58 protein-coding genes and 1 pseudogene (1 of these 59 only partly in view) are annotated in these 57,671 nt (G+C 51.4%); 46 read left to right on the plus strand and 13 right to left on the minus strand.

Annotation, left to right across the window (positions count from 1 at the left end; all coding sequences use genetic code 11):
• Positions 1 to 436: 436 nt before the first annotated feature.
• The 31 genes from Dvar_RS29220 to Dvar_RS29370 all read left to right on the plus strand — a co-directional run bounded on the left by Dvar_RS29220 (position 437) and on the right by Dvar_RS29370 (position 30,529).
• Positions 437 to 628, plus strand: coding sequence for a BON domain-containing protein (locus Dvar_RS29220; RefSeq protein ID WP_419664175.1), 192 nt, complete (start codon positions 437 to 439; stop codon positions 626 to 628).
• On the plus strand, positions 625 to 747 hold the full coding sequence (locus tag Dvar_RS29225) for a CsbD family protein (RefSeq protein ID WP_419656634.1): 123 nt from the start codon (positions 625 to 627) through the stop codon (positions 745 to 747). Before Dvar_RS29220 ends, Dvar_RS29225 begins: the two co-directional genes overlap by 4 nt.
• A 14-nt stretch (positions 748 to 761) precedes the next feature.
• Positions 762 to 1,994, plus strand: coding sequence for an OmpA family protein (locus Dvar_RS29230; RefSeq protein WP_419656662.1), 1,233 nt, complete (start codon positions 762 to 764; stop codon positions 1,992 to 1,994).
• A gap of 142 nt (positions 1,995 to 2,136) precedes the next feature.
• On the plus strand, positions 2,137 to 2,277 hold the full coding sequence (locus Dvar_RS29235; protein ID WP_419656637.1) for a hypothetical protein: 141 nt from the start codon (positions 2,137 to 2,139) through the stop codon (positions 2,275 to 2,277).
• A 58-nt stretch (positions 2,278 to 2,335) separates the two neighbouring features.
• Positions 2,336 to 3,247 (plus strand): diguanylate cyclase domain-containing protein, encoded by a 912-nt coding sequence (locus Dvar_RS29240; RefSeq protein ID WP_419656638.1) that lies wholly within the window; start codon positions 2,336 to 2,338, stop codon positions 3,245 to 3,247.
• A gap of 129 nt (positions 3,248 to 3,376) precedes the next feature.
• Positions 3,377 to 3,526: a phosphatase PAP2 family protein gene (locus Dvar_RS29245; protein WP_419656639.1), complete on the plus strand. Its 150-nt coding sequence runs from the start codon at positions 3,377 to 3,379 to the stop codon at positions 3,524 to 3,526.
• A gap of 207 nt (positions 3,527 to 3,733) precedes the next feature.
• Positions 3,734 to 5,098 carry a DUF2254 domain-containing protein gene (locus Dvar_RS29250; RefSeq protein WP_419656640.1) on the plus strand — a complete coding sequence of 455 codons (1,365 nt, stop codon included), beginning with the start codon at positions 3,734 to 3,736 and terminating at the stop codon, positions 5,096 to 5,098.
• Positions 5,099 to 5,166: 68 nt separating this feature from the next.
• The gene (locus tag Dvar_RS29255; RefSeq protein WP_419656641.1) at positions 5,167 to 5,403 is read left to right on the plus strand and encodes a hypothetical protein; all 237 of its coding nucleotides are present in this window, start codon (positions 5,167 to 5,169) and stop codon (positions 5,401 to 5,403) included.
• A gap of 294 nt (positions 5,404 to 5,697) precedes the next feature.
• On the plus strand, positions 5,698 to 5,886 hold the full coding sequence (locus Dvar_RS29260) for a hypothetical protein (RefSeq protein WP_419656642.1): 189 nt from the start codon (positions 5,698 to 5,700) through the stop codon (positions 5,884 to 5,886).
• Entirely contained in the window at positions 5,883 to 8,630 is a 2,748-nt protein-coding gene (locus tag Dvar_RS29265) for a GNAT family N-acetyltransferase (protein ID WP_419656663.1), read from the plus strand. Before Dvar_RS29260 ends, Dvar_RS29265 begins: the two co-directional genes overlap by 4 nt.
• Position 8,631: 1 nt before the next feature.
• Positions 8,632 to 9,288 (plus strand): PAQR family membrane homeostasis protein TrhA, encoded by a 657-nt coding sequence (trhA, locus tag Dvar_RS29270; protein WP_419656649.1) that lies wholly within the window; start codon positions 8,632 to 8,634, stop codon positions 9,286 to 9,288.
• A gap of 219 nt (positions 9,289 to 9,507) precedes the next feature.
• Positions 9,508 to 9,810: an aldehyde dehydrogenase family protein gene (locus tag Dvar_RS29275; protein ID WP_419656664.1), complete on the plus strand. Its 303-nt coding sequence runs from the start codon at positions 9,508 to 9,510 to the stop codon at positions 9,808 to 9,810.
• Positions 9,811 to 9,828: 18 nt separating this feature from the next.
• Positions 9,829 to 11,244 (plus strand): pyruvate kinase, encoded by a 1,416-nt coding sequence (pyk, locus tag Dvar_RS29280; RefSeq protein WP_419656665.1) that lies wholly within the window; start codon positions 9,829 to 9,831, stop codon positions 11,242 to 11,244.
• A 58-nt stretch (positions 11,245 to 11,302) separates the two neighbouring features.
• A complete protein-coding gene (groL, locus tag Dvar_RS29285) occupies positions 11,303 to 12,925 on the plus strand; it encodes a chaperonin GroEL (protein ID WP_419656666.1) in 1,623 nt (540 codons plus the stop codon).
• A 510-nt stretch (positions 12,926 to 13,435) separates the two neighbouring features.
• Positions 13,436 to 14,917, plus strand: coding sequence for a sigma-54 interaction domain-containing protein (locus Dvar_RS29290; protein WP_419656667.1), 1,482 nt, complete (start codon positions 13,436 to 13,438; stop codon positions 14,915 to 14,917).
• Positions 14,918 to 15,190: 273 nt separating this feature from the next.
• Positions 15,191 to 15,427, plus strand: coding sequence for a KH domain-containing protein (locus Dvar_RS29295; RefSeq protein ID WP_419656668.1), 237 nt, complete (start codon positions 15,191 to 15,193; stop codon positions 15,425 to 15,427).
• Between the two features lie 29 nt (positions 15,428 to 15,456).
• Positions 15,457 to 15,780, plus strand: a complete 324-nt coding sequence (locus Dvar_RS29300) for a putative quinol monooxygenase (RefSeq protein WP_419656669.1) — start codon at positions 15,457 to 15,459, stop codon at positions 15,778 to 15,780.
• A 146-nt stretch (positions 15,781 to 15,926) separates the two neighbouring features.
• On the plus strand, positions 15,927 to 16,172 hold the full coding sequence (locus Dvar_RS29305) for a GlsB/YeaQ/YmgE family stress response membrane protein (protein ID WP_419656670.1): 246 nt from the start codon (positions 15,927 to 15,929) through the stop codon (positions 16,170 to 16,172).
• Between the two features lie 9 nt (positions 16,173 to 16,181).
• Positions 16,182 to 18,488, plus strand: a complete 2,307-nt coding sequence (locus Dvar_RS29310) for a glycosyltransferase family 4 protein (RefSeq protein WP_419656671.1) — start codon at positions 16,182 to 16,184, stop codon at positions 18,486 to 18,488.
• 12 nt (positions 18,489 to 18,500) lie between these two features.
• Positions 18,501 to 19,520 (plus strand): glycosyltransferase family 4 protein, encoded by a 1,020-nt coding sequence (locus Dvar_RS29315; RefSeq protein WP_419656672.1) that lies wholly within the window; start codon positions 18,501 to 18,503, stop codon positions 19,518 to 19,520.
• Positions 19,517 to 20,458: a glycoside hydrolase family 130 protein gene (locus tag Dvar_RS29320; RefSeq protein WP_419656673.1), complete on the plus strand. Its 942-nt coding sequence runs from the start codon at positions 19,517 to 19,519 to the stop codon at positions 20,456 to 20,458. The genes Dvar_RS29315 and Dvar_RS29320 overlap by 4 nt, the downstream gene beginning before the upstream one ends.
• A 26-nt stretch (positions 20,459 to 20,484) precedes the next feature.
• Positions 20,485 to 21,963, plus strand: a complete 1,479-nt coding sequence (locus Dvar_RS29325) for a glycoside hydrolase family 130 protein (RefSeq protein WP_419656674.1) — start codon at positions 20,485 to 20,487, stop codon at positions 21,961 to 21,963.
• Positions 21,964 to 22,088: 125 nt separating this feature from the next.
• Positions 22,089 to 22,847, plus strand: coding sequence for a phosphoenolpyruvate-utilizing N-terminal domain-containing protein (locus Dvar_RS29330; protein ID WP_419656675.1), 759 nt, complete (start codon positions 22,089 to 22,091; stop codon positions 22,845 to 22,847).
• 174 nt (positions 22,848 to 23,021) lie between these two features.
• Positions 23,022 to 23,147 carry a hypothetical protein gene (locus Dvar_RS29335; RefSeq protein ID WP_419656676.1) on the plus strand — a complete coding sequence of 42 codons (126 nt, stop codon included), beginning with the start codon at positions 23,022 to 23,024 and terminating at the stop codon, positions 23,145 to 23,147.
• Positions 23,148 to 23,447: 300 nt separating this feature from the next.
• The gene (locus tag Dvar_RS29340; protein ID WP_419656677.1) at positions 23,448 to 23,747 is read left to right on the plus strand and encodes an RNA recognition motif domain-containing protein; all 300 of its coding nucleotides are present in this window, start codon (positions 23,448 to 23,450) and stop codon (positions 23,745 to 23,747) included.
• 727 nt (positions 23,748 to 24,474) lie between these two features.
• A complete protein-coding gene (locus tag Dvar_RS29345; RefSeq protein WP_419656678.1) occupies positions 24,475 to 24,936 on the plus strand; it encodes a hypothetical protein in 462 nt (153 codons plus the stop codon).
• A gap of 572 nt (positions 24,937 to 25,508) precedes the next feature.
• A complete protein-coding gene (locus Dvar_RS29350; RefSeq protein ID WP_419656679.1) occupies positions 25,509 to 25,709 on the plus strand; it encodes a cold-shock protein in 201 nt (66 codons plus the stop codon).
• Positions 25,710 to 26,271: 562 nt separating this feature from the next.
• A complete protein-coding gene (locus tag Dvar_RS29355) occupies positions 26,272 to 27,672 on the plus strand; it encodes a KamA family radical SAM protein (protein ID WP_419656680.1) in 1,401 nt (466 codons plus the stop codon).
• Between the two features lie 72 nt (positions 27,673 to 27,744).
• Positions 27,745 to 28,122 carry a hypothetical protein gene (locus Dvar_RS29360; RefSeq protein ID WP_419656681.1) on the plus strand — a complete coding sequence of 126 codons (378 nt, stop codon included), beginning with the start codon at positions 27,745 to 27,747 and terminating at the stop codon, positions 28,120 to 28,122.
• Positions 28,123 to 28,233: 111 nt separating this feature from the next.
• Positions 28,234 to 29,085 (plus strand): transglutaminase family protein, encoded by an 852-nt coding sequence (locus tag Dvar_RS29365; RefSeq protein ID WP_419656682.1) that lies wholly within the window; start codon positions 28,234 to 28,236, stop codon positions 29,083 to 29,085.
• A 655-nt stretch (positions 29,086 to 29,740) separates the two neighbouring features.
• Entirely contained in the window at positions 29,741 to 30,529 is a 789-nt protein-coding gene (locus tag Dvar_RS29370; RefSeq protein WP_419656683.1) for a lytic transglycosylase domain-containing protein, read from the plus strand.
• Between the two features lie 35 nt (positions 30,530 to 30,564).
• Here the strand turns inward: Dvar_RS29370 and Dvar_RS29375 are convergent, their stop codons facing one another.
• From Dvar_RS29375 to Dvar_RS29385, 3 genes are all read right to left on the minus strand, one after another.
• Positions 30,565 to 30,705 carry a hypothetical protein gene (locus Dvar_RS29375; protein ID WP_419656684.1) on the minus strand — a complete coding sequence of 47 codons (141 nt, stop codon included), beginning with the start codon at positions 30,703 to 30,705 and terminating at the stop codon, positions 30,565 to 30,567.
• A 54-nt stretch (positions 30,706 to 30,759) separates the two neighbouring features.
• Positions 30,760 to 30,960: a hypothetical protein gene (locus Dvar_RS29380; RefSeq protein ID WP_419656685.1), complete on the minus strand. Its 201-nt coding sequence runs from the start codon at positions 30,958 to 30,960 to the stop codon at positions 30,760 to 30,762.
• A 951-nt stretch (positions 30,961 to 31,911) separates the two neighbouring features.
• Positions 31,912 to 32,562: a LexA family transcriptional regulator gene (locus Dvar_RS29385; RefSeq protein WP_419656686.1), complete on the minus strand. Its 651-nt coding sequence runs from the start codon at positions 32,560 to 32,562 to the stop codon at positions 31,912 to 31,914.
• A 234-nt stretch (positions 32,563 to 32,796) separates the two neighbouring features.
• On the opposite strand from Dvar_RS29385, the gene Dvar_RS29390 reads away from it, so the two are divergent.
• Positions 32,797 to 34,977 (plus strand): cysteine peptidase family C39 domain-containing protein, encoded by a 2,181-nt coding sequence (locus tag Dvar_RS29390; RefSeq protein WP_419656687.1) that lies wholly within the window; start codon positions 32,797 to 32,799, stop codon positions 34,975 to 34,977.
• 220 nt (positions 34,978 to 35,197) lie between these two features.
• Here Dvar_RS29390 and Dvar_RS29395 read toward each other — a convergent pair whose 3' ends face one another.
• From Dvar_RS29395 to Dvar_RS29405, 3 genes and pseudogenes are all read right to left on the minus strand, one after another.
• Positions 35,198 to 35,383 (minus strand): type II CAAX prenyl endopeptidase Rce1 family protein, encoded by a 186-nt coding sequence (locus Dvar_RS29395; RefSeq protein ID WP_419656688.1) that lies wholly within the window; start codon positions 35,381 to 35,383, stop codon positions 35,198 to 35,200.
• 34 nt (positions 35,384 to 35,417) lie between these two features.
• Positions 35,418 to 35,519: pseudogene (locus Dvar_RS29400) on the minus strand (hypothetical protein); the annotation flags it as partial.
• Positions 35,520 to 35,621: 102 nt separating this feature from the next.
• Positions 35,622 to 36,059, minus strand: coding sequence for a hypothetical protein (locus tag Dvar_RS29405; protein ID WP_419656689.1), 438 nt, complete (start codon positions 36,057 to 36,059; stop codon positions 35,622 to 35,624).
• A gap of 267 nt (positions 36,060 to 36,326) precedes the next feature.
• Between Dvar_RS29405 and Dvar_RS29410 the strand changes: the two genes are divergently transcribed.
• From Dvar_RS29410 to Dvar_RS29425, 4 genes are all read left to right on the plus strand, one after another.
• On the plus strand, positions 36,327 to 36,734 hold the full coding sequence (locus Dvar_RS29410) for a DUF2000 domain-containing protein (protein ID WP_419656690.1): 408 nt from the start codon (positions 36,327 to 36,329) through the stop codon (positions 36,732 to 36,734).
• An 883-nt stretch (positions 36,735 to 37,617) separates the two neighbouring features.
• Complete coding sequence (locus Dvar_RS29415) at positions 37,618 to 38,154, plus strand: ankyrin repeat domain-containing protein (protein WP_419656691.1); 537 nt, start codon at positions 37,618 to 37,620, stop codon at positions 38,152 to 38,154.
• A gap of 10 nt (positions 38,155 to 38,164) precedes the next feature.
• On the plus strand, positions 38,165 to 38,626 hold the full coding sequence (locus Dvar_RS29420; protein WP_419656692.1) for a saccharopine dehydrogenase NADP-binding domain-containing protein: 462 nt from the start codon (positions 38,165 to 38,167) through the stop codon (positions 38,624 to 38,626).
• Positions 38,562 to 38,840, plus strand: coding sequence for a saccharopine dehydrogenase C-terminal domain-containing protein (locus tag Dvar_RS29425; protein ID WP_419656693.1), 279 nt, complete (start codon positions 38,562 to 38,564; stop codon positions 38,838 to 38,840). Before Dvar_RS29420 ends, Dvar_RS29425 begins: the two co-directional genes overlap by 65 nt.
• A 201-nt stretch (positions 38,841 to 39,041) precedes the next feature.
• Here Dvar_RS29425 and Dvar_RS29430 read toward each other — a convergent pair whose 3' ends face one another.
• The 4 genes from Dvar_RS29430 to Dvar_RS29445 all read right to left on the minus strand — a co-directional run bounded on the left by Dvar_RS29430 (position 39,042) and on the right by Dvar_RS29445 (position 45,001).
• Positions 39,042 to 39,773, minus strand: coding sequence for an amino acid ABC transporter ATP-binding protein (locus Dvar_RS29430; protein ID WP_419656694.1), 732 nt, complete (start codon positions 39,771 to 39,773; stop codon positions 39,042 to 39,044).
• Positions 39,774 to 39,815: 42 nt separating this feature from the next.
• Complete coding sequence (locus tag Dvar_RS29435; RefSeq protein ID WP_419656695.1) at positions 39,816 to 40,631, minus strand: transporter substrate-binding domain-containing protein; 816 nt, start codon at positions 40,629 to 40,631, stop codon at positions 39,816 to 39,818.
• A 195-nt stretch (positions 40,632 to 40,826) separates the two neighbouring features.
• Positions 40,827 to 42,197 (minus strand): DUF3999 domain-containing protein, encoded by a 1,371-nt coding sequence (locus Dvar_RS29440; RefSeq protein WP_419656696.1) that lies wholly within the window; start codon positions 42,195 to 42,197, stop codon positions 40,827 to 40,829.
• Complete coding sequence (locus Dvar_RS29445) at positions 42,194 to 45,001, minus strand: DUF2339 domain-containing protein (RefSeq protein ID WP_419656697.1); 2,808 nt, start codon at positions 44,999 to 45,001, stop codon at positions 42,194 to 42,196. The genes Dvar_RS29440 and Dvar_RS29445 overlap by 4 nt, the downstream gene beginning before the upstream one ends.
• A gap of 217 nt (positions 45,002 to 45,218) precedes the next feature.
• On the opposite strand from Dvar_RS29445, the gene aceK reads away from it, so the two are divergent.
• The 3 genes from aceK to Dvar_RS29460 all read left to right on the plus strand — a co-directional run bounded on the left by aceK (position 45,219) and on the right by Dvar_RS29460 (position 49,199).
• Positions 45,219 to 46,943 carry a bifunctional isocitrate dehydrogenase kinase/phosphatase gene (gene aceK / locus Dvar_RS29450; protein WP_419656698.1) on the plus strand — a complete coding sequence of 575 codons (1,725 nt, stop codon included), beginning with the start codon at positions 45,219 to 45,221 and terminating at the stop codon, positions 46,941 to 46,943.
• A 246-nt stretch (positions 46,944 to 47,189) separates the two neighbouring features.
• Positions 47,190 to 48,530, plus strand: coding sequence for an isocitrate lyase (aceA, locus tag Dvar_RS29455; protein WP_419656699.1), 1,341 nt, complete (start codon positions 47,190 to 47,192; stop codon positions 48,528 to 48,530).
• Between the two features lie 333 nt (positions 48,531 to 48,863).
• On the plus strand, positions 48,864 to 49,199 hold the full coding sequence (locus tag Dvar_RS29460; RefSeq protein WP_419656700.1) for a hypothetical protein: 336 nt from the start codon (positions 48,864 to 48,866) through the stop codon (positions 49,197 to 49,199).
• An 80-nt stretch (positions 49,200 to 49,279) separates the two neighbouring features.
• Here the strand turns inward: Dvar_RS29460 and Dvar_RS29465 are convergent, their stop codons facing one another.
• The 3 genes from Dvar_RS29465 to Dvar_RS29475 form a co-directional block, all read right to left on the minus strand.
• Positions 49,280 to 50,977 carry an ABC1 kinase family protein gene (locus Dvar_RS29465; protein ID WP_419656701.1) on the minus strand — a complete coding sequence of 566 codons (1,698 nt, stop codon included), beginning with the start codon at positions 50,975 to 50,977 and terminating at the stop codon, positions 49,280 to 49,282.
• Positions 50,978 to 50,987: 10 nt separating this feature from the next.
• Positions 50,988 to 51,305: a phasin family protein gene (locus Dvar_RS29470; protein ID WP_419656702.1), complete on the minus strand. Its 318-nt coding sequence runs from the start codon at positions 51,303 to 51,305 to the stop codon at positions 50,988 to 50,990.
• A 245-nt stretch (positions 51,306 to 51,550) separates the two neighbouring features.
• Entirely contained in the window at positions 51,551 to 51,679 is a 129-nt protein-coding gene (locus tag Dvar_RS29475; protein WP_419656703.1) for a hypothetical protein, read from the minus strand.
• A 42-nt stretch (positions 51,680 to 51,721) separates the two neighbouring features.
• On the opposite strand from Dvar_RS29475, the gene Dvar_RS29480 reads away from it, so the two are divergent.
• From Dvar_RS29480 to Dvar_RS29510, 7 genes are all read left to right on the plus strand, one after another.
• On the plus strand, positions 51,722 to 52,471 hold the full coding sequence (locus Dvar_RS29480) for an AAA family ATPase (RefSeq protein WP_419656704.1): 750 nt from the start codon (positions 51,722 to 51,724) through the stop codon (positions 52,469 to 52,471).
• Positions 52,472 to 52,574: 103 nt separating this feature from the next.
• Positions 52,575 to 53,525 (plus strand): histone deacetylase, encoded by a 951-nt coding sequence (locus tag Dvar_RS29485; RefSeq protein WP_419656705.1) that lies wholly within the window; start codon positions 52,575 to 52,577, stop codon positions 53,523 to 53,525.
• A gap of 42 nt (positions 53,526 to 53,567) precedes the next feature.
• Positions 53,568 to 54,245, plus strand: coding sequence for a CBS domain-containing protein (locus Dvar_RS29490; protein ID WP_419656706.1), 678 nt, complete (start codon positions 53,568 to 53,570; stop codon positions 54,243 to 54,245).
• Between the two features lie 11 nt (positions 54,246 to 54,256).
• The gene (locus Dvar_RS29495) at positions 54,257 to 55,093 is read left to right on the plus strand and encodes a 50S ribosomal protein L11 methyltransferase (RefSeq protein WP_419656707.1); all 837 of its coding nucleotides are present in this window, start codon (positions 54,257 to 54,259) and stop codon (positions 55,091 to 55,093) included.
• 24 nt (positions 55,094 to 55,117) lie between these two features.
• Entirely contained in the window at positions 55,118 to 55,957 is an 840-nt protein-coding gene (locus Dvar_RS29500) for an MBL fold metallo-hydrolase (protein ID WP_419656708.1), read from the plus strand.
• A gap of 9 nt (positions 55,958 to 55,966) precedes the next feature.
• The gene (locus tag Dvar_RS29505; protein ID WP_419656709.1) at positions 55,967 to 56,722 is read left to right on the plus strand and encodes an SIR2 family NAD-dependent protein deacylase; all 756 of its coding nucleotides are present in this window, start codon (positions 55,967 to 55,969) and stop codon (positions 56,720 to 56,722) included.
• A 48-nt stretch (positions 56,723 to 56,770) separates the two neighbouring features.
• Positions 56,771 to 57,671, plus strand: the 5' portion of a protein-coding gene (locus Dvar_RS29510) for an ASKHA domain-containing protein (RefSeq protein ID WP_419656710.1). Its footprint extends 677 nt past the window's final position; only the first 901 of its 1,578 coding nucleotides appear in the window; the start codon lies at positions 56,771 to 56,773; its stop codon lies beyond the right edge, outside the window.

A 57,671-nucleotide genomic window follows, 5' to 3' on the forward strand; every position in this document is an offset into this window, starting at 1 on the left:
CCGAAGTTGCAGATCAGGGAAAGGCAAAATAAAGTACTGGTGCCGACACAAGGAGTACACATAACCTCTAAACGTTCTGCCATGGTCGCACCCCTCCCAAAAAGGTCAAATAAGACCACCGGTTGAATATGACCCTTTTCCGATGGCGATTAGCGGTGGCCCCGGAATATTTTTTTTGAAAATTACGTTAAAATATCAGTAATATGGGTGTCTTTGCAGTGAGTGCCTGGACCTGGCACAAATATTGATTATATAGAATTAGAAGATGTCGGCACGACGATTCCCGTTAGTGTTGCTTTTCATCTTCCGAAACGCGATGGCGCTTTCCGTGAACCCCTGCCGACCGCGGTATCACCGCCGCCTGACGTTCGTGATGCCTTGATTCTCGATTTCTTTCCACACAGTAAGGCATGGGGAATACGTTGACGACTCGGCCATCACGGCCAAGGTTAAATCGATGCTGGCCACGGATGATTTTCTCAAGTCATTCCAGATCGGTGTTGAAACCTACAAGGGCACCGTTCAGCTGAGCGGCTTCGTAAATTCTCAAAAAGCAGTCGATAAAGCGGTCGAAATCACTCGCACCGTCAAGGGGGTCGAATTCCTCAAGAAGGAAGGAAAACCATGAATTGGGATCAAATCAAAGGAAACTGGAAGCAGGCCAAGGGTGTTGTCAGGGAGCGGTGGGGCAAACTCACCGACGACGATGCGGACGTCATTGCTGGAAAACGGGATATACTCTATTAACAGCGAAACAAGCTTTGGAGAGAGGGGGCAAGCTGTCTGCAATAGAAAAAGATGTCGCTGAAGGAAACGATAGCCTTAAAAAAGCTGAAGAGATTGCTCAGGTCTCCCGGACGATTCTTGGAGAAACCAACAACGCCAGAACCAAGGCTCTCAAGGTGGGGGCCGATCGGTTGGGTGAGCCGTACATGGCGGTTGAAAGACAATACCTGAAACTCACCAAGTCTATTGAGAACGACAACCTGAGTTATGCACAGAAGAATGCCCTGGAAGTTCAAGGCGCATTTCGAAAATTGGAAATCATGGCCATTAAAAAAAGCGCCTTGGGCAATGCGCGAAAGATGATGGCCGATGCCGACAAGGCAAAGCTCCAGAAGATCGCTCCGTCGGCTTATGGTGTTGCGGAGACAGCCTTGAACGAGGCGGAAATCTATGCCGGGCAAAATCCCTATGAGGCGGAAATGATCAGCCAGAAGAATCTTCACGCGGAGTTCATGGCCCGACGGTTGATGGCGATCAGCGAGAGCAGCAAAACGTTTCAATCGATGACTCCGGAATCATCCGCCATTTATGTGGAGAACCTGTTCGCACAACTTGGACAGGCCCTCAACACCGGTGATATGCGGGACAAAACGGTTGACGCCCAACTGGGTACGTTGGCCGCTGCGGCCGGAACCATGGAACGGAATAATCTATCCCTTGAAAAGGAAAAGACGAACTTCCAGCACGAAATAGCAGTTTTGGAACAGCAACTTACGGGTGTTCAAGGTGTCTCCCAAGAGCAGGCGGATGCCAAAAACAGACTTTCTGCAAAAAGCGCGTTCAATGAACAATTCAATACCGTTCAACGCTATTTTGATGCTGACGAGGCAGAGGTGTACAAACAGGGTGGCAATTTGGTCATTCGGCTGAGGGGTATAAAGTTTCCCGTGGGCCAAGCCACCCTTACCCCGGAAAACTATACGTTGCTCAGCAAAGTTCAGCGGGCCATTCAGACCTTCGACCAGCCGAAAGTGACAATCGAGGGTCATACCGACAGCTCCGGCTCTACCCAAATAAACCATGAACTGTCCCTAAAACGTGCCGGGGCCGTTAAAACTTATCTGGTCGCCAACAAGACACTCCCGGAAAATCATATTCAGGCGGCGGGATTTGGTCCGGATCGACCGTTGGCTCCGAATACAACACCTGAGGGCCGTGCCATTAACCGGCGGATCGATGTCTTGATTTCACCAACCCAAGCACCGTAGGCCGATCCACAAATAAGAAATATTGCCGACTATATGCCCATAAAAAAAGCCGACCAATCTCCATATGAATTGCTCGGCTTCTCAATTAAATCAAATAATATCAATACAACCAGAAAAACAAACTCCAAAAAGGAGCACGGTCATGGGAGACAAGGGCGGTAAAAAAGACAAACATAAAAGCCAAAAACAAAACAGAAACAAACAGCGGAAGAAAGCAAAAGACAAGCTCGAAAAACAACACAAAGGGCCACCGGAACTGGTATTGCCGAAACAAAAATCGTGATTCAGTCCTCTGAAATCATTGGCAATGATAAGTCGAACCAATAACCAGGAGACATGGAATGGGAGGGGGAAAAATTGAGACAAAATCCCTGGAATACGCCGAAAGCATCATCGATACCGTGCGTGAACCATTAATGGTCCTGGATCAAGAGTTAAGGGTGGTTTCTGTCAGCCGTTCATTCTATGGCGTCTTCAAGGTGAAGCCTGAGGAGACCGTGGGCCAGCTTATTTACGACCTGGGCAATAAGCAGTGGGATATCCCCAAGCTGCGGGAATTGCTGGAAACCATCCTTCCCCAAAAGGCATTCTTTGACAACTATGAGGTTGTTCACGATTTCGCCACCATCGGCAGACGCATCATGCTTCTGAATGCCCGGCAGATTGAACGGGGAATTGGAAAGGCGCAGATCATTCTGCTGGCTATCGAGGACATCACGACACGGAAGGAAATGGAAGAAAAGATCAAGCGGCTCGCCTATCATGACTCCCTGACAGGTCTGCCGAACCGAATGCTTCTCAGCGATCGTTTGAACATGGCCAAGATCCTATCCGATAGAAATCGGAAAAAGCTGGCGCTCATGATGCTCGACATAGACAAGTTCAAAGAGATCAATGATACCCTCGGCCACCATATCGGAGATCTGCTGCTGCAGGTGGTTGCGGAAAAATTAACGGGGATCCTCCGGAAAGAAGACACCGTTGCCCGCTTCGGCGGCGACGAATTCGTCCTCGTGCTCCCAGACCAAAAAGACGTCCAGACGGCACTTAATGTTGCCCGGAAGATTATCGATGCTTTCCGGGACACCGTTGTTCTTGAGGGACGCGCATTGATCATCACCAGCAGCATCGGTATCTCCATCTATCCCGATCATGGCCAGGATATCGACACCGTTTTGAAGAACGCCGACAGTGCCATGTATCGAGCCAAGCAGGCAGGGCGAAACCAATATCGTCTCTATATCGCGGTCTGAAGATGGGGCACCAAGCGCATCTTTCTGTCTGAATGTGAAAGTAAGCAGTCAATTTCCTGTCAGGACAGCTCGGCGCATTAGAGGTCGGGTCCGATATGCGGCAAAATCAAGGTCCCGGTTGGGTTTGTCATGATTTTGCTGGTCGGCTTCAGCCGCGTCTACTTGGCTGCTCATTACCTGAGTGATGTGCTGGGAGCCGCCGCGGCGGGTTTGGCCTGGCTGGCGTTGACACTGAAGGCGGTGGACACCGTGCGCCGCAACTGCGGTCGGCAGGTATAAGCTCTGGGATCGGGCGCCTGCCACGTGCGGCCGGTTCATTGTTTTGGCCCCGACGCGAAGGCGCTTTGCCGGTGCTGGAACAATACCGATCGCCCGGCATAACGTGTTGAGAAACCGAATGAAGCTGCAACCGCAAACCGAGCGCCCCCACGGGTTCTCCGACATGGATGATGATGCGCTCTTCACCCAGGAGACAGGAGTTGCCCCATGAATAAATTCAACCAGCTTTGGAGCAATTTACGATCAAGCTTTTGGTTTATGCCCTCGCTGATTGTCCTGGCCGGCATTGCTCTCGCAACCGTGTTGATCGAGGCGGACTCCGCCGGGAGCGACCGATGGCTGGCCCAGTGGCCACGCCTGTTTGGAGCCGGTCCGGAAGGCGCGCGCGTGATGATGTCAACGATTGCCGGTTCGATGATGTCCGTGGTGGGCGTTACGTTCTCCATGATATTGGTGGTGCTGACGCTGGCCTCGAGCCAATACACCTCGCGCATTCTGCGCAACTTCATGCGCAGTCGTGTCACGCAGGTCGTGCTCGGGATCTTCGCCGGCATTTTCACCTATTGCCTGATCGTGTTGCGCAGCATCCGCGGCGGAAACGAGGGCGCATTTGTTCCAAGCCTTGCGGTCTTCTTCGGCTTCATGCTGGCGCTCGGAGGTGTCGGTACCCTCATGTTCTTCATTCATCACATCGCCTCCTCAATCCAGGCTTCCAGCATCATCGCCTCGGTCGCCGAGGAAACCATGGCGTCCATTGACCGGCTTTTTCCGGAAAGACTTGGACAAGGGCCGGGCGAAGACGATGATGACCAAACGCTGTACCCTCTATCCAAGCGGTATTGGCGCATCGTCCCGGCCATGCAGAGCGGTTATATTCAGAGCGTTAACAACGCAGCGCTTCTGCGCCTGGCGCGTGACAGGAAAACCATCGTGAGGATGGAGCACGGCATCGGCGAGTTCGTTGTTCAGAACACCATGCTGGTCTCACTGGCCTTGGAAGACCCACCGGATCAAGAGACGATTGCTGCCGTGCAGGCGGCTTTCAGCATCAGCCGCCACCGCACGGTGGATCAGGACGCGGCCTTCGGCGTTCGGCAGATCGTGGATGTGGCCTTGAAAGCACTCTCACCCGGTATCAACGACACAACGACGGCCGTGATGTGCGTGGATTATCTGACGACGATTATAGCGCGGATAGCACCTCTGCAAATCCCCTCATCGCGGCGATACGAGGATGGAGAACTGCGCGTGATCGCCAAGGGGCCGGGTTTTGAAAGCTTGCTGGCCGTAGCGTTCGATCAGATTCGAAGCAACGCCAAAGGCGATGTCGCCATCATGTTGCGGATGCTCGGGGCGCTTCAAACCATCGCCGGCCTGACGGCCAGCCCTCACCGGCGGCAGGCGCTTGGCGCTCACGTGCATTGGATCGCCGAACTGGCCGACCGCACCCTCGCGTCCGCCCATGACCGTGCACGGATCGACACGCGATTGAAGCGCGTGTACGAAGCGCTTGAAGCCGAGCTTGCTTTGTATGCAAGGGAGGAGAAAGACCTTCGCCGGATACCGGAGTAGTAGACGATGCAAACCGAGACCATTTTGATCCTGAATATACCCGGTGGATTGCTGCGGAGCAAGGCCGGATGGGTATCTTGGAACTCGATCGCACGGCGATTGTGGCCCAGGAATCCCGGTGGGCCCGCCGACATCTGTTGCTCACGGAAAAGAACCATGTGATCGATGCCTTCCGGCAAGGCCTTCTCGACCAGGCGGTTTACGAGAAGCTGCTGGCGGACATCGACGCACGTCGGTTGCGGCTGGAATCGGATGAAGAGGAAAAAACGACCGAATCGCAGCCCGTTGCCGCGAACTGCGATTGAGTCAGATGGAATAGGGTTGAATATAACCAACGGTTAAATATGACCATCAGGCTGCACCGATTTCCAACCCCATATCCAGGGTCTGGAAAACCGAATTTTCATATAAACCGAAAGGTTATATAACATTCGTGAGGCATTGTGGCACTGGCATGAGAATTGAGTATCTAATCTTGTAAACAATGTCATTACCGTAACCGATCAGCTTCTTTTTTTAAATTATGAATTTAGACATTTAAACACAAGTGTGGCTTTATAGTCTTCCTGATCACGAAGGCAAATGGATGGGAAAGGTCCATGAATCGCCTAAAGAAATTCGCGCTGCTACCGGTCAATAAGATACGAGTTGGCCTAATGATGACACCGATTACAACGGCACTCGTTGTGGAAGCAGATAAACTAGCGGTCCAGCAACAGGCCCTGCTCGACGAAGCTGAAAAGCGAGCAGCCGATGCGCTGGATGGGATAGCCAAGGAAAAAAAATGAGCCAAACCAATCTGAACCGCATCTTTAACCCGCACCACGTCGCGGTAGTGGGTGCCAGCGAAAAAGCGGGCACCATCGGCAACGCGTTGATGAGAAATCTGGTTGACGGCGGGTTTGTTGGATCCGTGCTGCCGGTGAATCCCAAATACAACACCATGCACGGGCAGGCGTGCTTCGAATCGGTTTCCGCCCTGGAGACGGGCGTGGACCTGGCGGTTATCGCCACGCCGATGCATAGCGTGCCCGATATCGTCGCTGAATGCGTCGAAAAAAGAGTCGGCGGCGCCGTCATCATTTCGGCCGGGGGCAAGGAGATCGGTGAAGCGGGCCGGAAGATTGAGGAAAGGATACGGCATATCGCCAATGAAGGCGGGCTACGTATCGTGGGACCGAACTGCATGGGCATTATTCGTCCCGCAGTGAACCTCAACGCCAGCTTTGCCGCCGAGATGCCCGTGGGTGGAAACCTGGCCTTTGTATCCCAGAGCGGCGCCATCTGTACGGCGATTCTCGATCTGGCGTTGAAGGAACGCATCGGCTTCAGCCATTTTGTCAGCATCGGCTCCATGCTGGATGTCGATTTCGGAGACATGATCGACTTTCTCGGCAATGATTACTCGGCCAAAAGCATTCTATTGTATATCGAAAACCTGACCAATTTCCGTAAATTCATGAGTGCCGCGCGTTCCGTGTCCCGGATCAAACCCATCATCGTTCTCAAGTCCGGCAGGAGTCCCGCCGGTGCGAGGGCCGCAGCCTCCCACACGGGCGCCATGGCCGGAGAAGATGCGGTCTATGACGCCGCTTTCAAGCGCGCCGGCATTGTGCGCGTGGATACCATCGAAGAACTCTTCGACTGCGCGGAACTGATGGCCAAGCAACCGCGGCCGCGCGGCCCCCGGCTGGCTATCCTCTCCAACGGCGGAGGCCCGGGTGTGATGGCGACGGACACGCTCGCCCGCCATGGTCAGGAGCCCGCCCCCCTTGACCCCGAAACGATGCAGGCCTTTGATGCCTTCCTGCCGGACTTCTGGAGCCGCGGCAACCCCATCGACATCCTCGGTGACGCCTCGCCGCAGCGGTTCGGCCGCGCCCTGGCGATCTGCTTCAACTCGAAAAAGCTCGACGGCGCGCTGGTCATCCTTGCGCCCCAGGCCCTGACCGACCCCCTTTCCGTAGCCGAGACACTGGCCGCCGCGGTCCAGGAACGCCGGTTTCCGGTATTTGCCTGCTGGATGGGCGGCAAACGCATCGCCCCTGCCGTCGACGTGTTGAATGCCGCGGGAATCCCGACCTATGACACGCCGGAACGGGCGGTCCGGGCGTTTCTTTATATGGTCGAATATGCCAGGAATCTCGAAATGTTGTTGGAAGTCCCTCCGAAAATAGCCGGAGACATGGCGTTTGATCAGGAGAAGGCCCGCCAGCTGATCGCCGGTGCGCCGGACCAGGGATTTATGTCGGAATCGGATTCCAACGACATCCTCACGGCCTACGGCCTGCCCATGATCAGGACGCAAATCGCCACGACCGAGGCGCAAGCCGCACGGATCGCCAGGGAACTCGGATACCCGGTGGTCATGAAACTGCACTCACCGGATATTGCCCATAAAACCGATGCCGGCGGCGTTCGGCTGGACCTGCGCGGCGATGGGGAGATTGATGAGGCTTTCCGTCAAATCGTATCGTCGGCCGGCCAATACAAACCCGATGCCCGCATCGAGGGCGTGACCCTTCAGCCCTATTTTTCAAACCCGGATTATGAAATCCTGCTGGGCGCCAAGCGCGATCCCAATTTCGGCCCGGTAATTCTGTTCGGCATGGGCGGTATTTACACGGAAGTGTTGAAAGACCGATCCCTGGGGCTTCCCCCCATGAACCGTTTGCTGGCCCGGCGGCTGATGCAGGAAACCAAGGCCTATTCACTCTTGCAAGGATACCGCAACCGTCCCGCCGCAGACATGCAGCGACTGGAAGAAATGATCATCCGGCTCTCGCAACTGCTCATCGATTTCCCCGACATCGCCGAACTGGACATGAATCCCGTTCTGATCAAGGACGGCAAACCCGTGGCAGTCGATGCCCGTATTCTCGTTTCACCGCTCGCGATGCCCTCCTCCCTGCATCTGGTGATCGGCCCCTACCCGGAGGAGGATGAATCCCACATGGTCAGCGTCGATGGGCACCGCATTTTTGTCCGGCCCGTTAAACCCGAGGACTCCCCCCTTTTCACGGCCTTGTTCAAGACGCTTTCGCCCACGTCAATTTACTATCGTTTCTTCGGCGCGTTGAAAGAACTGAATCCCGAGATGCTGGCGCGGTTCACCCAGATCGATTACGATCGTGAGATTGCCCTTGTGGCCATCGATGAAGAGGCGCAAACCGACAACATCCTGGGAGTCGCAAGGATCATCGGCGATGCGGATGGCAAGACGGGAGAATTTGCCGTTCTGGTTGGTGATGTCTGGCAAGGCCGGGGCATTGGGGGAAAACTGCTGGAAAAATGCCTCTTAATTGCCGAAAGACAAGGCTTTAAAACGGTTCATGGCATCGTTTTAAAGGAAAACAAGAACATGCTCACGCTGGGAAAAAAGCTGGGTTTTGAGGCAAAAAGAGACATGGATGCAGGGGACAATCGGCTGGTCATTCATTTCGGAGGGGGGCCCGATTCGGAAACATTACCGGATAACGCCGTCTCTCGAAGCCGAGCCGGCGCAGTGTGCGATGAAGGGAGCGTGAAGTGACGTGGAATCGACGCTTTCAAATCTTAAGCAGATGCAGTCCCAGGGCGAAGAGATCGCCAACAGTATCAGTCACGGCATAGGGCTGTTCGGCGCGCTCATCGGAACGCCATTTCTCATCATTCATACATTGCGCCATGGGGATACCGGATTCATTGTCGGCACGATTGTCTTCGCCGCCTCCATGGTTCTCCTTTACCTCGCCTCCACGCTCTACCATGCATGGCCCGTTGGCAAGGTCAAGCGCTGTTTTCGAATCGTCGAGCATTCCGCGATCTTTATTCTTATTGGCGGCACCTATACCCCGTTGACCCTTGGCATCCTCCGAGGCGCATCCGGCTGGACGCTCTTCGGATTGGTTTGGGGGTTGGCTGTCGCCGGAATAACGCTGAAAATTATCTATAAGGCCTCACACCCCATTTTATCGACGGCCCTTTATCTGGTGATGGGGTGGTTAGCCGTGATAACGGTAGAACCGCTGCTTTCCAACATGCCGACTGCGGGCCTGTTCTTATTGATTGCGGGCGGCTTGTCCTACACCGTCGGCGTGGCATTTTTTGCAGCGGATTCGCGGATACCCTATGGCCACCTGATCTGGCATCTATTTGTCATCACCGGTACCACATGTCATTACTTCCTCGTGCTTTGGTATGCGGCCTGACATTTTTGGCAGACGTTCTTTTCAGCTCCACCGCCGAGAAAATGTTCTGCCGGCGCCCCATTCCGTTGTTGAGCATTCGCATGAAAACCAATGATTGACAAATTAGAGATATAGAAATTGGAAAAAGGAAAAAAATGAAGAAAGACAATTTGATCAAAAACCAAAACCTGTTTCCGCTGATCGAAGCAACTGCACCCTCACCCCAATCGCTTGCGCTGTGTGCTGGGACTGGAGGCCAAGAATCCGGCCATTGTGCTCGAAGGTGCCGATCTCGATCTGGCTGTCCGGGAATGTTTACTCGGCTGCCTTTCCTTCAACGGGCAGCGCTGTAAGGCAATTAAGATTATTTTCGTGGAGGCCGGCATTGCGGACGCGTTTCTCGACCGCTTTGCCGCGGCGGTTAACGCCCTTCCCTTTGGAATGCCATGGCAGGAAGGTGTTTTCATAACCCCGGTCGCGGAAAAAGACAAGACGTATTCATTCCTAAATGATTATTGGATGTCAACGCCTGTAAAGAACTGAGATAACAGGAGCGTTATTGTGGCCATCACCCTGCCAAAAACGAAGATTGTCTGTACCATCGGACCCGCCAGTGACACGCCTGAGATCATTAGAGAATTGATTGCAGGCGGCATGCGTATTGCCCGCTTGAATTTTTCTCACGGTACACACGTTGACCATGAGAAAAAAATCCATGTCATCAGGAAAATCGCCGAAGAGCTGGGCAAACCGGTTGCGATATTACAGGATCTCGGAGGACCAAAAATCCGGGTGGGGGTTATCCCTGATCCAGGGATTCGATTGGAACCGGGACGTCATATTATTCTTACCTCGCAGACCGTTGCGGGTTCGCAACAGCGCATATCGGTTTCTTATCCGCTTTTAAACGAACAAGTAAAGGACGGGGATCGGATAATGCTCGCAGATGGTTTTTTGGAACTTCGGGTTACATCGGTAAGCAGAGCTGAAATCCACTGTGAGATCATTACGGGCGGGGTGCTTACGTCTCACAAAGGGATAAATCTGCCGACCGGAAGTATTCTCATGCCTTCCATGACGGACAAAGACCGTGACGATCTGCATTTTGGCCTGGGTCTTGATGTGGATTATGTCGCGCTTTCATTTGTCAGGACGGCAGCAGACATTCAGGACATAAAAGAAATCATCCGCCGGGAAAACAAGCATACACCGGTCATCGCCAAAATTGAAAAGCATGAGGCCATCGATCATTACGACGACATCCTGGATGCTGCGGACGCAATCATGGTGGCCCGAGGTGACTTGGGGGTGGAGATACCTTTGGAAGAAGTGCCCGGCATCCAAAAACGACTGATTCAAAAAGCCAATGCTTTGGGAAAACCGGTTATTACGGCTACCCAGATGCTGCGATCCATGGTAGACGCGCCACGACCAACCCGAGCCGAGGCCTCGGATGTCGCCAACGCCGTTTTGGACGGAACGGATGCCGTTATGCTTTCGGAAGAAACGGCGACAGGGAATTATCCGGTTCAAGCGCTTCACTATATGATTCGCATCGTTGCCGAAGCGGAAAAAACCTATCCCCATGATCGGTACCTGAAAATGGTGCCGGAAAAGGAGATTTCGGACGCGGTGACCTATGCGGCCTGCGTTTTGGCGGACCACCTGGATGCAGCTGCGATTTTAGCGCCGACACGGTCCGGCCGGACAGCCATACACATCTCCAGATTCAGGCCCAAGCAACCGATTATTGCCTTTACGCCCAGCCAACCCACCCTGAGGCAACTCTCTCTTTTCCGTGGGATATATCCCCGCATGATTTTGAACCATCGGAGTGCGGATGACCTGATTGAGAAGGTATCCAAAAAGGCGGTTGAAACAGGCGATTTGATTGAAGGGGATCTGGCCGTCATCACGGCTGGCAATCCGATTTGGATCGCCGGCATGACGAATATGATTCGGGTTGTCTCATTGTGAGATAGGATGGCGTTAGCGAAATCGCCACAAAACCAAATAATTGAAAAGGAAATCAGCAATGGCCGCAAAAGAGATAAAATACGGTGCAAAGGCAAGGGAGAAAATGATGAAAGGGGTCGACGCCATGGCCGACGTGGTGATGGTGACCTTTGGGCCGAAGGGTCGAAACGTCCTCATCAATCAATCCTGGGGGACTCCCAAACTAACCAAGGACGGCGTCACAGTGGCCAAGGAGATCGAACTGGAAGACCGGTTCAAAAACATGGGCGCACAGATGGTCAAGGAAGCGGCTTCAGCCACATCCGATGCAGCCGGCGACGGCACAACCACGGCAACCATTCTGGCCCGGGCCATCTATCGCGAGGGCGCCAAGCTCACAGCCGCCGGGTTGAACCCCATGCCCATCAAGCGGGGCATGGACAAGGCCGTTGAATTGGTGGTGGAAGAATTGAAAAAGATGTCCAAACCCACCACGGACAAGAAAGATATCGCCCAGGTCGGTACCATATCGGCAAACAACGACTCCACGATCGGTGACCTGATCGCCGAGGCCATGGAAAAGGTGGGCAAGGAAGGGGTGATTACGGTGGAAGAAGCCAAGGGCATGGAGACGACATTGACGGTTGTTGAAGGATTGCAGTTTGACCGTGGCTATCTGAGCCCTTACTTTGTCACCGACCCGGAGAAAATGACGATCCACATGGATGAGCCCTATATTCTCATGTATGAAGGAACGATCCGTACGATGCGGGATCTGCTTCCCATTTTGGAGCAGGTTGCGAAAACCGGCAAACCGATTCTGATCCTGGCGGAAAATGTGACCAGCGAGGCGTTGACCACCCTGGTGGTCAACAAGCTGAGGGGAAGCTTGCATTGCGCGGCGGTCAAAAGCCCCGGCTTTGGTGACAACCGCAAGGCCACACTCGAAGATATCGCCATCCTGACAGGCGGCCGGATGATCAGTGAGGATCTGGGCGTCAAGCTGGATACGATATCCCTGGAAGACCTGGGCACGGCCAAACGGATCACGGTGGACAAGGATAATACCACGATCATCGACGGAGGCGGAGATCGCCATGCCCTGAAGGGACGGACAAAACAGCTCCGTTCGCAAATCGAGGCATCTACCAGCAATTACGACAAGGAGCGGCTGCAGGGCCGCCTGGCGAAACTGAGCGGGGGTGTGGCCGTCATTAATGTGGGCGCGGCCACGGAGACGGAAATGAAAGAGAAGAAAGGCCGCGTCGAGGATGCCCTCAATGCCACGCGTGCCGCCGTGGAGGAGGGCATTGTTCCCGGAGGCGGCGTCGCCTACATACGTGCCATGAAGGTACTTGAAACCGCTCGATTCCCCGATGAAGAGCAGCTTGGCGCCAACCTCATTCAACGTGCTCTCGAAGAACCGGTGCGGCGGATTGCCAACAATGCAGGATTTGAGGGTGCCGTGGTCATCCAGCACGTCAGGGAAGGCGCAGAAAGTTTTGGATTCAACGCCGAAACCGGGATTTATGAAGACCTTATGCAGGCCGGTATCGTGGATCCGACCAAGGTGTCCAGGCTGGCGCTCCAATATGCCGCGTCTGCGGCCGGCCTTTTCATGACCACGGAAGCGATGATTGCGGAAAAACCCAAAAAAAGGAAAACCTCCGCGTCCGATATCCCCTTGGAGGAAATGGAATAGGATCACGGGAATTGATCATTTCACGAAATAATACCTGATTTGGATTTATCACAAGGGACCATCCACCGGTTCGGATCGACAAGTCCATCACCAATGAGTTCTTAAAACAAATTCCTTTGCTCAAAAGTCAGGAAAACAACCTGCTGCTGGTTTGCGCGACGAATTATATCCGGCAACTGGATACGGCCATTCATTCAAATGAGGGAAAAAGTAAATCCGTCACTGGGCAATGACGAGATCGAAGCGTTTGAAAAGGATTGCAACAACTATTCACGCGTCTGAAGCGGGTTTATCTTGGAGGCAAATCATCGAAAGACTCCATCTGAATGACTTTTTATCGTTTTCAGGAATGCCCTGCCCGGTTGCGTTCACTCGCCAACTATATTAAAATATCATCATGTCTTTTGGATCAGCAGCAACCACTTACAAAGCACCCTGACCCGAAGGACCAAGTTTTTTTGTGCAATGACAATGTGGCAACCAAGCAAACGGATCGCGCGTGAGGGGTAGATGGAAACAATATTTCTGGAAATTTTTAACAGCATCCTCGGTTCGATTCGAGAACCGCTGGTGGTGCTTGATTCCGATCTGAACGTCGTCAAAGCCAACCAATCCTTCTACCACACGTTCAGCGTGAACCCCGAACAGACAGAAGGGATTTTGATTTATGATCTCGGCAACCGTCAATGGGACATTCCCAAACTGAGAGAATTACTGGAAAAGATCCTCCCTCAGAATACAGAATTCAATGATTTTGAGGTCGACCATCATTTTGAGACCATCGGCCAGAAAATCATGCATCTGAATGCCCGGCGGATATACAATGAAGCAAACCAGACCCAGCTGATTCTGCTGGCCATCGAGGATGTGACGGAACGTGAATATTACAAAAGACACCTCGAAGAGATGGTTGCAGCGCGAACCGCAGAGCTCAGTGTGGCCAGAGAGGCGGCGGAAAAGAGCAAACATCTGGCTGAAATCGCCCTCGATGAAATTAAGGAATTAAAAGACCAGCTCGAAGCCGAGAGGGCCTATCTTCAGGAAGAGATCAAACTGGAATTCAACCATGAGAACATTATCGGCCGAAGCAACGAAATCAAATATGTGTTCTACAAGGTCGAGCAAATCGCCGCCACGGATAGCAATGTGTTGGTTCTTGGCGAAACCGGAACCGGCAAGGAACTGGTGGCGCGGGCGATTCACGGATTGAGCTCACGCAAGGATCGGGCTCTGGTGAAAATGAATTGTGCCGCGCTACCTTCAAACCTCATTGAAAGTGAGCTTTTCGGCCATGAGAAAGGCGCCTTCACCAATGCGCATTCCAGGCGGTTGGGACGATTCGAGATCGCCAATGGCACGACCCTGTTTCTGGATGAAATCGGCGAGCTGCCCCTGGATTTGCAGCCCAAGCTGCTTCAGGTGATCGAGACCGGCGAGTTTGAGCGCCTGGGCAGCTCAGATACGATAAAAGTCGATGTGCGCATCATTGCCGCCACCAATCGCAATCTGGAAGCGGAGGTCCGCAAGGGCACGTTCCGGGAGGATCTTTGGTACCGGCTGAATGTTTTTCCGATCACCATGCCGCCGCTCAGGGAGCGCAGGGATGACATTCCCTTGCTGGTCAATTATTTTATGGATAAGATTTCAAAAAGAATGGGAAAAGCCATTGGCATGGTTCCAGTGAATGTAATGGAAGCGTTGCAGAACTATCATTGGCCCGGCAACATCCGTGAACTCGAAAATGTTCTCGAACGGGCGGTGATCAACTCGTCGGGTTCCAAACTGCATCTGGTGGATGAACTCAAAAAAAAACAAAAAGCGTTAACAAACACAAACCGGACCCTTGCGGACGTGGAGCGGGAGTATATTCTGCGGGTGCTTGAACAAACCCATTGGAAAGTCAGCGGCAACAACAGTGCGTCTGAAATCCTCGGCCTCGATCGCAGCACCTTGCGCGCCCGCATGCGTAAGCTCGATATCCGCAAGCCATAAACAGTGGTCGCATATGATCAATGGTCATATACGGCCAATCTCATTATCTGCTTTTGATCTGCTTTCCTCATCCATTCGATCCCTATTCCCCATTAAATCAAGCCAATACCGCTAATTCACGGTATTTACCAAGCCCGGCATAAATCTTGAGTATGGAATTGATGGGTATCGTTGCATGGGATCCGTATATTCGTCAGCGGCAAGCTATCCGCGATAGGGTGAAATGATGCATGCCCCTCTCAACACGGTTCAAACCGAAAAAGGCGGTCACTAATGAAAGAAATGATTGAAATCATTGCCCGGGCCCTGGTGGATCAACCCGGTGCCGTATTCGTCACTGAAATCAACGGATCGCATACGTCAATTGTCGAGCTTCGTGTCGCCAAGGAAGACATCGGCAAAATCATCGGCAAGCAAGGACGAACGGCAGACGCGCTGCGGACACTTTTAAATGCGGCCTCCTCCAAGGCCAAGACACGCTCGCGGCTTGAAATCATCGAGAAACCTTAAATAACTGGCATTGCCGGGAGGTCGCCGCCATGATCGTTGTTCGCATTACCATGCATGTACTACCGGAAAAACAGAAGGAACTGATACAAACGATTCTTTCGATGGTCGGGTCCATGGAGAATGCGGAAGGCTGTCTGAGTTACGCGCTTTTTTGTAATCTGGAAGACAGTAACCTTCTGAACCTTCTCGAAGAGTGGCAAACGCGAAAAGATCTGGATCAACATCTACGGTCCGACATGTTCGGCGTTTTGCTGGGGACCAAGAGTCTGTTGACCGAACCGCATGGGATTCAGATTCACACGATCCATCAATCGGAAGGCATGGAAGCCGTTCATGCCGTTCGGGAGAAATAGCACGGTTGCAGTTACGCTATCGTTGCTTTCGAAGAATTAATGTTTCGACAAGGCAGGATCCGTAGCTACAAAAAGGCAAACACAACGGCACAGTATAGAATGTTTTACAGCAGGCGTAATCTAAACCTGCACGAGGAAAAATCAACATGGAATATATCTGGATGATATTAATCGGCATGACGGCCGGATGGCTTGCCGGACAGTTAATTACCGGCAAAGACTTTGGCGTCACTGTAGACATCATTACCGGCATGGTTGGTGCGCTGATCGGCGGACTTGTTTTTGAAAGGATAAATCTTTTTGCTGACAACAGTTTAATCGGGAGTCTGCTTGTCGCAACCGGTGGCGCAATTACCTTCTTATATGGCATACGAGTACTTAAAAAGGCATAGGTGGCGGCTATGACATCGGTTATCAAGTATTATGCAGGAATCAACTCGGTTGCCGTCATCGGCAATTATTTGCCCCGCCAATGCGGTATCGCCACCTTCACCACGGATCTGGTTGAGGGGTTGTCGGTAGAAGCGCCGGATATCAACTGCTGGGCGGTGGTCATGAACGACAAACCCGAGGGATACCCTTATCCGGATAACGTACGTTTCGAGATTAATCAGAACAAGTTGAGCGATTATCGCACTGCTTCTCAATTTCTCAATATCAATCAGACGGATATCGTCTGCGTGCAGCATGAATACGGTATTTTCGGAGGACCGGCCGGCAGCCATCTGCTGAAACTGTTGGGTGATTTGCGTATGCCGGTGGTGACGACCCTGCACACGGTGTTGAAGGATCCCGCGCCGGAATATCGCGCCGTCATGAGCAAGTTATCCGATCTGTCCGATAAACTTGTCGTCATGAGCCACAAGGCATCCGATTTCCTCAAGGATATATATGGGGTACCAGAAGAGAAAATTGTCTTTATCCATCACGGCATTCCGGATACGCCATTCATCGATTCAAGCTTCTACAAAGATAAGTTCGGCGTGGAAGGCAAAAAGGTGTTGCTCACATTCGGTTTGCTATCCCCGAACAAGGGCATTGAAAATGTGCTGAAAGCACTGCCGGCCATTATTAACAAGCATCCGGATGTGGCTTATATTATCCTGGGTTCAACGCACCCGCATATCCTGAAATCGCATGGGGATTCCTACCGGATTATGCTGCAGCAGCTTGTGCGCAAACTCGATATCGGTGAGCAGGTCATTTTTCAAAACCGGTTCGTAGAACTCAAGGAGTTGTGCGAGTTCCTTGGCATTGCCGATATCTACGTTACCCCTTATCTCGAGGAAGCCCAGATTACCTCTGGGACCCTGGCCTATGCCATGGGCACCGGCAAGGCCATCGTTTCGACGCCCTACTGGTATGCCACCGAGATGCTTGCCGACGGCCGGGGCCGAATCGTGCCTTTCAACAAGCCGGACGCCATTGCCGAACAGATCATCGACCTTCTGGACAGTGATGTCGACCGGCACGCCATGCGCAAGAAAGCCTATACATACACCCGTGAAGCGGTGTGGCGGGAAGTATCCCGAAAATACCTTCAGGTTTTCAACGAGGTCCGGCAAAACCGTACCCATCACCCCCGTCCCCGGCATTCCTATGTTGAAAACATCAAAGCCATCACGAATTTTGAACTGCCGGAGATCAATCTCGATCACCTGAAGGCCTTTACCGATGATACCGGCATCATGCAGCATGCCAATTTTACGATCCCCGACCGCACCCATGGCTACTGCACCGACGATAATGCCAGGGCGCTGCTGGTTGCCGCCATGGGGCAAAGATACCTACCGACCAACGGCCTGGGGCTCGATTCTCTCAGCGGCCATTATCTCGGATTTCTTCTGTATGCCTACAATGAAAAAAACGGTCGCTTTCGCAATTTCATGACCTATGCGCGGCAATGGATGGAGGAGATCGGGTCCGAGGACGCCCATGGCAGAGCGCTCTGGTGTATCGGTAAGGCCGTAGCTTTTCTTGACGATCCCGGGCATCTGGCCATTAGCACAACGCTTTTCAACAAGGCCCTGCCGGCAGCCGAGAATTTTCATTCGCCCCGCGCCATCGCTTTCTGTCTGGTCGGCGTACATGCCTATCTGAATAAATTTTCCGGCGACAGTGATGTGCGCAGGATCCGGAACGTTCTCGCCGACCGGATTTTCGATCAGTTCAGACACCAGGCAACCGATAATTGGCCCTGGCTGGAGAAGACCCTGAACTATGCCAACGGAAAACTGCCTCATGCGCTGCTGGTCTCCGGTCAGCGGATGCAACGCGGCGATATGATCGATATGGGTCTCAGGACCCTAAAATGGCTGCTCGCCATCCAGACCGAGGACAAGCACTTTGTGCCCATCGGCAGCAACGGATGGTATGAACGAGGCGGTTCCAGAGCCCGTTTCGATCAGCAGCCTGTCGAGGCTAACGCCATGGTCGAAGCCTGTGTCGAAGCGTTTAACGTTACCCGGGACCAGACCTGGTTCGAGAATGCGGTCATGTGCTTCAACTGGTTTCTCGGGCACAACGACCTGAATATGCCGCTTTATGACCCCAAGACCGGTGGTTGCCGGGATGGGCTGATGGCCAACGGCATCAACCAGAATCAAGGCGCCGAATCCTCCCTGGCCTGGCTGCTGTCGCTGATGACCCTGCAGAATCTTTATGCTGAAGAGACGCTCAATCAGTGGGCATCGCAGAAAAACGGATAACAAGGATTCAACATGCACATTGCCATGCTTTCACCCATTGCCTGGCGCACGCCGCCCCGCCACTACGGTCCCTGGGAGAATGTGACGTCACTGTTGACCGAGGGGCTGGTGTCGCGCGGTCTTGAAGTGACCTTGTTTGCAACCGCAGATTCTCAAACCAGCGGCAGGCTGCATGCCGTTTGCCCACGGGGTTATGAAGAAGACCACGCACTCATTCCGAAAGTCTGGGAGTGCCTGCATATTTCTGAACTCTTCGAGGATGCCGGGGCCTACGACATCATCCACAACCAATTTGATTTTCTGCCGTTGACCTACACCGGTATGACTAACACACCGGTCGTGACCACCATTCACGGCTTTTCATCGCCCGGAATCCTGCCGGTTTATAAAAAATACAACGGCAATGTGTTCTATGTTTCCATCAGTGATGCCGATCGGTCGCCAGATCTTGATTATATCAAAACCATCCGTCACGGGATTGACATCCGGCAGTTTGATTTTCAGCCTACACCGGAGGACTATTTGCTTTTCTTCGGGCGTATCCACAAGGACAAAGGCACCCGTGAAGCCCTGGAAATTGCCAGGGCCTGCGGCAAACGGCTGATCCTTGCCGGCATCATCCAGGATCGGGCGTATTACGATCAGTATGTCGCTCCGCATGTAGACAACGACAACGTGGTCTATGTCGGCAGCGTCGGTCCCGTAGAACGTAACCGATGGCTTGGCAATGCATTCGCGTTGCTGCACCCGATCCGGTTTGATGAGCCTTTCGGCTTGTCGGTGATCGAGTCAATGGCCTGCGGCACGCCCGTGATCGCCTTTAATCTGGGCAGCATGCCGGAGTTGATCGAAAACGGAAAAAATGGTTTTTTGGTGGACAACGTGGAGGCAGCCATTGAAGCATTGACAAGAATCAAGGAGATCGACCGTAATGCCTGCCGCAGTCATGTTGAACAGCATTTTACCGTCGACCGCATGGTCGATGAATACATCGGCATATATGAAATGATTTTAAAGGAAAGGTCGGCATGAAAATGCAAGATCCGCTCATCACGCGATTTAAAGACAACCCGGTCCTGACCCGCGAGGACGTTCCCTATCCGGTCGCCACCGTTCACAATGCTGGCGTCGTCAAGCATAACGATCGCTATATCATGCTGTTCCGGTCCCATCTGTTGAACGGACGGTCGATCATCGGCAGGGCCGACAGCGAGGATGGGTTTTCATTCGCCGTTCATCCCGCCCCTTTTTTGACACCGTCAACAGACCCGGTTTTCGCCGAATTTGAAGCCTTCGGCGTCGAAGACCTGAGAATTTCCCCAGTGGAAAACGAATACCTGCTGACCTACAGCGCCTATTCCCGTCATGGCGTGCGGATTGCCCTGGCGCGCACCAGTGATTTCGAAAAAGTGGAGCGGATAGCGCTGATCACCCAGGCCGACCTGCGCAACGTCGTCATTTTCCCTAAGAAGTTCGGCGGCCGCTATGTGCGTCTGGACCGGCCGCACTCGGAAATCTCACCCTGGTCGATCTGGATTTCCTATTCTCCGGACCTGGTTCACTGGGGCGATTCCCGGGTGATCATGAAGCCCTTGACCTACCACTGGGATGAAATGAAAATCGGGCCCGGCGCGCCACCCTTCAGGACCGACGAGGGCTGGCTGCATATTTACCATGGCGTTTTCAAGACCATGGCCGGAACGGTGTATCGGCTCGGCGCGGCCCTGCATGACATCAATGATCCGGCGACGATCATCGGCGTTTCCGATGGGTGGATTCTGCAGCCCGAGGATCCGTGGGAGCTGAGCGGCTATGTTCCCAATGTGGTCTTTACCTGCGGCGCAGTTCCGGAAGATGATGGCACGGTTAAAATCTATTGGGGTGGGGCGGATACGGTGATGTGCGCAGGAACGGCCATGATCGAGGACCTGGTCGCCCTCTGCCTTTCTGATTCTCGTCCGGCGATGTAGCTTATCCTCTCGAAGGATGCAATGATATGCAAGCAAGCAAGATTCAACAGCTGAAAGTAAAAAGAAAAGCGATCAAGATCGTCGGGGATCCGTCACGGGTGATCACCCGACTCCATCTACCCGATGAGCGGTCCAGGATCAAAAAAATCATTCAGCGTATCATTAACCTGTCGGACCCGGTGGCCGAAGGGTTGATGGCGCAGATCATGGTTAACTTTGCCGGCCGGCACGAAGACATCGAAACCATCTTTGGGCGGCACCTGAATGCGGTGAAGGATTATCTCCCACCGGAAACCGTACCCAGCGATCTTCGGAAATCACTCATCGGAGCATACTTTACCAAGGAGTACTCCATTGAATCGGCTGCCCTTTTCAATCCGTCCATTGTTCCCCATCCGGATCAGGGCCATTTGAAAAATGGCAGCATGCGTTTTGTCATGAGTCTCCGGGCGACCGGTGAAGGTCATATTTCGTCCATCGTCTTTCGCAGCGGCGTCCTTGACCGACACAACCGGTTTCGCTTCGACCCGATCAGTGATTATGTGGAAACACCCGACCTCCAGTTGAATCCGGTCTACAAACGCGATCCGTTCCAGCGCAAACTAAAGGAAATGGGCGTCGGCAATGAGATCACCGCCCATATTCTCGACCAGATGCCGGATGATTTTACGTATAATCAGCTGATCGAAAAAATTGGAAATCTTCGAGTGAAACCACTCTTTCCCAAGGATCGCCAAAACAGAGCCTTCGAGGTGATGTGGTGGCTTGCCAATTCCAATTATGAGGTGGATTTCCACCCCGATCACCGCATATCTGAACGGGTGATCTTTCCGGTCTCAAAAAACGAAAGCCGAGGCATTGAAGATGCCAGATTTGTGCAATTTTCCGATGACCGGCAAAAAAATAGCTATTATGCGACCTATACCGCCTATAACGGGCATACCATCCTGCCGCAATTGATCGAGACCAAGGATTTTATCAAATTCAACATTGTCACCCTTAACGGCAAAGCCGTCAAAAACAAGGGCATGGCGCTTTTTCCGCGCAAAATCGGCGGTCGCTATGCCATGCTCTCTCGCCAGGATGGTGAGAACAATCATATCATGTTTTCGGACAATATCCATTTCTGGCAAGAATCCAAAATCATCCAACAACCTGAATATCCGTGGGAATTCATCCAGATCGGCAACTGCGGATCACCCCTGGAGACGGATCAAGGCTGGATCGTGCTCACCCACGGTGTCGGCCCCATGCGCCAATATTGTATTGGTGCGATCCTGCTTGATCTTGATAATCCTTCGAAGATAATTGCCCGTCTGGATGCACCGCTGCTTTCGCCGCATGAGAAGGAGCGCGAGGGATATGTTCCCAATGTCGTTTATTCCTGCGGTGCAATCATTCATAATCGTGAGCTGGTTATTCCCTACGCCATGTCCGACATCAATTCCGGCATTGCGACCGTCGCCGTGGATGCCCTGCTGAATGGTATGCGGGCGGTGGAATGATGAAATCTTTAAATTGTGCGCGAAAAACCTTCCGCAATTGGGCAAGGCATGCGAAAACCGGATCATGCTTTTACGAGAATACCATCGAAAATCGACCGCTGAACATTGGCCTGGGAAGAATGAAAATGCTTACACTGCGTGGAAAAGGCGTTTCCCCAGGGATGGCTCAAGGGAAGGCATTTGTCTATAAGGATGTGCTTTTAAGGGATTCCGAACTCTATTTGATTGACGATAGCCAGATTGACGAAGAGAAAACCAGAATTCAAAAGGCAATCGACGATGTAAGCAAATGCCTGACAATCGATGCCAAGCAAATCGAGAGTAAGTTGGGCAGACAATCGGCGGATATTTTCCTTGCGCAAAAGGAGATCCTGCAGGATTCTCATGTAATCAATGAAATGAATCGGGTGTTGGAAACAAAGCTGATCAATGCCGAGCAAGTGGTCAGAACGGTATTCCGACTTCTGGCGCGTCGATTCAGAGACCTGGCCAATGAAGTGCTCCGCGAACGTGGGGATGATATCGACGACCTGTCGCGCCGATTGTTGCTGTCATTGGCAGGCATTCACGCACACAGCCTGGAGAACCTGCCGGCCAACACGGTGCTCGTCGCCCGTCGGCTGCTGCCGTTGGACACGGTGTTTCTCTCGCGGTCATCCACCGTCGGCGTTCTGGCGGAGTTTGCGGGGCCAGCGGCCCATGCGGCCCTTCTTGCCCGAGAGTTAGGCATCCCCTGTGTGGGGGGGATCCCCGATCTTTTGGAAACGGTTTACACAGGTGACGTTGTGCTTGTCAATGGGACAACGGGGGCAGTGGTGATCAATCCAAGCCGCCAAGCCCTGCAGAAGCACAACAAGGCAATTGATTGCTCGTTCCGGACGTGAAGTTTGCCGTAAGGAAAATAAGAAAGGAGCATATTATGCAAAAAGAGACAGACAACAAAACGAATCATGACGACTCCGAAAGCAGCGGGCAAAATAAGGGTGATAACGAAAACACCGCCGGACGAAAAAATGCTGGAAGGGGTTTAGGGCGAGGTGGTGGTAAAGGTCGAAGGGATGGAACAGGAGGAGGACGCGGTCGTGGCGGTGGCGGTAGGGGTGGGCGCAGGAAATAACTTTTTCCTGTTTTTCTTCTCGATAATTTTTCATCTCAAAGGCGCCTTACGCTATCATGCTACTTAAACATAAGGATTCTTTGATGAAGGATCGAAGTCTTGAGACTAAAAACTAAAATTCTGATTTTTCTTGGCTTGCTTGCGTTTCTTGATGCAATCATCCCCATACCGATTACAGCAATGGCATTGATCATGATTTTTTTTCAAAAGCCCAAGAAATTGAAAACTTGGATTGATGAAATCTATAAACAATGACCAACAGATCGAAATCTTATTTTGAACTTCATGAGACTTGGAAGTTTGATCCAATTTGGTAGCATTAGATGAAATTTATGGCATATCGTTTTGCTTTAAAATGGAGATTAAAATGAATATTTTTATTGGAAACTTATCATACAATGTTATCGAGAGTGATTTACGTCACTCTTTTGAGGCTTATGGCGAGGTAACGTCAGCAATTGTTATAAAGGATAAGCAAAGTGGCAAATCAAGAGGCTTCGGATTCGTAGAGATGCCCGATCAAGCCGAGGCTCAATCTGCAATTGGCGCTTTGAATGGGAAGGCATTTAAAGGAAGGACGATTACCGTCAATGAAGCTCGTGACCACGATGAAGAACGGCGACGCGCGAATAGGGAAGGAAATAGACGCGGAAGAGGGCGTTACTAACTTCATATGGCTGGCTGAATCATGAAATTGAATGTGCATTCAATATATAGATATCCGAAATACACTTTAAGCCTGTAAATGATCCGCCAACCATTCTGACGTCATCTGCGCTTCGCTAACGCCGGAGAACAATTACTCCCTCCATAACGTCCATGTTACGTCGTTCTTATTCGTACTGTGGGTGAACTTGGATTTACATGTCAGGCACAGATAATCCTGTTCTTTGAATCCGCAAAGCGTTTTCCCTTTAAAAAGGCGAGGTTCATCCACTTTTGTTAAATTTTCATGCGGTCTACCACTGCGGACTTTCTTTGATTGTTTTTCACACAAAGCGCATCGTTCCATTGTAGATCCCTCCATTATTTATTTGAATATATATATCATTTTTTGCCACTTCACACAAGACGATTGCAGCGCAAAAGATTGTTTGTGACAATTGAGCACTTTTTATCCAGCAATGCAACCAACGTCCCTATTGCAACCTGCCAAGAACAATTTTTCATTTAGATTCGGCATAAATCTGAGCGGTTTGTTATTGGCAGCCTATAATTTATAAAAATTGGCATAATACAGATAAGATGATTATATTGTACTTCACAAGCCCCCTGCCGTTGTATTTATTAAGTTTGCAGCAGGCACGGATACGAAGATTCCATTTTTTGAATACCAATCTTCGATATTAATGATTTTTTTGAATGTGTAGATGAATAAAAATTAGGAGGCGATCTTGAAGCAGTTCTATGTTTTTTTAGTTGTTGTACTATTCCCGATTTTAGCTTTTTCAGAAACGCTATTTTTGAAGGATGGTACTAATATTAACACCAACATATATTGGGAAGAAAATCAGGATAAAATCGGATATTTTTTAGGTGGAAAACCAAAGTATATAAAAAAAGATTTGATTGATTGGAATAAAACAAAAGAGAAACATGCTTTAACCAATAATGAGGAAGATATTTCTAATAATTCTATTTTTAATGAAAAAAATATGGATAAAAATAGCATCGTCGAAGATATGAAATTGTATCTAAAATCAATTGATATAATTAATAAATATGGTAGTCCAGAAACATTATCAAAAACAAATAGTGTTCGATGGGTAGCATATTTCCCAAAAGGTGATTTTACCATAATTACAGATAAAAAAAGTAATACAATCCTTAAAGTAATAAACGGGAGAGGATTTTAATAGATTTATTTTTTACCTGCAGGAATGGTTATCAGCGAAAGATCCTTCTGACCGCCGGATTCTGTCAGTGAAAAAAGGATCATCAGAAAAGCAAAAGCCCGTTTCGATTTAAAGTCACGGTCGTCCACCCAGAACCAATGGTCTCTGTATTTCATCGTCGTATAGGCGTCGACGGGTTTATCGATGCCGCTGTTGATTCAGCAAGGACCACCGGCCGGATCTGAAACAGATGGTAGTTGGCGCCGTGATCAACGACAAGGGTTGTCCGATCTGCTGCGCGATGTGGCCTGGAAACATCACCGATGTCAAAACACCTAACTCTTTGGATTTGTATGTTTAAAATTATTAAGGATGGATAATATTTATTTTGTAAACAAATATTTAACTTGCTTTGTGTGGAAAAAAGGTTAGTATATAGACATTCAATCATGTCCTGTCTATTTTATTTCACTTCAGGGCAGTTCCTCTCTGCAGGTTAACACCATTTGCCCAAATGGCACCCTCCAGTTAGCGACATTGAGAATTGTATAGGCACGATAATCCTTTAAAATTTGAGAAAGGAGGATGTTATCATGGCCAATGGAAAAGTTAAGTGGTTCAATGACCGTAAAGGGTTCGGGTTCATTGAGCAGGAAGACGGAACAGATATTTTTGTTCATCATTCAGCAATCAATGCAACGGGTTTCAAATCCCTCAACGAGGGTGACCAAGTATCATTTGATGTAGAACAGGGACCGAAGGGCCCTTCCGCAACAAATGTGACAGCAGTATAGAATATTACAGTCAGCCAACAGGCATCCTTTTGAGGGATGCCTCGGCTTTTACATTCTTTAACCATCGACTTTTTAACGGTACATCAGTTGATTGCAGCCTCATTGTCAAGCTTCTAATTAAGCAGAAAACACCCGCCGTTTCAAGGCCGAAGAAAAAAGTCGGAATCGAGGCATAATATGAGAAAGGTGATCAATAAATTAAAGGAAGAGGTCAATCGATAACTCTCCTTGAGAGGAGATCAAAACGGATATATCTCCACTTATCCCGATTCACAAAAAAACAACAATCCGGCAGATTTCTTCCGCAATTATCCAAAATCCGATTACGACTCATCCTACTGAAGTATATATTTTGTGTTGTTAACCGTCGTGATAGTCCATAACAATCTTTTGAATAGACGATAATCACTTTAATACGCTCACCGTCATCAATCATCTATAAGCGGCAAGGCGAATTATTATTCCTTCCTGTGAGTCGGCCAATGACCATTCGCGATAAGGTCCATGTTAATAAAATAAGACCGCGATTTACATTTTAATATCACAAATAAAGCATAACCAAATGAAATATTTACCGTTTACACGAAAGAATTATCATAAGATAAGGCAGATAAAAAAGCTGAAAAAAAACGCCGTCTCCGATATTGATGTCGTTTCTATGGTTTTACCCTTTAAGACTAACAATTATGTGGTGAATGAATTAATTGATTGGGACAATGTTGAGCATGATCCTTTGTATATGATTAATTTTCCCCGGAAAGAAATGATTTCCCAAAAGAACTTCGATCTGGTCTCCAGCATGTTAAAAAACGGAACCGATAAATCCCTCATTAGTCGGACGATCAAGAAAATTCAGCTTGGGCTTAATCCACACCCGGCAGGCCAACTTAAATGCAATGTTCCGGAGTTGGATGGGAACAGAGTTGATGGAATCCAGCATAAATACAGGGAAACCGTGTTGCTGTTTCCAGCCCAGGGGCAGACCTGTCATGCCTACTGCACATTCTGTTTCAGATGGCCGCAGTTCATCGGAATGAGTGATCATAAGATCGCATTGAAACAAGCTGAATTGTCCGCCTCATATCTCAGCATGCATCCTGAAGTTACGGATGTGCTGATTACCGGTGGAGATCCCATGGTGATGAAGGCCGAACGACTGGAAACCTACATCGATGTCCTGCTGAATTCGGGTATATCCAACCTAAAAACAATACGGATAGGGACTAGATCACTCTCCTTCTGGCCTTACAGATTCCTGACGGACGGAGATTCAGATAAGATTTTGGAGCTTTTTAGAAAAGTGGTCGATTCTGGAATTCATCTTTCCATAATGGCGCATATCAATCACCATCGGGAGATGGGAACCGTTGCCTTTCGGGAGGCAGTGAAACGCATCAGACAAACGGGTGCGTTAATCAGATCGCAATCCCCGGTTCTCAATCATGTAAACGCTATCCCCTCTGTCTGGAAAAAAATGTGGGAGGATCAGGTGAATATAGGCATCATTCCATATTATATGTTTGTACCCAGAAATACCGGTTCCCATAGGTTTTTTTCCATTCCTTTGGTTGATGCGTATCGTATATTCAGAAAGGCATTTAGTCATGTAAGTGGAATGGCAAGAACGGTCAGGGGGCCAAGTATGTCAGCACGCCATGGGAAGATTAAGATCGATGGGATTCCTGAAATAAACGGGAAAAAATACATCGCCATGTCTATTATTCAGGGTCGGTCCGCCAACTGGGTGAAAAAGCCATTTTTTGCTGAATTTGATGAAAGTGCGTGTTGGATTGATGAATTGAGGCCTGCCTTCGGAGACAAAACGTTTTTTTTCGTTGGAGATAAAGAATCCGACTTCAGAATAGGTGACGATTTCGATGACGCGGCAGCAACCAATCCCATGAGACTGCGGCAATCTGCTAACGGGTCTCCCTTTTTGGATTGCGTCAATCAATATGCATAAAGCACATTCTCCAAGAGAAACTGATCGATATCTTATTACTTTTCAATCAAATTTAGGCGAAATTCATAAAAAATGATCTTATTGCAGAAACATGAAAATGTAGCAAGCCCATTGACTTCAAACTTGAATGCGGATTACCGAAAACGAGATATACAGTACAATTGCTTTAAGGCTGCAGCGGAATTCATACAGCACCTTCGAGTCAAGGATTACTTCGGACAGCATCGACTCGTGCATGGAAATCTGGCTTCTTTAAATCAGGATAAACCTGTAAATCATGCCTGGCTTGAAGAGCTTGACTTTGTATACGACATCAGCAATGGACATAAACGACTATTATTAAAAGAAGACTACTATCTTAACGACACGATCACGGGTGTTAAGAAATACACGATTCATCAAGCGCTTAAACTGATTAAATCCCATGGCAATTGGGGTCCATGGGAGTGATCCATTAGTATGTTATCGCGTTATCTATCATCGACACTCTACCATTATGAAAAATGTTTATATGTTAAATAGACGACCTAACCTTTGCCAAAGTGAGCGATAGGGAAAGGTATGCAGCGCTATAACATCTTTCATCGTACCTACTACAACTTCTCCGGTCTTGTAAGCCTCGGCCCACACACGTTGCGCCTGCGTCCAAGAGAAGACCATGATCTTCGAATTGAATCATCAACGCTAACGATCACGCCGCCAGCTTCCTTGCTTTGGCACAGAGACGTGGAAGGCAACTCGGTTGCCGTCGCCACTTTCGATTTACCCACCAACCAGCTTGTCGTTGAGAGCGATGTTGTTATCTGTCAGTATAATGAGACACCACTGGAATTTCTGGTTGCCGATTACGCAATAAATTGGCCTTTTATCTATCAATCAGATGACACCATCTTGCTGGCACCCTATATGGCCATTCAGGAAAACAGGAATAGGATACAGCTGGATGAATGGATTGTAAACTGTTGGCAGCCTGGCGAAAAAATTGAGACATACACGCTGCTGAATCGGATTTGCACCCGCATTTATCAAACGCTGAAATATCAAATTCGTGAGGAACCCGGTGTACAAACAGCAGAGCAGACACTTGCATACGGTACCGGCTCTTGTCGTGATTTTGCAGTCCTGTTCATGGAAGCGATGAAATCATTGGGTATCGCGTCGCGATTTGTCAGCGGGTACCTTCATGCAAAGCCATCAACAGCCAATTTTGGTGCCACACATGCTTGGGCCGAAGTGTACCTGCCCGGCGCAGGCTGGAAGGGTTTCGATCCTACCATTGGAAAGATTGTTGGAACCGACCACATTGCCGTTGCAGTGGCAAGACTACCTGAAACAGTCTCACCAATATCAGGAACATTTTTCGGGACTCAAGGAACACGGCTCGATGTCGGTGTATGGGTAACGAAAAGCTAATCAGAGAACCATGCCCATGTTATTTGATCAAGATTGCCATAATTCATCCCTTTCACTGGAGGAGAAATATCATGGCGCATAAAAATTGATGGTCTCGTAATATTTTCACCAAGCCAAAGCCTGAATGATGGCTTTATGGCGTGATGCTCCACTTTGAGTGAGCGAATCGAAACTATTTTTTCCCGGAAATCAGATGGAAGGATTGTAAGCATTCAGGGGGCATTTTGCATATTTAACCCCAGTTATAACCATTGGAAAACATAAGAAAAAACAATACAATGACAACTATCTGAAATAATTGATAAAATCGATAGGTCTTTTGTTTTACCTATGACAAAGTGCTTTTCATGGTACTCAAAAGACCCTTCTCAGAACTCGATTGGTTACAGACACCAGAGATGGTGCGGCATTATATTATTAGACCAAATTCGGCTAAGTCCTTTTTTATTTGTAGCCATTTTTTTTGGAAACACCGATTAAGGCATCCTCCAAAGCGTCAGAATATTATCGATAATTGAAAAAAATGACGCGATCATGGGTATCAAATTTTCAGCACGATATTAACCTATCAATATAATTAATAATTACAAACTAACAAGCGTGGCATGGTTCTTGTTTAGATAGAGTAGAACAACTCAGTCACCATGAGGGGACCATGATCGATCAAACAGGCATGACCATTGAAGCCTACCTGAGACAGACGGGAATCAAGACCCGGATACTTGCCGGCTCACAACCACTCGAAAGCGCGTCAGCATCCACTTTTGATGTACTGTTACAGGCGGCTCGGTCAACGGACCAACCGGACAAGACCAATGGCCAAGGAGCAATGACCATTTCGGATTATTTAAGTGCATGCAAGGGCCAATCGACAATGCCGGCATCTTTGAACCGGTCGTCCCTGCCTGACGACATGCTTGGCAACATGGAGAAATCATCAACCCGTCTCTGCCGTGGCCAGCCAACTGATCATCTTCGGCCCTCCGTGAAAGAAGGCCGGTCGGACGTGTCCTCCCCCCATGGGGATCAGTCCGATGATAATCACATCCGTCCAGACATTCATCAGAGCATCCGCAACGCGGCAACAAAATACGCTATTTCCGAAAAACTGATCCAAAGTGTGATTCAAGCGGAGTCCAATTATCGGTCGGATGCGGTCTCCCCCGCAGGGGCGCAGGGATTAATGCAACTCATGCCCGGCACGGCCAGGGAGCTTGGGGTAAGCGATCCTTTTGATGTCGATCAAAATATCGATGGGGGCGCCCGGTACTTGAGAAAAATGCTTGATCGCTTTGGTGGCGACATCAAGCTGGCCTTGGCAGCCTACAATGCAGGTCCTGGAACGGTGCAGCGCTACAATGGCAATGTGCCCTACCAGGAAACACAAACCTATATTCAGCGCGTTCTTTCCACCATGGCCGCCTTGGGTGAAACCATCGGCTGATGGTCAGATTGGCCTTCGATCGAAGAATGAAAGCCTCACGCAAAGACGCTAAGCCGCAAAGAAAAAAAATTCAACCGCTCACGACCAGATCGATAGCGGTGGATGTCGTTTGTGGGCATGCCTGCAACCCGTTTGCCACCGTCTTCGCGTTCTTTGCGGCTTTGCGTGAGAGCCATTTTTGGAGTCCACAACCTTCGCCGCAGAGCGCAGTCTATGGATATCGCAACAGGTCACGCATCCTTGAGAATCTGCTCGAGATACAGCCGAGACCGCTGGCGGGCCTCACTGGAGATGGTGACCCGATCGACCACCCCGAACGGCGGATCGCTTTCCCCGCCCTCGAGATAGTTGGAGCTGCGAATGCCTATCTCTCGTACCAAAGGAGCGATTCTTTGGTTATCCACAATGATGTAAGGAATTGTGTCGTCCATTGCCGTTTTCCGTCCATATGTCGGATTATTTCCGACTTATGCTTAGTTTACGAAGGTGGAATAAAGGCAAGTAACGATGAGGTGTGACGACTACTGAAGAGGCTCAATAATTAGGTCCATACACAATCCTAATATTGCAGAAATCGGAGGCAATCATCTGCAATGCACCTCCGCAGACAAAAGCATCCGACTCGCCCGAAGGCTGAAAAGCCAAAATAAGAAGAGAATTCCATGGATTTTACTTATCATGTATTTTCATTCTACTCCTGTAATTCTCATATATTCTAAACGCCCTGTTTCCGACCGCCAATGCATCGACAGGTTATGGCCCAGCGCAATCGGTACGATGATCGTTTATCTCAAAGGGCGTATTCCTTTCAGTTGTTTTATCACATCAATTCCCATGTCACATGCCAGGTTCAAATCTTGGTATTCCACAGTCGATGTTTTAATAGCGGGTAATCTCGTATCTCTTGTTGTCAAAGTGATCCTGAAATTTATGCTCGTTCCAGATGTCATCTTTCTGGTTGGTTGCTAATACGTATTAATGTTCAATTTCGCTTTAGGAAGAATATACGGCATTTTGAGAATTCGACAATGTGAGCCGGTTGGCGGCTGGGCGGTAGGTAAAAACTACCATATGTGAAACCTAAAGTATCCTATAGCCCCAATAGCAGGGTCGCCAGCGCAGCGAACAATACGCATACGGCCATAATCAGACAATCCACAGCAGATCTGAAAGTGATTTTTGGAAAGCAACGCATAGTCCAGTGTCGAGACAAAGACCTCGATTCTGGCCGGAGAGGCCGCAGTTGTGACCCTGGCAGCATTTGCGATTCATTCGTCGAAGGCAAGAATTCTGTGCATCCGGGCACACAGGAAAGGCCATGATTCATGTTAGCCATCGGGGATTTGAAGTCCATGACCATCTGCTCGGGTTTATTCATGTCTTCACCTCAATTCTCTGCAGATCAATAGTACCTTTCCGATGATGCGTACACGATCCATTTCCTCATCGGACAAATAAATCGGTGTATATTCTTTATTGTCACTCAGGAGCACGAGTTTTCGTGGATGTTTTTCAATCCGTTTGATCATTATCGTGTCCTCAACCCCCACGGCATAAACGGTGCCAGCAATAATATCAGTCTGGGATTGGTCAATGAGCACGGTATCTCCGTCTTTAATCTCTGGCGCCATGCTGTTCCCAAATACATCCATCAAGACCATACGGTCTTTGGCCCCCTTGTTTTGCAACCACGCCGTTTTGAATGAAAAATGGTCTTCTACCCGATTGCCCACTTCGAAAGATCCGGCACCGGCACAAAGCCTGGCCTGGACCTTCGGCACCGCAAAAAACGCGTCATCCTCACTATTGATAGGCCGAACCCGTTCCGGGCCATCTCCGCCTTCCAACCAGTCGGGATTCAACCCATGCTCACGAAAAAGAGTCAGCAGCCAATTGGCGGGAACGGAATTGTTTTTCCGTGCCTGGGTGATGGAAGACCGGTTGACCTGTAAAAGGGCTGCCAGCTCAGAAAGGTTTTTTATGCCCAGGGCACTGGAGACACGATCAAAAAATGTCTGAAATTGGTTTTTCATATATATTCCAATGGCTGGTTGATTTTTATTTGTATAATACAACACCCTGTTAAGTTTTTACAACAAATATTTTGCAATTGTGAATTATGCGATTAAAAATTTGGTTCGCCCCTCCAAAACGCCAACAATTCCACCAAAAGGACATGGGTAAATGAAATCGGTTGATTTCTTAACCCATTATTAAATAAGTACAGAATAAGAAGTAAAAATTATTTCAAGACAGAAGTAGATGCCATGTTGAATGTCTATCCTTTCAGACAAAAGCCCGGCTATTGCGGCCCGGCATCGTTAAAAATGGTGTTGGGCTTTCTGGGCCTTAAAATCTCTGAAAAAAAACTGGCGTTGATATCCGGCTGCACCCCGTCCAGCGGGATCGGGGCAGAGGGTCTGGTGTGTGCCGCCAAGAAGCTCGGCTTCCGCGCCCGTGTAAAGGATTTTTCAGATCTGGCAGATATCCGCAAGTGGGTCAACCGTAAAAAGATACCGGTCATCGTCGATTGGTTCGCCTTCGAGGGTGGCCATTATTCGGTCGTCAGCGGCATCGACAGGGAGAATATTTACCTTGAAGACCCGAGCCTGGGTCATCGGCGGGCGCTGAAGCTGTCGACTTTCATGCGGCTATGGTTCGACTTCCCAAATGATTACCTGAGGTCCAAAGACGAATTGATCATCCGGCGGATGATCATCATCGATAGGCGTATCCGTGATGAACAGTACAGGAAAACCGCCGGCTACTATGGGGAATTGAAGAAACTGGCGGCCGGACGGCACGATATTCAAGTCAAACGTCACCGTCTTGAGCAGCGTGATGCCGGATTCGATTTTTACCGGATCATCTCGCGCGGCGCCAAGCCGAACGATCGATTCATGCTCATCCGCGCCGGAATCCACGGAGACGAAGTGGCCGGCCCGTTGACCATCATCCGCTATTTTAACCGCATCTTCGACTATGCCCACAAACGCGGCGTCAAGCTTATCGTCTATCCGCTCGGCAATCCGGCAGGCTACGACGCCCGGCAGCGCTACAACACCGACAACGGCGAAGAATCCGGAGCCAATAACGATTTCGTGCGCTACGAGCTCGATAGTGGAAACCGGGTCGATGACATCCGCCGGGGCGCTAAATTCAAGCGATGGTACTGGTCCTCGGACAGCCGGCTGCATCTGAATCTGCCGGCCGAAACGGGCCTCATGCACCACCTTCTGCGGCGCGATCCACTGGAAAACATCGTCGCGGCCCTCGACCTGCATCAGGACAACATCTCCCGGACCGACATGGCCGCCGCCTACCACTACGCGTTCGGGGATCTCCCGGTTTACGGCCGCATCGTGGAGGCGATCCGTAAAACCGTGCCGATTCTATCCCACAAAGTGATCCGCGCCGGCCAGGCCAGCGGCATGCGGACGGACAAGGACGGCTTCATCGTCCGGCATGACGGCACCTTGGGCGACCTGCTCTACCGCCTGGGGGTGGCATATCCGGTAACGGCCGAAACCACCGGAAACACACCCATCGATTTAGCCTGCCAGGTCAACTGGCTGTGGATCAAGGGGCTGATCGATCTGGTGGCCAAAAAGCGAGCCACCGTTAAGAGGCCATTTGCCGACGAGGTCGTCCAGCCGCTTAAAAAAAACGTGTCCGGGCATCGCCTGATCAAGGCCGGCCGTGTGATGACCGATGCCGGCGTTCATCCCATCTACGCGGCCTTGACCCGGAATTACCCTGGCGATCTTCCCCGCATCATCCTCTCGGCCGGAATTCACGGCGAAGAGCCGGCCGGGGTTTACGCCCTCCTGGAGTTCATGAACCAGGGCATCAACCGATACCTGGGACATTTTTCATTTTTGATCCTGCCCTGCCTCAATCCGTACGGCTTCACCCGCGGTGTGCGTTACGGCAGTGATGCAGCCGATCTGAACCGATCTTTCGGAGGTGGTGCCGACCTGCCGGAAGTCGCTGCCGTCAAGGATTTGCTCGACCGGTTTCCCGGCCCCTACCACCTAGCGATTGACCTGCATGAAACCGACACCTATATGCCGCGAAGCGAAGCGTTTTCGGTCGAGGATATTCCGGACGGCTTCTATCTGTACGAAACCACCCCCAGCGGACAGCCGGTTCTCGGCCCGGTGATCCTGAAAGCCCTTTCCACCGCCGGCTATCGCATCACAAGGCGCCGGTCGGTATACGGTGCCGAATGCCAAAATGGCCTAATCACCTCCACGTCACCCGATGCGCCCGATTACCCGACACTACCCGAATTCAACAGCACGATAGACTGGTATATGTTCAAAAAACACTATACACACCATTCCATCACAACCGAAACGCCCACCGCCTGGCCCCTCAGACGACGGATTGCCGCACACAAAAAAGCGCTGATCTGTGCGCTCGATCAGCTCAAAAAAAGACTGTAGCGTCAGGCGCGACAATCTTAAACCGATGTGCCCATCATCCCCACTTAACCGACAAGAAAAGTCTCACGCAAAGACGCTAAGACGCAAAAAAATGCTTTAAAGGCACCCTTCGCGTTCTTCGCGGCTTCGCGTGAGGCAGAGAGAATGGAGCAAGGGCAGATCGGGACTATTCCATCGCCCAATACGGCCTGAACCAGGTGCAAGAACCGAAACCGGGCCTTTAGCTCAGCACCGTCGCCAAGGCTGGATAAGTGAAAAAGATAAAATGGGTGGTGTTGAGGCCAAAGTGGGTCATAATGCTGGCATCGATGCTTCCGGTGCGCTGGAAGATGATTCCATACCCCCACCCGGCCGCCGTGGCCAGGATCACGTACTTTAAATCCGCCGCCGAAATGGGCCAGTCCAAAACATACAGCCGCTGCGCCCAAGGCTAACCAGGCACCATTACGGAAACGATTTAATGACCGTTCCAGGTGCCGCTGTATAATACCGCGAAACAGGGCTTCCTCCGAAACGCAGGTAAAAAACAGGTTGGTCCACATCCAGACCCATCCGGAAGCCGGCCTTTTGGCATCCAGTCGGGCAAGGCCCCTGCCCCATAAATGGAAAACCCAAACAAGACAATCGCCCAGTTTGGTTTAAAATTATTTTGCAAGTTTAAACCGGATACGCAGCACCCCATCCTCAAAACTGGTGGTGGTAATCCTGAATTTACCAATCTCACCGGTGGATGAAACATGCTCGCCAATACACGGGCAGGCATCGTAGTCCCCCATATGGACAATGCGAACATCCGCTGTTACCGCGTCCGGCAACCGCTGTGTGTTATAACGGTTCTCGGCCGTCTCTTTCGAAACAAAGGATTCCGTGACCGGCAAATCTGAATCGATGACCGCGTTGACTCTGGCCTGGATGTCCGTCACTTCTTCATCATTCAGTGCATGGTCAAAATGGTAATCACACTTTGACTTCTTGCGTTCGATATGGGCCGAAAAACATCGGCCGCAGTCATACCGACTCACCATGGTCTGGTTGAGGATGTGCTCCGCTGAATGCATGCGTTTGTCAGGTTGTTTCTTCAAATCGTTGAGCTCCTTTATTATTCCGGGCCTCACGCGAAAACGCCAAAGCCGCAAAGTATTTTTTTCAGGCCTTTCTTTGCGTTCTTCGCGGCTTCGCGTGAGACACCCGTTACACCTTCAAATGCGGGTCACCACCCGGCGGAGACCAGAATTGAACGTCGCCGCACCAGAAGTGAATACAAAAAAAAGCAATATTTTTCAATCCACGAGGCAGAATAGTCAGATAGATTCATTGGCGGTTGACACTGCCAAAGGAGGATTGAAAAGATGAAATGCGTAATTGTGGTTGACCATACCCTGCCCCTGGGACTGATTGCCAATGCATCGGCGGTGCTGGCGATGAGTATCGGAAACCAGATCGATGGTATTGTCGGTGAGGATGTGATGGACCGGGACGGTTCACTGCACCGCGGGATTACACAGGTCTCCATTCCTGTTTTAAAGGGCGATGCCCAACGGATTCGCGTCCTTCGAGGCCGGCTGGAGGAATTGGGCAATGGGGAGCTTTTCTTTGTGGACTTTTGCGACGTCGCCCAACGATCCAAAGACTATGGGCATTATGCGTCGCAACTGCAGCAGACACCGGCAGATGGGCTCAATTACCTGGGCATTGGCATATGCGGTCCGGATCGGACGGTAAATTCGTTGACCGGCAATATGGGACTGCTGCGCTGAACGCTTGCACTGGACTGGCCTGCCGGCAGGCCAGTCCTTTCCCGCAAACTGGATACCGGATCAAGTCCGGCATGATAAGCCGGGTCCTTTCAACGATGCCGCTCGGTCTGCTGTTGAACTGAAAACGTATTTTATGTTTTTCTCACCGTCTCGACCCAGGTTTACAGAATTCTCTGCGCCCATAGCTTATGTTGAATTGGCGCCGGTGTGAGATATCGTCCGCCGAAAAAATGCCTTTTAAAGAACAGAGCAGTCAATACTTCAAATACTTCCCATGATAGGTTCCCACGCAAAGCGCATCCCCGTCAACTTAAGCACGTGTGAAAAGCCGTTTTTCGTATAGCTCCGATGCTCCGCGTGGGAGCGCGTACCACTGTTTACCTTAATGGGTCCCAAGCGGAGCTTGAGAACCCGTTAAGGTAATGGAGAAGCCCGATATCCATGTGAGCTTAATGCTGGCCCGGGAGGCATGAGGCATCTTGACATATTCTCGCTATTTTCTTGATCTTTTTTGCCTTTTGGAAAACTTCATAGGCTTGGCTGCTTCATCTTTGGATCGGGAATTTGGCTGAACAGGCATCATTGTTTTAACGGCATTTCCTCAAATCGACCCAATAAACCGAATATACCGAAAAATGATTAAGATTCATTTAAAAAAATTTCAGACACCTTGATAAAAAACAGCAATGTGACTAATTTGGGTTGAGTTTAAACGATAAAATTTTTCCTAAATGCCATATCGATCTTGACAGAGAGTATTGACAGTTGGCAAAAAGTGAGTGATCCAAGCATCTATCAAAACGCCGTTCGATCGATTCGAACGGATGGGTATCGTTGATAGCCATATCGCTTGTAATCCATGCAAACCAGACAGGAGTGATTCATGCAAAAGTTCTTAACCAAAGGCAGTTTGGCCATCGTTATCATATTCCTCATGGCGTGCGCGTCGTCGCCGCCATTGCTTGATGCCGTCTACTATCAGGATTATGACAAAGTCGTTGCATTAATTGAAAAAGGCGAACAGGATATCAATGGCAAGGACAACTCGGGCCGTACCCCGTTGATCATTGCCGCATACTATAATTACGGCCCCATCCTGGAGTATTTGGTGGAACACGGGGCCGACCTGGATGCAGTGGATTCAGCCGGCAAGACAGCGCTGCATCATACGGCTCACTACCGGTCCTTTGAAAACACGAAAATATTGCTCGAAAAAGGGGCCAACCCCAATATCCAGGATACGGAAGGCAACACACCCCTTTTGGTTGCAACATATGGAAACAATGCCGATATCGTCAAACTCTTGTTAGCATATGGCGCGTCCACTGACATTCGTAACAAAGCCGGGTACACCCCCATCACCTATGCGCGTCAGCATCAATACGAAGAAATCGGCACACTGTTGAAACCGATTCAATAATTTTAAAACAATGAATATCCTCGTTCTTGGCGCCGGCCTGATTGGCGCGCCCATGGCCAGGGATCTGGCTTTGGATCGTGAAAATACGGTCACCGTGGCCGACATCAGCCAAAGCGCCCTTCAACAAATAGCAACATCCGGTGGCATCCAGACCGTGCGGGCCGATCTTACGGACGCGAAGGCACTGGACCGGATTCTGGCGCCCTGTGCCATGGTGATCAATGCCGTTCCCGGGTTCATGGGGTATGCCACCTTGAAAGCCATCATCGAGGCCGGAAAAAATGTGATCGACATCGCCTTTTTTCCCGAGGATCCGTTTGCCCTGGATGAACTGGCCAAACGTAAAGGGGTCACAGCTGCTTTTTCCCATGTGGCAGCTGAAACCGGACGATGTGGATTACACCATCATGCAAGTCATGGTCCAAGGCCAAAAAGGCGGCCGGCAGCGTTGTTATACCTGGAATCTATTTGATCGGAGTGATCCATCAACAGGGGTTCACTCAATGGCCCGCACCACCGGATACACGGCTACGGTTACAGCCCGTCTGGTCGCCGGCAGACACTTTGTTCAGACCGGCATCATCCCTCCTGAGCGCATTGGCATGGATCCGGCGTGCATGACCTTCATCCTGGACGGGCTGGCCCAACGCGGGGTCATCTATGAGGAATCCGTTAAGGAAGGATGAAAATCGTGTAAGCGGCAGTGCGTGAGCGCGAAAAAACGCCTTCTCCCTGACGCGATTGGAGCCTGGTTTGAAAAGTCTGGATCAGGCCCGATGACAAGGCGGCAAACGGCTTAAAAGCGGAGCATATATGCAATATGTGAGCATTTTAAGCCGGTTGCCAGCGCCGTTAGCGGGTCTGAGGCGGGATTTTCAAACAGGCTGCTAAAGGATCTGACTGAGAAACAGCTTGGTCCGCTCATGCGTGGGGTCGGTAAAAAAATGCGCCGGCGTCCCCTCCTCCACAATCGCACCGGCGTCCATGAAAATCACCCGGTCGGCGACTTCACGGGCAAATCCCATTTCATGGGTCACGACAACCATGGTCATCCCCTCACGGGCGAGGGTTTTCATGACCTCCAGCACTTCACCGATCATTTCCGGGTCCAGGGCCGAGGTCGGTTCATCAAACAGCATCACCTTGGGATCCATGGCCAGGGCCCGGGCAATGGCCACGCGCTGTTGCTGCCCGCCGGACAGTTGGTCAGGATACACATTGATTTTATCGCTGATGCCGACTTTTTTCAAAAGCGCCATGGCCTTTTCCGTTGACTGGCCATGGGAACGTTTGCGCACCACTTTCTGGGCCAGGGTTACATTTTCCAGAACCGTCTTGTGCGGAAAAAGGTTAAAGGACTGGAACACCATGCCGACTTCGGCACGCACCTTGTTGATATCGGTTTTGGGATCCAGAATATCGATGCCATCGATATAGATATGACCACGGGTAGCATGTTCCAACCGGTTGATACATCGCAGAAAAGTACTTTTACCGGATCCGGAGGGGCCGATCACCACCACCACTTCACCGGGCGTGATCGTTGCACTGACATCTACCAGGGCATGGATTTCATGGGGTGCATAAAACGTCTTATAAACATTTTTTGCCGTTATCACGACGCTGCCAACCTCCTTATTCATTAAAAATGCGGAATAGTGCTATTTCTTCCACTCCAGGCTCAACATCCATCTGTTGAATACTTCTTCATAAAAGCCGTCACCCTTGCATTGCAGTAAAAAATTATTCAGAAAGTTTAAAAAATCCGGGTCCCCCTGGTTGACCGCCCACCCCAATGGTTCATAGGTGAACGGCCGGTCCAGAAAAACGGTTTTACCCTTACCGTGCTTGGCGTACAGCACACCGATAAACGGCTGGTCGTAGACCAGCGCATCTGCCTTGCCATTGATCACCGCCATACCAGCATCGGTCTCGGTTTCGAATCGTTGGTAGGTGGCTTTAGGAAGCAGCTGTTTGATCGTATACTCTCCCATACTGATCATGCGCGACGCAACAATGTACTTTGGATCGTCAAGTGCTTTGTAGGACTTGACGCTGTCTTTATGTTTGTTGTTCAAAAGGACAGCCTGCCCGATAACAATATACGGATCGGCAAAAGCAACCTTCAGGTTTCGCTTCTGGGTAATGGTCATTCTGCCCATGATAATATCGATCCGGTTGGCCAGCAGGGCGGGAATAAGGCCCTCCGAGGCGGTATTGACGGGAACGAATTTAACCCCCATGGCCTTGGCCAGTCGATGCCCGAAGTCGATATCAAAGCCAACGTATTTACCGGCCGTGGTGGTGATCGCAAACGGTCCGTGGCCCGACTCGAATCCCACGCGCAACTCGCCGCGCTGAAGTATTGTATTGATATGGGATGTTTTTTCAAGATGACGATCTGCAGCATTGGCACTACCCATAGCAACAACCAGTTCAGCAGCGATCAACAGGATGCCCAACCAAAATCTTTTCATGTCTGTCTCCGTATCTGAAAGAAGAAATAAGAACTGCCAGCTCAACATCCGCTCCAAAGAAATGGGTTACTATAGTTTATATATCAGATGGGCGCAAAGGAAAGATTTGATTGGTAGACATGCCATGCTGCCACGGCATTGATTGACAACTTCCAATATATCTTTTTTATTGGATGGCGCGGTTAAAAAATACGTTCAGGGCTTGAGCCGGCAGGCCAGACGCCAGGCCATCATGGCAACGATCAACACACCACCCAATAGAACGGACCACAATACAAGCTGGCGGGTGGGCAGCGGCTTTGACTGCGGGGTCAAACGGCTGGCACCGCCCAACTCAAAGACCGTGCCGTCGGGAAACACCCAGCGCTCGATTCCATGTTCTTGCTGCCGGTTGATACTGTCCACCAGGGTCGCCACATTGGTTTTCAACGGCTCGGCCCGGGTACTGCCAAATGCGAGGGTGAAGGGGCCATGCCCCCTGGCGATGAAAAACAGGTCATGGGGGCGATAGCCGATTTCAAGCCGGGGTATCGATTGACCGATGGTACTTTCGCTGGCGTTGACCGTCAGCCACCAGTAGCGATCCATGGTCGCCGTCACCGGCTGCGGCGCGCTGGTCAACGCTGTACCCTGGACATCAATACGATAAAACAGGCCGCTGCACCGATTGCGCCATTCTCTCTGGCGGTGATGGCGAGATGCCAGCTGTGCATCGGCCATGCTGTTGGGTTGGTCAAACACAAGATTGACCCGGTCCACGGGAAATGCGCCCCCTGTATCGTAAACATACCCCCCCTTGGCCTCGTCGGCTTGCCGTCCTGCAACGGTCAAAACCGCCCGCACCGGGTTGGGTCCCTCGGCAATGGAGCGTCCCTGAATAGAACGAACGGCAATCGGCGGCCCCTCGTTCAACTGACGCAGACGCAGGTAAGGTTTGAGGGTGGGAGAAAAGGTGATCGTATTGTTTCCAAGTCGATGGCCGCCATACTGGATGTCGGAAATCACGGCGCGTGACTTGAGCCGGGTCCAGTCGACCAGATCGTCGCTGGCCTCCACAGATAGAAAGACCATCCGGTTCATGGTTCCGGGCTGCCAATCCAGCCGCAGCTCAGCCAGATTGATGTCCATCTGGCTCAAATCGATGAGAATGGTCCGCGTGGATGACTGGGATTGTGTTTGCTGCGTCTGGGGCTGGATGCGCACGATGGTTCCGTCGGGTCCGGTACGAACATATACGCCATAGTCAGCGGCGGATCCATCCCCATCATCAGGAATCGGAAAATAAGGCAACTGTCGCCAGGGCGTCTGTGCCGACTGGCTCTGAGCGAAGCGAAGCAGATGCGGAACCGGTTCGCCATCGGCATTGAAAACGCGAATGTCTCCCAAATCCACTCGATACACGGTTTTGTATACCGGCTCCGGAACACTGACGGCCGCCACGGCAACCCCGGCAGGCACCCGGATTTTGAGCCCATAAGCGAAATCATTCATGGTCACCGGATTGGCCAGTGCCAGGACGGGCACCCCAAGCCAGACCAAGAAAACCAGACAGCCCCATCTTTTCATGAACGGATTCCTTTCGATGCTGCCGGTGGCAACGGCGTAAAAAAGCCGATCACCAGCATCAAGATGCCCACGGCCAAAAAGGAGACAATACGGGAAATGGTGCCCGACCCCGACAAATCGACAACAAACAGCTTGATCACAACGACCGCCAGCAGACCGGCCCCTGAAAACCATATGTTGCGGAGGCACAGTCGATGGGCTGCGATCATGCCACCCAGCGCCACCAGCCCCCATAAAACAGACACCGCGGCATGAAACAGGTTGGCGCGCAGCATGGCCTCCCACACATAGGGGACCGACGCAAATGTATGGACGCTGCGGGCCACCACAGCCGTCAACCAGAAAAGCATACACAAGGCGGCAACGGCCCCCATGCTAAGCGGTGTGATTTTAAGTGGTAAATGATCCGTCTGCCGGCATGCGTATACAATCCAGTTGATCATGACCAGGAAAACAAACACCTGTACCAGATCAAGCGGGTTAAACAGCGGCAGGTAGGGCAGTGGCCGGGGATTTCCACTCGATGAGAGGCTCAGTACCGACCAGGCCACAAGGCCGGCCGCCAACAATTGGGGAAACCATGCCTGACTGGCAATGGAAAAAGCCGCTGAGGGCCATTTGAGCCGTTGGCCCAGTCGCATGGCCCCGTAAAGAACGGCCGCCGGCACGCTGCCCCAGGCGATCAATCGCCAAACGGGAGTGCCATCGGCCACCCGATCCATCATCCAGCCCGCTTCCCAACTGAACAGCACCGTAGCCAACAAGAGGCCGGTCGTATGCCATACCACACACAGCGTCGCCGGCCACGCCGCATCCATTACATATAAGAGATAGACATGCACGGCAAACAATACCGGCCAGAGCACCGCCCACCATCCCTGAAAGGGGTGGTGCAGATAGTATTCCTGGCTGAGCAGCGCGCCGGCCAGGATCATGGCCGGCAACAGCCCCATGGCGGGAAACCGGATCCCATTCCAATCCAGCCGCCGATACCCTATTCCCATGGCCAGCGCACTGAACCCGACAAAGGACATCCACCCTGCCCATTCGTAGCGGCAGTCCAGCGCACGATCGATTTCCGTGATTCCCGTGGCAAACCACCATACCAGGCCCCAGGCCATGGCCAGCGGTGCCAGGTTCCGTTCCAGGCGATGGAGCCGCTGTTGATGACGTTCAAGCATGAAGGCGCTGAACAGTCCCGCCAGCCCCATCATCATTGCGCCCAGAAAGCGGCTGTTGAAAAAAAGTGTCGGGTCTGCGCTGCCATGGCTTTCGATCAAAAACAGCGCACCGGATCCGACCTGCAGCAACAAACCGAACACCCTGGCCGTCCACCGGCGCTGACGCAGGCCGATCCAGACCAGCCCCGCGCCTTCCAGACTCCAGGTCACGGCGGTCCAACTGCCGGACAAGGCCAGGGGGATGGCCAGGCTGCCAAAAATCACCCCCAGAGCCAAAAAGGCCTCGACCAACGTCCGCAGGCCTTCTTCACAGCGTCGCCACAAGGCTGTGGCCAGCCCGGCATAAATCAAGGCCATGACCAGGGCACTGTAAGCCAGACCGTAAGGGATGGACTTGACCAACCCGATCTGCAGGCTAAAGACCACCAAAGGCAGCCCGAATACCAGTGTGCCGTCCACATACCCTTTCAACTGCGGCGGTTGCCGGAGCGCGAAAAGCACGGCGATGGTCAGGTAAAAAAGAAAAAAAAGAACCAAAAACGGCTCGGTGCTGTTGAAATAGGCCGGCTGATAATACTGCGTCCCCCACACCGATCCAATACCAAACGTAAACACAAACCCCAACAGATTCAGCCAACGCCAGGCTCTGAACCAGGCGATACCGAAAATACCGGCATTGAGCAGCGCATAATAGGAAAAAAGCATGATATGGGAGCCACTCCCGGTTGAGAGCAATACCGGCGCCATGAACCCGCCGGCCGCACCGATCACGGCCATGGCAGCGGCATTTTGCAGCACGGCCAGGGCACCGGAAAAAAAGACCAGGCCGATCATCAAGGCGAAAACAAGCGGTATGGGAACCAGATGAAAGAGCCTGGCCGCGGCAAACAAGGTCAGATACATCACACCGATGCCGCCGCCCTGCAGGGTTATGGCATAGGCAAAACGCCGCGCTCTCAGCCGCCAGCCAAGCACCAGCAGACCGATGCCGGCGGCAAAGGCGGCCGCCAGACGGAGTTCCAATGGCATCAGGTTACGGGCGGCGGCATATTTGATCAGAAAGGCGAAACCGAACAGCAACACCACGATGCCGGCCCGAACAACAAGATTACCGCCCAACAGCCACTGCCCGACAGGGTGCATGGTGCCGCTGGTCGCCGACGATGGTAACGGGCGGGGTGGCGCTGCGCCGGGCTTTGCAGCCTTGGTATCACCGGCCAAATCATCAACCAGATCATCGGCCAGTTCCAGTTCCAGGGACGGCATCTTGCTGTCAGCGGCAGAAGCGGGCGCCGCCATCGGGGGTGTAGCCACGGCCTCAGCCGATCTGTGCGTCTTATGATCATCAGCACCAGCCGGTTGCCCGTGGTTGTCCGGTACTGGCGGGGATGCAACGTCGTGGGCAGATGCCTTTGCATCAAAGGCCACCGTTGAAGCTGCCTTTCTGGCAAGCGTTGCTTCCAGGGTCTTCAAGCGCTGCTCCATGGCCATGAGCCGGTTACGCTGATTGATAACAGCCGCCACCACAAGGCCTATCCCGGCACCGACCAGTGCATCCGCCTTTCCATACAGATAAATACTGCCGGCCACGGCACCGATCAGTCCGAGGACGATGTATATCATACCCCATTCCTTTTCATTGCGGTCATCGCCCACCGCATGGCTTAATGAGCGGTATTACGCCCATTGGCAGGCGGTGGGGGCAACCTTAGTGATGAAGCAGGTTAACACCTTCCCCATTCGGCCTCAAGCCCTGCTCACTCAAGCCACCAATTGTAATTATAGGCATAATCGGTTATCTTTTTGAAAATCCATTCATCCTTTGCCGATGGGATATGCAATGACCACAGCAGATTTGGCCCGTCAATGCACCACCGTGATCTGGAACCATTTTATCGACCACCAGGATCGTTTTCGGTCGATTACCCGACGCGCAGCAAAACGGTTCATGCATCGTGAATGGTCCGCATTACAGGCGGACACCGCCAATCGGCTGAATCTTTACCCCGATGCCGTGGATCAGGCACAAAACCGCCTGTGCGCGATGTTAACGAACCGCGTTCGCGACGTCCATGTCTGGGCTGGGGCCAAAGCCGCCTTTGCCGACCAGATCCGTCGTCGCCATGACCGGGAACTGGCCGAAACATTTTTCAACTCGATCACGCGCCGTGTTTTCGGCACGGTGGGGGTCAACCGACACCTTGAATTTGTCCATGATGAGCCGGTATGGCCCACGCCCACATCACTGGTCTTTAAGGCATACCCTTTGACGGACCCGGTTGAATCCGTGCTGCGGCGTATTTTCATGGATGCCATGGGGCGGATGGTGGACCCGGCGAAAATTGACGCGGTGCTGACCCACATGGCAGACCGACTGAACCGCCGCCTGCGTCAAACGGGGGATCTTCAACCAGGCCGCATCGAAATACTCCGCCCGGTGTTCTACCGCGGGCAAGGCGCATACCTGATTGGCCGGGTCACCACGGGGAAAACGACGTTTCCCTTGGTCGCCGCACTGCTTCATCCATCCGGTGGTGTTCTCGTGGATGCCCTGCTGCTTTACTCGGAAGCCGTCAGCGTCATCTTTTCCTATACCCGCTCGGCCTTTCATGTGGATATTGAGCACCCCGCTGAGACGATCGCATTTCTCAAATCGATTCTGCCGGCCAAACCGGAAGCCGATCTCTACTCGGCCATCGGTCATTTTAAACACGGCAAAACCGTGCTGTACAGTGAGGTTTGCCGGTACACGGCCGAATGCACCATGGACCTGTTTCACCTTTCACCGGGTAAACGGGGCATGGTCATGATCGTTTTTGAAATGGCCGGTCTTGACATGGTTGTCAAACTGATCCGCGACCGCTTTGATACCCCCAAAAGAACAACCCGGGCCAAGGTGATGGCGCAATATGACTTCATCTTTCATCACTACCGCGTCGGACGGCTGGTCGAAGCCCACTGCTTCGAGCACCTGTCCTTTGATCGCTGCTGGTTTTCCGATCCATTGCTGGATCTTTTGCTCGCCGAGGCCGGGCAGACGGTTCACCTCGAGAAAGAGCGCGTGGTCATTGACCTGGCCTATCTGGAACGGCGGGTGATCCCCCTTGACGTCTACCTGAGCACCCAAACCGGTAAACCCGCCGACGCCGTTGTGATCGATTTTGGCAACGCCATCAAGGACCTGGCGGCAGCCAACATTTTTCCCGGTGATATGCTGCTGAAAAATTTCGGTGTGACCCGTCACGGACGCGCGGTGTTTTACGATTACGATGAAATCGTCCCCTTGACGGACTGCCGTTTCAGGAATATTCCGCAGCCACGCACATACCTGGAAGAAATGGCGGACGAGCCCTGGTATACGGTGGAAGAAAACGACGTCTTCCCTGAAGAGTTTTCCCGGTTTTTGGGACTTGCGCCACCGCATCAACAATTGTTTTTAAGCCACCACGAAAATCTGATGCAAACGGATTTCTGGGTCGGCGTTCAAGAAGAAATCCAAAATGGCGTGATCCGCCACGTCCCCCCCTATCCGCCCCGGTATCAATTGGGCGAAGCAAAGGAATAACGGTAACCTAGGTTTACTTTTAACCCAGGTGCATTATAATAATAGCTGTTCCAGCCCGTTGAAAAGCCGCTTTTCCAATGACCATCCACAGATGGTCACGAACATCTGATGCCTGATGTAAGATTTTCCATCTTTTTTTATTATGATCTGTCCGACATTGCCATCAACGACGCGTTGACATTTTTGCCAGCACAACCGTCGGTGCCCTTAGCGCCTGTTTAATAAATCCTAAGCCGGGGAGGAAACATGAAAACAATTGAAGAGAAAGCCCAAGAGATCTGCGAACGACTCACCTGCCATGAAGTCGTTGCCGACGAGCGGGAAGAATTGGAAGCCCATTGGGCCGGCGATCCCCGCTGGAAGGGAATTATCCGTCCTTATTCAGCTGAAGATGTTCTCAAGCTGCGGGGCAATCTGAAGATTGAATACACATTTGCCAAAATCGGTGCCAAGCGTCTGTGGTATCTGATTAACAATGAGGACTATGTGCCCGCCCTGGGCGCCCTGACCGGCAACCAGGCGGTTCAACAGGTGGAGGCCGGGCTTCTGGCAATCTATCTGAGTGGTTGGCAGGTCGCGGCGGATGCCAACCTGGCCGGTGAAATGTACCCGGACCAAAGCCTCTACCCCTCCAACAGCGTACCGTCTGTGGTACAGCGCATTAACAATGCCCTGCGGCGCGCCGACCAGATTCAGGTGCTGGACGGTAGAAAAAACGGGCCCTACTGGTTCGCACCGATTGTGGCTGATGCCGAGGCCGGGTTCGGCGGTCCCCTGAACGCTTTTGAACTGATGAAACAGATGATCGAGGCCGGTGCGAGTGGGGTGCACTTCGAAGACCAGCTGTCCTCTGCCAAAAAGTGCGGCCATATGGGCGGCAAAGTCCTGGTTCCCACCCAGGAGGCCGTCGCCAAGCTGGTGGCAGCCCGCATGGCCGCGGATGTGTGCGGTGTGCCCACCGTTTTGGTGGCCCGCACGGACGCCGACGGCGCCAAACTGTTGACCAGCAACATCGACAAACGGGATCAGCCGTTTATCCTCGACCAGCCGCGTTCCAGCGAGGGGTTTTACTACATGAAAAACGGCGTTGAATCAGCCATTGCGCGTGGGCTGGCCTACGCCCCGTATGCCGACATGGTCTGGTGTGAGACATCCACACCGGATCTGGCGCAGGCCAAACAATTTGCCGAGGGGATCCACGCCAAATTTCCCGGCAAACTCCTTGCCTACAACTGCTCGCCCTCGTTTAATTGGAAAGCCAACCTGGACGATGCCACGATTGCCACGTTCCAGCGGGAATTGGGCGCCATGGGCTATAAATTTCAGTTTGTCACCCTGGCCGGATTTCACGCGCTGAATTTAGGGATGTTCGATCTGGCCCTGAACTACCGCAAGACCGGGATGCTGGCCTACTCGCGGTTTCAGGAAGATGAGTTCCGCTTCGGCAAGGAAGACGGCTATATGGCCACAACGCACCAGAAATTCGTGGGTGCGGGCTATTTCGACCGGCTGATGGACACCATCAGTGCAGGGGAATCGTCGGTTGGCGCCATGACCGGAAGCACCGAGGAAGAACAATTTAAATAGTGCCCATCCACGATGGACACTAAATAACAAAAATACATCTAACTTTCTCGAACAGCAATGCCGTTTTATGGGATATAAAACGGCATTGCTTATTTTGATGCGATGTTTATGTAAACAAAATTGATCTTCCAAGCAACCTATTTTTAATTCTAAAAATGGATATGCTAAGGATCTTTTTAACCCAAATTAAAAGTTAACCAATTGCGTTTGCTTTTTTAAGATGATAATAATATAAAAACTTTTTTTCTTGATTTTTTATTAATAATGCCAATAATGGAAAAATTTTTACGTTCAAACGTATCTAATAATAATACAAGGAGTAAGGAGTAAAGAATGCCAGCAAAGAAAAAAATCGACGGAGCAAAGTTGATCAAAATGATTGAAAGCGGAAAGCTTCAAAGTGAAATCATGAAAGAATTCGATTTAAGCACATCCGCCCAGTTAAAAGCACACTATGTTGACGCCTTGATGATGGCTGGCAAGGCGCCGCAAATCAAATCCGGTCGGGGTAAAAGAGCGGGCGTGCCGTCCAAAGAAGTCATGGTCAGTAAACGTGGCAGTGTTGTCATTGCCAAAGCATTGATCGAAGAGATGGGGTTTGAAGAAGGGGATAAGTTCACCGTTCGCAGGTCAAAATCGGGAATATCGATGAAAAAGATTGAAGAATAGATCGTCGGTACCTTGTACCCCAGCAAATAAAAAAAGCGGACCTTTTTTGGTCTGCTTTTTTTATTTGGTTATCATCATTATTATAGTTTTCCCTTTTTGATGATTGCCACCAACAGCCAAATTCCCATCACCGCGGCGGCAATAAAACCCACGATGCCGATGGCGGATATACCGTAAAACAAGGGGGGCGTTTTGGAAATGACAATCAACGCCGAACCGATAATAAGTGAGGCAATAATAATGGAAAAAGAGATACGATTACTAATTTGATCATGGGTGGAAAGCATGTTTTCCATGTTTTTCAACTCCAGCATAAAAGTAAACTTTTTCTGCCGGATGTTGCGGGTGATTTCCAGAAGATCCTTGGGAAATTCCTGGACAAAATCCATGTATTGTCCGATGATGCTCACGGCATCACTGCTCAGACGCTTGGGAGAAAAACGCGATAGTTTGACCTGGCGGATAAACGGCTCGGCATGAGCGATCAAATCAAAATCCGGATCCAGAGCCAGCCCAACCCCTTCCACCGTACTGATCGCCTTCATCATCAAAAAAAGCTCCGGTGGAATGCGCATTCGATGCTGGGCAGCCATGTCAAGCAGGTTCTGCAGCAGTTTGCCGACCACGATGTCCTTGAGCGGTTTGTAAAGATGCTCACCCATAAAGTCGGCCACATCCTTGCTCAGCAGGCGCAGGTCAGGTTCCTCTTCCCACAGGGTCAACTTCAACAGTACCCGTGTGGTGCGGGCTTCATCCCGACGCACAACGGCATCCACAAGATCCACAAACGCCTCTCGGGTGGCCCGGTCCACAGTCCCCATCATACCGAAATCAAGCAAACAGATCACATTATCGGTTAAAACGAAAAGATTTCCCGGATGGGGATCGGCGTGGAAGAAGCCATGTTGAAAAATTTGCGTCAACAGAATATCGGCACCACGCATAGTGATGAGTTTCCGGTCATAGCCGTTCTGGTCCAGATCTTCCAGCATGGACACTTTGACGCCGTCCACAAATTCGGTGGTCAATACCCGCTCGGTGGTAATCTCACGATAGACTTTGGGAATGTAAACGGTCTGGTCCTGCAAAAAAGACCGGGCCACCCGCTCCATGCTGGTGGCCTCAAGGGTATAGTCCATCTCCTTTTCGATGGAGCGGGCAAACTCTTCAACAATTTTTACCGGTCGGTGAAATGCGATTTCTTCAATGTGCCGTTCAGCCAGCGTCGCCAAATGAAGCATGATCTCAAGGTCCACCTCTACAATCTTGTGGATCCCGGGACGCTGGATCTTGACCGCGACTTCCTCACCGTTCTTGAGACAGGCGTGGTGGACCTGACCGATAGAGGCCGAGGCCAGTGGCTCAGGATCAAACGGGTCAAACAATTCCTCGATCGACTGACCCGTTTCTTTTTTTATGATCTGGCGAACATCGGCGAAAGAAAAGGAGGGAACCTTATCCTGTAAAAAGGATAGCTCTTTAATGAAATCCACGGGAACAAGGTCGGGCCGGGTGGAGAGGATCTGCCCCATTTTAATGTACGTGGGTCCCAGTTCCTCAATGGCCAACCGTACGCGTCTGGCCCTGGAAAGACGCTTTACCCGTTCACCGCGTTTGGTGGATAGCATCTGCAGACCGATCTCGATATATTGATCGATCCTGAGCAGTTCCAAAATATCATCGAAACCATATTTGAGCATTACCGCCAGAATCTGCCGGTAGCGATTCAGGTTCCGGTAGGTGCGACCAATCACACCAATTTTTCGTATACTGATCATTGGCGAAGGGTCAGGCCGTTTCCTCATCGTTTTGATCACTGATCAGCTTTTTCAGATCGCGGATCTCTTTTTTCAGTCCTTTGAGTTCATCCTGGGTAACCACATCCGCCTTCTTGAGCAGCTCCTTGACACTTTTCTCGACCCGTTCTTCCAGCTTTTTCTGGGCGTCTTCGTAACGGGTTTGCAGCTCTTCGATGAACTTGCGCCCCTCTTTTTCGGTCATTTTGCTCTGCTCGGCTACCTCTTTGGCCATATCCTCGACTTCATCCCAAGCTTTGAGCGCCAGGCCGACGCCGGCAAGCATGCTCTTTCTGACCAAATCAAACATTTGAAATCTCCTTATCTGTTGGGTAACAATGGGGTCACGACTTGGTTGGCATCCGCAGATGGTGCCGGCTGCTTTTAAACTGAAATCCAATTTTCTCGTTAATATGGTAACGGGAACTTTTGTAAACTCCTGAACCAATAGGAACTATCAAAGAAAATGACAAGGCCAATTTAGCATAAGCCCTGGGTTGAAGCAAGGTATTTGCTTTACACAACATTCGGGTCATCAAGGGCGTGCCGGAACCATCACCGGGAACTGTTTTTGCATGGGCCGGGCACGTGCCGGACACGTTTATGGCCGGGCACGAAACGGACAATCTCCTTGACTGTTTTAACCAGTTGTCTTAATCCTTTGTGGATCGTCTGGCGGGTCATGACCCGCCTCATCAGAACCACAGCTGAAAGGAGTGTTTACCCATGCCTGTATCCATTGCCATGGCCGGAAAGGGGGGAACTGGGAAAACCACTGTTTCCGGAATGCTGATCAAATACCTGATCAGCCAAGGCAAATCCCCGGTGCTGGCCGTTGATGCCGATGCCAATGCCAACCTGAATGAAGTGTTAGGGCTCGAGGTAACCGAAACCCTGGGTAATGCCCGCGAAGAAATGAAAAAAGGAATTGTCCCCAGCGGAATGACCAAGGATGTGTTCATTTCCATGAAACTCGAACAAGCCATCATGGAACAATCCAATTTTGACCTGGTTGTCATGGGTCAACCCGAAGGCGCCGGCTGTTATTGCGCGGCCAACACCTTGCTGACAGGATTTTTGGAGCGTCTGGCCGACAATTATCCGTACCTGGTCATGGACAATGAAGCCGGCATGGAGCATCTTAGCCGCCTGACCACGAAAAATATGGACCTTTTGCTCATCGTTACCGACACGTCGCGCAGAGGTCTGCAAGCCGGATTGAGAATACACAAACTGGCCAATGATCTAAATCTTGGCGTCGGCAAAAGTTACATCATCATCAACCAGGCCAAGAGTGATCCCGCCGATGAAGTGATGGAGATCCTCTCGGACAGCGGCCTGGAGCTGGCCGGTGTGATTCCTGAAGACGAGCAGGTGTATGAATTCGACCTGAATGGACGGCCAACCATTGATATTGATGAAACCAACCCGGCACTGAAGGCCGCTTATTCGATCTTTGATCGAATTATTCCCTGACGACAGGCAAACGCAAAAAGGCGCTCCCACGCCTGACCGACTTTCGTGAATACATGGCGCGCCTTTCCCCCCCAACCCCGGAACCATGAGGATGAGGATGCTCATGAAAAAAACCGGTTATTTGCATGACAACCGCTACCTGCTCCACGATACTGGCCCCTATCACCCGGAAATGGGTGAACGGCTCACAGCCATTTACAACGGGATCAAACAGGCCGGTCTGCTGGATCGGTTGACCCTTGTGCCGGCAGTTCGTGCCGAGCTCGAATGGATCGAAACCATTCACGACAAAACCTATATCCGCCGCTTCGAGGAGGTCTGTCTATCCGGCAACCGCACATTTGATTATCCTGACAATCAGATGTGCGTGGACACGTATGAGACGGCCTTTCTTGCCGTTGGCGGCATCCTGGATGTCGCCAGGCGGATCATGGAGGGAGAAATCAACAACGCGTTTTGCGCCGTCAGACCGCCGGGCCACCATGCGGAAAAAAACCAGGCCATGGGCTTTTGTTATTTCAATAATGTGGCCATTGCCGCCCGTTATCTGCAAAACGAACACAAGATCAAGCGCGTGGGGATTATTGATTTTGACGTTCACCATGGCAACGGCACCCAGCAGATATTCGAGGAGGACCCCACGGTCTTTTACTATTCCATTCACCAGCACCCCTCGTTTGCCTTTCCGGGCACCGGCCGTGAGTTTGAGGAAGGAACGGGGGTGGGAGTCGGGTTTACAAAAAATTCACCGGTGCTGCCCGGCCAGGGAGACGACGTCTACACGCAGTTGATCGAGAGCGATCTGCGACCGGCATTCGAGAGGTTCAAACCAGAGTTTATCATCGTTTCCACCGGTTTTGACGGCCATGTAGAGGATGACATGTCCGACATCACCCTGACCACCGATTGGTATTCCTGGATCATGAAAACCATCATGCAGATGGCCGACACGTATGCGGGCGGGCGGTTGATCTCGGTGCTTGAAGGCGGCTATTGTCTGGAACGTTTGGGGGAACTGGCTGCCAACCATGTCAGTATCCTGCTTGACGCTTAAAATGAATGATCTATAAACACGGATTGCATGGAGGATAACATCATGTTTGTCAGTCGATCCATGGTTTCGCAAGTCATCACTATCGATAAGGATGCATCTATTTTTGAAGCCCAGGAAAAAATGGCGGAATACAAAGTCCGTCACCTGCCAATTGTTGACGAAGATAATCGCCTGATCGGCATCGTCACCGACCGTGATATCAGAAGCGCCCTGCCCTATAGCCTGATCAAACAGAAGGCAACGGCCCAGGAACGGGACAAACTGGCCCAGCTTAAAGTGAAAGATATCATGACCACATCCCCCAAGACCATTTCTCCCATGTATACCATCCAGGACGCCCTGTTGATGGTCCAAAAGGAAAAAGTGGGGGCGTTTCCCGTGGTGGACGAAGACGGCAAACTCAAAGGAATACTCTCGGTGCGCGATCTGCTGCGAGCCTTTGCCAATGTCATGGGAATCGGCCAGCCCGGCACACTGCTTTGTATTGAAGTAGAAGAGAAAGTCGGACAGCTGAAACGAATTGTCGATGCCATCACTGAGGAAAACATTTCTTTCGGCAGCGTGCTGGTGGCCCGCACCTGGGATGAAGGCAAAAGAGCCGTGTTTCCTTATCTGTTCACCAACAATGTCGTTCGCATCAAAAAGAAACTGGTTGCCATGGGATATAAATTGATCGATCCCATGCAGTGGTATCTGGAACAGCCGCCCAATAACAGGTAAATGAATTTTCTATGATGGCACCGAGACCCATTTTCCCCAATCCGTATCAAGATCTTTATATCTACTACCTGTCAGGACGGCTTCAACCGGTTCCAGCGTTCAATCAGGATGACTACATTGGCTGCTGGGAGGAAGGCGATTTTTCATTTCTCTTCTTCACCCGGCCGTCATTCGAACAGGTGCAAAACGCCATTGCCGATCAGCCGGGCGCCGAGCTGGTCGACGACTATTATATGACCTACGAACAGTGGCAGGGCAGCGAAATTGTGCCCTGCCGCATCGGTCCATTCACTGTGACGCCGCCATGGTTTGCCACCGATCCGGCCCAGACCGATTCCACGATTCTGATTGATCCGGGCGTGGTCTTCGGCACGGGCACCCACCCGACCACAAGGGATTGTCTGGAAGCCCTGGCCCTGGCCCTTTCAGACGGCACCATGCAAAGCGCTCTGGACCTGGGAACGGGTACCGGCCTGCTCGCCCTGGCCGCCGCCCGCCTGGGCTGCCCCAAAACCCTGGCCATCGACCTGACCTTTCTGGCAACCCAAACCGCCAGGCGCAATGTGCGCCTTAACCGATTGGACCATCGCATCCTCGTGGCCCAAGGGGATGCCGAGAAATTTATGGACTTTACAAGCGATCTTATGATATCGAATATTCATTACGATGTCATGCGGCGGTTAATCCAAACTACGGGTTTTTTAAAGAAAAAGCGTTTTATTCTATCCGGTCTGATGCGCAGCGAAGCAGCCCATGTCGAATCCTTATTGAAAGGTCTTCCGGTGAGGATAATTCAGCGTTGGAACCAAGACGGCATCTGGACCACGTTTTACGGCGCCATATGCTGACTTAAGGAGTAAAAAGGGCTACCGATGGTCATTACGTGCTGGGGGTCCAGAGGGTCCATTCCTGTCTCCGGGAAAGCGTACATCAAATACGGTGGTGACACGACCTGCCTGGATATCCGCACGGACAGCGACGATATCATCATTGTGGATGCCGGCACCGGCATACGGCGCCTGGGCAACCATCTGATCGAAGAAGGCCGCTACCAGTACAATTTTCTGCTTACCCACGGTCACTGGGACCATCTCATGGGATTCCCTTTTTTCAAGCCGCTTTTTCTCAGCCGCACGGAAATCCACATGCACCGTGCCCCGTTTCATAAAAAATTCATGGAAAGCATGTTTTCCAAGGTCATGGCCCCGCCGAATTTTCCAGTGCGTTATTCCGATCTCAAAGCAAAGATCGTATGGAAAGAAGGCCATCCAGCCGAATTTAAAATCGGTTCGGCAACGGTGGTGCCCATCCCCATCAGCCACCCGAATACCGGCAAGGGCTACAAATTCATTGAAAACGGCAGAACGTTCGTGTTCATCACCGATAACGAACTGGGTTTCGTGCACCCCGGCGGCCTGCCCTTTCAAGATTATGTGGATTTTTGTACCGGCGCGGATCTTTTAATCCATGACGGAGAATACACCGAAGAAGAATACCCCAAAATGATTGAGTGGGGGCACTCGTCCTATACGGATGCTCTGAAACTGGCCTTTGCAGCCGGCGTTAAACGGTTGGGCCTTTTTCATCTGAATCAGGAGCGCACCGATGATCAGGTCGATGAAATCGTCGACCATTGCCGTCAGATCATCAAGAAAAAGGGTCGCGCCCTGGACTGCTTTGCCGTGGGGCGGGATATGCAATTTAAACTTTAGAAAATAATCATGTCTGACCTAATCGAACGTGCAGCTGACATTCTGGCAAAAGCGAAATACACTGTGGCGCTCACCGGTGCCGGCATTTCAGTGGAAAGCGGCATCCCTCCCTTTCGGGGCAAGGGTGGCCTGTGGGAAAAAATCGATCCCATGAAATATGCCCATATCGATGCGTTCCTGGAAGACCCGGAAACGGTCTGGGACGTACTGATCAAGAATATGAAAATGGTTCTGGACAAGGCCCGGCCCAACCCCGCCCATACCAGTCTGGTGGATCTGGAACGATTGGGTCTCTTGAAAACCGTTATCACCCAGAATGTGGACGGTCTGCATCAGGTTGCGGGAAACCAGGACGTGATCGAATTTCATGGCAATTTTGCCTGGCAGCGCTGTCAGACCTGCGACCAGGTGATTGCCACGGCGGACGTGGATCTGACTCATATTCCGCCACACTGCAGTTGCGGCGGTATCCTTCGACCGGACTGCATCTTTTTCGGTGAGATGATTCCGCCTGAGGCATTGCATCGCTCTCAACAGGTGTCTGCAGCCTGCGATGTGATGCTGGTCATCGGCACCTCGGCAATGGTTCAGCCAGCCGCCACCATGCCCTTTATCGCCAAGGATAACGGCGCCGTGGTGGTTGAAATCAATCCTGAACCCACACCGCTGACCAATCACATCAGCAACCTGCCCCTTTTGGGGGACGCCGGCACGGTTCTCCCCCGGCTGGTTGCGGCGGTGGAGCAGCGGCGGGACGCCTCCTGATATTCCGCTTTTTGAATGATTCCTTTTAACCCCCTTGTAGGATAATCCATGACATCAACACACGCGCCCCATTGGGTAATCGATATGACGCTGTCCGCCCCGTCCCTGGGCGACAATACGGCGGATGCCGATCGGTTGGCATCGGCCCTGAAAAAGGCACTGGACGTAGACACCGTTCACATGGATCTGAATCTGCTTCGGCAACTGCCTGACCAGCTTCGTCAATGGAATTACCGTTTACGCGCTGTTGTCTTCAAAGATATTGCCGGCAATGGCATCCTGGTTCACCTGGCCGCCGCAGACAGCTCCCAGGTATGCTACGGCCTGGCCGTGGACCTGGGGACGACCCGCGTGGTCCTGCGCCTTGTGGATCTTGAAACGGGCGACCATCACGGTGAAGTGGTGTTTGATAATCCCCAAATCAGCGTGGGACCGGATGTTCTGGCTCGCATCCACCATGTGGAAAACAAAGGCGGATTAGCCCAACTCAACCAGCTGATCATCGATGGCCTCAATGCACAGTTGGACCAATTGTGCAAAGCGGGCGATATCTCACCCCAACAGATCCACCTGGTCGCGATTGCCGGAAATACGGCCATGACCCATCTGCTGTTGGGGCTCAACCCGCGCTGGATCATCCGGGAGCCTTATATCCCGGTGGTCAATCAACCCGGTATCATGAAAAGTCGCGATCTGGGTATAGAGGTCCATCCCGATGCGCGGGCCATGGTCTTTCCCAATGTGGGCAGCTACTTTGGCGGAGATCTGATTGCCGGCATGCTTTATTGTGACATGGACCAGCGCGAAGACACGGCCATTTTGGTGGATGTGGGCACCAATGCGGAAGTTGTGCTGGGCAATCGCCACTGGATGATGGCCTGCGCCGGTGCGGCCGGCCCGGCCCTTGAGGGGGGCGTGAGCCGCATGGGGACCACCGCCGGTCCAGGCG

It is taken from the genome of Desulfosarcina variabilis str. Montpellier (assembly GCF_048565275.1).
In the GTDB taxonomy this organism is placed as follows: domain Bacteria; phylum Desulfobacterota; class Desulfobacteria; order Desulfobacterales; family Desulfosarcinaceae; genus Desulfosarcina; species Desulfosarcina variabilis.

Excerpts from the sequence above, each read along its gene's own strand:
- Dvar_RS29310 (WP_419656671.1), top strand. The coding sequence starts at position 16,182 with ATGACATCGGTTATCAAGTATTATGCAGGAATCAACTCGGTTGCCGTC.
- Dvar_RS29320 (WP_419656673.1), top strand. The coding sequence starts at position 19,517 with ATGAAAATGCAAGATCCGCTCATCACGCGATTTAAAGACAACCCGGTC.
- Dvar_RS29460 (WP_419656700.1), top strand. The coding sequence starts at position 48,864 with ATGCCAGCAAAGAAAAAAATCGACGGAGCAAAGTTGATCAAAATGATT.
- Dvar_RS29485 (WP_419656705.1), top strand. The coding sequence starts at position 52,575 with ATGAAAAAAACCGGTTATTTGCATGACAACCGCTACCTGCTCCACGAT.
- groL (WP_419656666.1), top strand. The coding sequence starts at position 11,303 with ATGGCCGCAAAAGAGATAAAATACGGTGCAAAGGCAAGGGAGAAAATG.
- Dvar_RS29465 (WP_419656701.1), bottom strand. The coding sequence starts at position 50,977 with ATGATCAGTATACGAAAAATTGGTGTGATTGGTCGCACCTACCGGAAC.
- Dvar_RS29225 (WP_419656634.1), top strand. The coding sequence starts at position 625 with ATGAATTGGGATCAAATCAAAGGAAACTGGAAGCAGGCCAAGGGTGTT.
- Dvar_RS29490 (WP_419656706.1), top strand. The coding sequence starts at position 53,568 with ATGTTTGTCAGTCGATCCATGGTTTCGCAAGTCATCACTATCGATAAG.
- Dvar_RS29475 (WP_419656703.1), bottom strand. The coding sequence starts at position 51,679 with ATGACCCGCCAGACGATCCACAAAGGATTAAGACAACTGGTTAAAACA.
- Dvar_RS29330 (WP_419656675.1), top strand. The coding sequence starts at position 22,089 with ATGCTTACACTGCGTGGAAAAGGCGTTTCCCCAGGGATGGCTCAAGGG.
- Dvar_RS29315 (WP_419656672.1), top strand. The coding sequence starts at position 18,501 with ATGCACATTGCCATGCTTTCACCCATTGCCTGGCGCACGCCGCCCCGC.
- Dvar_RS29355 (WP_419656680.1), top strand. The coding sequence starts at position 26,272 with ATGAAATATTTACCGTTTACACGAAAGAATTATCATAAGATAAGGCAG.
- Dvar_RS29370 (WP_419656683.1), top strand. The coding sequence starts at position 29,741 with ATGATCGATCAAACAGGCATGACCATTGAAGCCTACCTGAGACAGACG.
- Dvar_RS29435 (WP_419656695.1), bottom strand. The coding sequence starts at position 40,631 with ATGAAAAGATTTTGGTTGGGCATCCTGTTGATCGCTGCTGAACTGGTT.
- Dvar_RS29425 (WP_419656693.1), top strand. The coding sequence starts at position 38,562 with ATGCAAGTCATGGTCCAAGGCCAAAAAGGCGGCCGGCAGCGTTGTTAT.
- aceA (WP_419656699.1), top strand. The coding sequence starts at position 47,190 with ATGAAAACAATTGAAGAGAAAGCCCAAGAGATCTGCGAACGACTCACC.
- Dvar_RS29300 (WP_419656669.1), top strand. The coding sequence starts at position 15,457 with ATGATCGTTGTTCGCATTACCATGCATGTACTACCGGAAAAACAGAAG.
- Dvar_RS29335 (WP_419656676.1), top strand. The coding sequence starts at position 23,022 with ATGGAACAGGAGGAGGACGCGGTCGTGGCGGTGGCGGTAGGGGTGGGC.
- Dvar_RS29245 (WP_419656639.1), top strand. The coding sequence starts at position 3,377 with ATGATTTTGCTGGTCGGCTTCAGCCGCGTCTACTTGGCTGCTCATTAC.
- Dvar_RS29250 (WP_419656640.1), top strand. The coding sequence starts at position 3,734 with ATGAATAAATTCAACCAGCTTTGGAGCAATTTACGATCAAGCTTTTGG.
- Dvar_RS29420 (WP_419656692.1), top strand. The coding sequence starts at position 38,165 with ATGAATATCCTCGTTCTTGGCGCCGGCCTGATTGGCGCGCCCATGGCC.
- Dvar_RS29375 (WP_419656684.1), bottom strand. The coding sequence starts at position 30,705 with ATGGCTCTCACGCAAAGCCGCAAAGAACGCGAAGACGGTGGCAAACGG.
- Dvar_RS29295 (WP_419656668.1), top strand. The coding sequence starts at position 15,191 with ATGAAAGAAATGATTGAAATCATTGCCCGGGCCCTGGTGGATCAACCC.
- Dvar_RS29240 (WP_419656638.1), top strand. The coding sequence starts at position 2,336 with ATGGGAGGGGGAAAAATTGAGACAAAATCCCTGGAATACGCCGAAAGC.
- Dvar_RS29325 (WP_419656674.1), top strand. The coding sequence starts at position 20,485 with ATGCAAGCAAGCAAGATTCAACAGCTGAAAGTAAAAAGAAAAGCGATC.
- Dvar_RS29305 (WP_419656670.1), top strand. The coding sequence starts at position 15,927 with ATGGAATATATCTGGATGATATTAATCGGCATGACGGCCGGATGGCTT.
- Dvar_RS29480 (WP_419656704.1), top strand. The coding sequence starts at position 51,722 with ATGCCTGTATCCATTGCCATGGCCGGAAAGGGGGGAACTGGGAAAACC.
- Dvar_RS29470 (WP_419656702.1), bottom strand. The coding sequence starts at position 51,305 with ATGTTTGATTTGGTCAGAAAGAGCATGCTTGCCGGCGTCGGCCTGGCG.
- Dvar_RS29365 (WP_419656682.1), top strand. The coding sequence starts at position 28,234 with ATGCAGCGCTATAACATCTTTCATCGTACCTACTACAACTTCTCCGGT.
- Dvar_RS29385 (WP_419656686.1), bottom strand. The coding sequence starts at position 32,562 with ATGAAAAACCAATTTCAGACATTTTTTGATCGTGTCTCCAGTGCCCTG.
- Dvar_RS29495 (WP_419656707.1), top strand. The coding sequence starts at position 54,257 with ATGATGGCACCGAGACCCATTTTCCCCAATCCGTATCAAGATCTTTAT.
- Dvar_RS29410 (WP_419656690.1), top strand. The coding sequence starts at position 36,327 with ATGAAATGCGTAATTGTGGTTGACCATACCCTGCCCCTGGGACTGATT.
- Dvar_RS29265 (WP_419656663.1), top strand. The coding sequence starts at position 5,883 with ATGAGCCAAACCAATCTGAACCGCATCTTTAACCCGCACCACGTCGCG.
- Dvar_RS29235 (WP_419656637.1), top strand. The coding sequence starts at position 2,137 with ATGGGAGACAAGGGCGGTAAAAAAGACAAACATAAAAGCCAAAAACAA.
- Dvar_RS29360 (WP_419656681.1), top strand. The coding sequence starts at position 27,745 with ATGATCTTATTGCAGAAACATGAAAATGTAGCAAGCCCATTGACTTCA.
- Dvar_RS29440 (WP_419656696.1), bottom strand. The coding sequence starts at position 42,197 with ATGAAAAGATGGGGCTGTCTGGTTTTCTTGGTCTGGCTTGGGGTGCCC.
- Dvar_RS29340 (WP_419656677.1), top strand. The coding sequence starts at position 23,448 with ATGAATATTTTTATTGGAAACTTATCATACAATGTTATCGAGAGTGAT.
- Dvar_RS29350 (WP_419656679.1), top strand. The coding sequence starts at position 25,509 with ATGGCCAATGGAAAAGTTAAGTGGTTCAATGACCGTAAAGGGTTCGGG.
- Dvar_RS29290 (WP_419656667.1), top strand. The coding sequence starts at position 13,436 with ATGGAAACAATATTTCTGGAAATTTTTAACAGCATCCTCGGTTCGATT.
- Dvar_RS29500 (WP_419656708.1), top strand. The coding sequence starts at position 55,118 with ATGGTCATTACGTGCTGGGGGTCCAGAGGGTCCATTCCTGTCTCCGGG.
- Dvar_RS29260 (WP_419656642.1), top strand. The coding sequence starts at position 5,698 with ATGAATCGCCTAAAGAAATTCGCGCTGCTACCGGTCAATAAGATACGA.
- Dvar_RS29390 (WP_419656687.1), top strand. The coding sequence starts at position 32,797 with ATGTTGAATGTCTATCCTTTCAGACAAAAGCCCGGCTATTGCGGCCCG.
- aceK (WP_419656698.1), top strand. The coding sequence starts at position 45,219 with ATGACCACAGCAGATTTGGCCCGTCAATGCACCACCGTGATCTGGAAC.
- Dvar_RS29380 (WP_419656685.1), bottom strand. The coding sequence starts at position 30,960 with ATGGACGACACAATTCCTTACATCATTGTGGATAACCAAAGAATCGCT.
- Dvar_RS29255 (WP_419656641.1), top strand. The coding sequence starts at position 5,167 with ATGGGTATCTTGGAACTCGATCGCACGGCGATTGTGGCCCAGGAATCC.
- Dvar_RS29505 (WP_419656709.1), top strand. The coding sequence starts at position 55,967 with ATGTCTGACCTAATCGAACGTGCAGCTGACATTCTGGCAAAAGCGAAA.
- Dvar_RS29445 (WP_419656697.1), bottom strand. The coding sequence starts at position 45,001 with ATGATATACATCGTCCTCGGACTGATCGGTGCCGTGGCCGGCAGTATT.
- Dvar_RS29415 (WP_419656691.1), top strand. The coding sequence starts at position 37,618 with ATGCAAAAGTTCTTAACCAAAGGCAGTTTGGCCATCGTTATCATATTC.